Origin of the sequence: Parasphingorhabdus sp. JC815 (genome assembly GCF_040717415.1) — a bacterium.
Lineage (GTDB): Bacteria > Pseudomonadota > Alphaproteobacteria > Sphingomonadales > Sphingomonadaceae > Parasphingorhabdus.
The window spans coordinates 342,775-400,445 of sequence record NZ_JBFEFM010000001.1 but is presented as its reverse complement, the minus strand read 5'-3'; the positions used below and the strand labels follow the sequence as shown (position 1 = coordinate 400,445).

Sequence of the window (57,671 nt, the reverse complement as noted above, 5' to 3'; positions counted from 1 at the left end):
CTTTGCTCATGGAAGGCCACTTTCTAATGCGCTAATTTTGATTCTGTGGCGGCCCATGTAACCATTTCTGTAGCTATTCGCCAGTGTTATTCGGTAACCCTATCCGGTAACTTTCTATCAATGGCAATTTTCGGACCGGATTTTTCAGAGAAACTGTCTACACTGCCAAAATAGCGCCCTAGCGCAACGTGAAAATTAGCATCGGCTGCTGCTCCACCAAGCAACAACCCTTCGTCCGCTTCATCCCCGACGTCATGATAGCGGCCATTCAAAAAAAGGTTCAAATGCGCTTGATCGGCAAAGGCACTGGTTATCATATAAGCCGGAATGTCTTTTTCGAGGAACATATAACCGTCCTGACGCTTCAAAAAAGCGTTGGCTTTGTCAGAGGTATCAATCTCCCGCCCCTCGGCCTGCGCTATCTTTTCAATGTCTTCATCCAGACCCGCATGACCGCGCCCGACGACTGCTATACGTTTTCCCGTCGGTGACACAGCAACAGTATCCGCATTGAATACAGCGACCAGATGCCCCAGCGGGAAACCGGAACTTTCGACAAAAGCGCTGGCACCCAGCAGACCGCTTTCTTCCGCCGTGGTTGCCAGAAAATACAGATCACGATCCATTTGCTCTTTCGCCAGCCGTTTAGCAGTTTCAATCAGCAACGCTATGCCGCTGGCGTTATCAACTGCGCCATTACAAATACGGTCTGCAGCATGTTCCGATCGGCATTCGCCAAGATGATCCCAGTGGGCAAGGAATAATATAGCGCCGCTTTCCGGCTTACTTCCGGCAATCTTGCCCAACACATTATGGGATTGATAACTACGAATAAGAGTTTCAACCGATACATCGGCATAGATATCTATGGTTTGCGGGCGAAAACCTTCCTGCTCTGCATCTAAATATAAATGTGTGAAATCCAGTCCCGCTTTATCAAATATTTTATCCGCTACGGCGCGGCTGACAATACCCTCAACATCAGCATGTCTTTTTTCCCAATCCAGGCCGGTGCTGGCCCTGCGGAATCGCCGTGAAGAACGCTCAAAGCGTGAGTTATCGCTTATCACCGTAATCACGCCGGACGCGCCCGCTGCGATAACATTGGCCTTGCGTCTCCGATAATCAGAAATATTCTCGCGCTTGGAAGAACCCATGAGCATGAAAACCAGCTTTCCGTCAATTATCGGGGCCATATCCTCTTCAGGCAAATTGCCATAGCCGACATAGACAATCTGCGCGTTTGACAGGTTCACGGATTGCACCGCCCCGCGCAGAACGATCTGGTCATTATCAACTCGGATAGATGCCGTTTGTTTTCTTTTAGGGTAGCTGAACTTCACCATCTGTCGCAACGGTATGCGATCTATTAGCGCAACAGGCATATACCATGAATCAGAGCCGGTGGCAGGGTGCAATCCGGCTTTTTGCCATTGCGTAGCGATATAATTAACCGTCTTATTTTCTCCGGCAGTTCCCGGTTTACGTCCACCGAAATCGTCACTCGCCAATATTTCTATATGCGCTCGCAAATCCGCTTCGGTAATATCTTTTGCATGGCCGCTGTACGGAAACAGCAATAACAGGGCGGCGAACCCGACAAAAATACGCATGGGATGGAGCAGCCCTATCTTTGGAAGATTTGCTTTTTCCTTGGCTTTATAGCCGGAATAATCAATGGTAGATAAAATGATAAGGAGGCTCGCCGGGCATGGAAGTTTCACTTTTGTTACTCGTTCTGATCGTAGTAATCGTTTATCTTTTTGCCAGCATCAAGATTGTCCGGCAGGGCTATGAATATACTATAGAATATTTTGGCCGTTTCACCAGCATTGCGCGGCCCGGCTTTAATTTCTATCCCGCTTTTTTGTATCGCGTAGGTCGCAAGATCAATATGATGGAACAGGTGATGGATATTCCGGGCCAGGAAATCATTACCAAAGACAATGCGATGATTTCCACCGATGGCGTTGTGTTTTTTCAGGTTCTGGAAGCGGCCAAAGCGGCTTATGAAGTCAATGATCTGTATAACGCGATCCTGAACCTTGTGACCACCAATTTGCGTACGGTCATGGGGTCGATGGATCTGGATGAAACCCTGTCCAAGCGTGATGAAATCAATGCCCGTTTGCTGGTTGTTATTGATGATGCGACCACGCCGTGGGGGATTAAAATCACTCGCATAGAGATTAAGGATATTCGCCCACCGCAAGATATTGTCAACGCCATGGCACGACAGATGAAAGCAGAGCGCGAAAAACGCGCCAATATCCTTGATGCTGAAGGGGCGCGTGCTTCCGAAATCTTACGCTCTGAAGGAGAAAAGCAGGGACAGATTCTTCAAGCCGAAGGCCGCAAAGAAGCCGCTTTCCGCGACGCCGAAGCCCGCGAGCGGGAAGCAGAAGCGGAAGCAAAAGCAACGAAAATGGTGTCCGAAGCCATCGCCGGTGGCAATGCTCAGGCGATAAATTATTTCGTCGCCCAGGATTATGTCAAAGCGGTCGAGAAATTTGCTACATCGCCTAATGCCAAAACAATATTATTCCCGGTAGAGGCAACACAGTTAATAGGCACTTTGGGCGGCATTGGAGAGCTTGCGAAAGAAGCGCTTAGCGAAAACGAGCCGATTTCTCCGCCAAAAAATCCACCTGCTAAACCACCTGTAAAACCCAAAAGAAAAGGCCCGTTTGAATAATAAGGATCAGAGATAATGAACGATCTGATAAGTAGCGAGCCGGAATATCTCTGGTTATCACTGGCAGCACTGCTGGCTCTGGCGGAGATTTTCGTTCCGGGCGTGTTTCTGATCTGGGTTGCCGCTGCTGCCGCTGTGACCGGATTGGCAAGCGCATTTATCGATCTGACAATCGCCGGCCAATTGACCCTGTTCGGCATTTCAACCATTGCCAGCGTGTTAATCGGTCGCCGCTGGTATCTGACCAACATCATCAAAAGCGAGGATCCGTTGCTCAATGACCGCGCGGCGCGGCTGATCGGAACAACGGTGACAGTGGTTCAACCGATCAATTCAACATCAGGTCGTGTTAAAGTGGGTGACGGGGAATGGCCCGCTCGCGGTCCTGCCCTGCCCATTGGAGCAACTGCGCGAATAGTTGACGTTGCCAGCGGGGTTCTGATCCTTGAAACAGATACTGACGCGATTTCCGGACAGGAAAATTAACGTGTGAGTTTACCGGCCATTCCGATAATATCGTCCAGCGGATTACCATCTCCATCCAGATCGAGCAGCGATCCCAAGCCGCCTAAACCTCCAGAAGCATTTTTTGAAGCATTACCGAGAAGGCCGCCTATCAGGCCGCTCAGACCGCCACTCTCACTATCTGCATCAGTGCCAGACCCTGCATGGTTCTGCTTTGCCATATAGCCAGCAGCCATCATCGCCACCATGGGCAGCATTTTCTTTAGCAAATCACCGCTTATACCCGTTTGCTGTTCTGCACCCGCTGCGACAGTCCGGCTCACTTCCTTTGAACCGAATATCTGGTCCAGCACCTCATTGCCCTGACCAACCGGAGTTGGCTGTGATCCCAGAACATTATCGAGCAATTCGCCGCCACCAAGCTGGTCCAACAAACCGCCCAGCCCGTCCAAGCCCCCCGGCTGTGCTTGCGCGGTTTTCTTGAATCCCCCCAGAATTGAAGGAAGCAGTGCTGATGTCCCGGCAGACGCAACGCCTTTACTAACGCCCAATTCCCGTGCCATCGCATCAATACCGCCAGATGTCTGAAATCTATTCAAAATATCCATTACTTCTGTCCTTTAATCCGCAATGCCGGGCAATCATTCTGTTTTTCGGGGAAACCCTAACAGGATTTTTCTGCTCAAGGTGCGGATATTCAATATTTTACCAGTGTTTACACTTAGCCTAAGGTGATCATTATGTTTAGGATCACATTATAGCCGCACACAATGGTCGCACATTATGGAGGCCGGGCCAAAGCTGAAAGCTATACCGCAAGAAATCACGACCAATGGCAGCTTATATCGGTGGAAGTGACTGTCCGGATTTCCGTCTGTTGCTGGACTGGACCTGTCACCCGAAAAATCTTAGGCGGTGTTATGCACAACAAAAGCCCGCTTTCCCTTGCCGAAGCGCCTGATAACTGCCGCCGCTGTTCCCGTTTGGTAGAGTTGCGTCAATCGCTTCGCAAAGAGCAACCCGACTGGTGGAACGCCCCTGTGCCGGCCTTTGGCGACCCTGACGCATGGCTGGCCATAGTCGGGCTTGCTCCGGGCCGCGATGGCGCTAACCGGACGGGACGGCCATTTACCGGCGATGCGTCCGGCGACCTGCTTTTCGAGACAATCGCGAAGGCAGGGTTATCGAACGGCAGGTTTCAATCCCGCGTGGATGACGGCGTAACTCTGAAAGGTGCGATCATCCTCAATGCGGTAAAATGTCTGCCCCCGCAAAATAAGCCCACCGGCACCGAGATAGCCAATTGCCGTCCCTATATGGTCAAGGCTTTGGAAGCTCTGCCCAATTTGCGAGTCATATTGGCTCTGGGCAAGATCGCGCATGATAGCGTGGTCCAAATGACGGGAAGCACATTAGCGGCCCATAAGTTTGCCCATGGAGCCAAGCACAGTCTGCCAGATGGCCGTATCCTGATCGACAGCTATCATTGCAGCCGGTATAATCTGAATACCCGGCGGTTGACGCCAGAGATGTTTCACGCGGTTTTCGAGAGTGCGTTGCGGCATAGCCCGGCGAGAAGTCCAGCGCGATAATCTGCAAAGCCGTTAACGATCCTCAATCAACCGCCCGTAAAGCTCTGGTCTGCGGTCGCGGAAAAATCCCATGCCCGCCCGGTGGTTGCGCGCCTGTTCCAGATCGAAACCGGAGACCAGCACGCCGCTTTCTCCCCCGCCATATTCAGCCACCAGATCGCCCCACTCATTGGTAATAAAGCTGTGGCCGTAAAATGTCTGGCCCTCTTCGGTTCCGATGCGGTTGCTGGCGACCACCGGCATGCAATTGCTGACGGCGTGCCCCTGCATCGCGCGCCGCCACATGCGGCTGGTGTCAAGGTCTGCGTCATAGGGTTCCGAGCCGATAGCGGTCGGGTAAAACAGGATTTCCGCGCCCAATAGCGCCATCGCTCGTGCCGTTTCGGGATACCATTGGTCCCAGCATATTCCGACTCCAATTGTAGTGCCAAAGATATTCCAGACTTTGAAACCGCTATTACCGGGACGGAAATAGAATTTTTCTTCATATCCCGGACCATCGGGGATATGGGTTTTGCGATAAACGCCCATTATTTCGCCATCGGGACCAATCATCGCGATGCTATTGTAAAAATGCTGCCCATCGCATTCGAAAAAACTGGCCGGAATAGCCACTTTAAGTTGCTTTGCCAGCTTTTGCATAGCCAGAACCGGCGCGCTCTCGCTCACCGGTTTGGCCAGCGCGAATAGCTCTTCATCCTCGGCCTTGCAGAAATATGGTCCGGCAAAAAGCTCTGGCGGCAGAATAATCTGTGCGCCCTGCTCAGCCGCATTGCCGACCAGATCACTCACTGCTTCGATATTTTCTAATTCTGAGCCGTTCAATGCCAGTTGCAACGCGGCGACGGTGATTTGACGTGTCATACCGCCGCCATAGCGTGATACCGGAACATTGTCAGCCTTATAGCTTTATGGCCGTTTTTTGAACAGCAATGTCATCCGGTCCGACTCGCCAATCGCTTGATAAACAGCCTTGCCGTCCTCCTTGTTCGTCAGAACGGGCGGAAGCGTCCAAACACCTTTTGGATAATCTTTGGTATCTTTGGGATTGGCGTTTATCTCGGAAAAATTGACCAATTCGAATCCGTTAAGCTCGAACAGTGCGACAACTGTATCCTGCTTCAAATAACCCTTGCTCCCGTTTGACATGGCATAAGGTGCATCGGCATTGGCACGGTGCTGGACCACGCCGATCAAACCATCATCAGCCAAAATCCCGCGCAATGCCCGTAATTCTGAGTCTGCTATATTGCCATTGAGCAATCCGTGCATAGACCGGAATATCAAAACCCTGTCAATCTTCCCTTTAAGTTCCTCTGGCACTTCGTCGCTTTCATAAGCGGCGATTTTTTCGGCGGGAACATCTGTCCAAGCAGCCGCTTTTTCGGGGAACATTTTTGACCATCCATTTGGTTTCTCGCCGCTGTCATTATTAATCGCAACATACGTCCCGTTGGGGCTTATATAAGGCAATAATATCCGGGTATACCAGCCTCCTCCCGGGGCATATTCAGCGACGGTCTGTCCGGGTTTCACCTGAAAGAAATCCAGAGTTTCTTCTGGATGGCGATAAATATCGCGTGCTTTGTCATCACCGCGCCGATCATGGTCGAGAACGGCATCCAGACCGGCGGCATGGTGCGCTTCGTTGTGCGTCGCCTCACCTTTCTCATGATGTTTGGCCTGCGCGACCATTGCCGTCGTTGCCAATAATGCAGTCGCTAATCCGGTAAATATAAACGTTTTGGTCATTTGATCAGGCCTTTTTTGATGAACATTCTCTCCAAATGCCATCATAAATCACCGGAACAACCATGCAAAGCGGTTTATGAAAGGATCAAACCTCCGGGAGTTGCTGCGATATACAATGAAAACTGCCCCCTCCGCGCAGCAATGCGGCACTAGACAGGCCGACAGCCTTACGATCTGGGAATAAGGCAGCAATTTCCCGAACTGCGCGACTATCGTTATCTACGCCATATTGCGGAACGGCAACCACCGCATTTCCTATATAGAAATTCATATAGCTTGCCGGAGCGATAGCACCGTCAATTTCATATTTGCCAACCGAAGGGACCCGAACCACATCCAATCCGGCTGACTGCGCCCTTTGCGCTGCATCTTCAAAAATATCGGCGTTCGGGTCGTCTGCATCAGCCGCCTGTGGGATCGCCACCCTATCCGGCCCGACAAAGCGCGCCAGATTATCGACATGACCATCTGTGTGATCGGCTAGCAATCCGTCACCTAGCCAGCAAATTCTCTCAATCTGTAACGGGCACATATTTTCTGCGAACCGGGCTTTCGTCAGACCCGTATTGCGATTGTCATTCAGCACACATTGGCGCGTAGTGACGAGCGCCCCTTGCCCATCACCGTCAATCGCGCCGCCTTCGAGCACCATCGCATGATCACAGGTCGGAATATCCACCGATTTGGCAAGGCGCAGGCCAATGTCCTGATCGCCCGCCATCTCAAACTTCCCGCCCCAGCCATTAAAGCCGAAACGATGGGCCAGCTGCTTATCGCCGTCCACCGTGATAATCGGGCCGGTATCACGCAACCAGATATCGCCAAACGGTTCGTTGACTATCTGGACCTGATCGTCAACCAGCGCCTTTGCGATGTCAGCGTCATGCCGGTCGCGGCAAACGAGCATGATCCGTTCGCCCGCGCCATCATCCCAAACCGCATTGGCAAAAGCTGCGACTTCCCGCTGCGCTTCTGCCAATCTTTCGGGCCATTCAGCAGGATTTCCGGGAAAGCCGATCCACACCGCTTCATGCGGCTCCCATTCGGCAGGCCATCTCATCATGTGGTCGCTAGAACCGGTAACTAGCTACCGGCGCGGCTTTTGTCACGAATGTCGCGGAATTCGTCGCCTTCATTCCAGTTCGGCCAATCGTCGGTCATCGCCAGCATCCGTGCCACTGTGTAATAGACTTTCAAGTCAGCCATAACGCCGTCCCAATTCCATTCCGGATCAAATTCATCCTTTGGTCCGTGATAGCGGTTTTCCGTATAATCCTTGCTAATCGCTTCGCCGGCTTCTCTGCCGCCGTCGATCAGGTCCTCTCCACCTTCAAAATAAATCATCGGCACGCCCAGCTTGGCAAAACTGAAATGGTCCGACCGGTAATAATATCCTTTTTCCGGTGTAGGCTCGGCTTCGGCAACACGTCCATCAACCTCCAGCGCAGCTTCCAGATAGTTGTCGAGTTCGGACTTGCCCTTGCCAACCACGACAATGTTTTTCGCTGGCCCAGCCATTCCAAAGGCATCCATATTCACTCCGCCGACTGTTTGCTTGAGCGGATAAACAGGATTATCTGCATAATATTTAGAGCCTAGCAGTCCCGATTCTTCGGCTGTCACAGCAAGGAAAATGATGCTGCGGTCCGGTGCTCCGGCTTTCACATGGGCCTCGGCAAGAGCAACCAGCGCCGCTGTGCCTGTGGCATTATCAACCGCACCATTACAAATATCATCACCATCATCCGCCGGTTTACAGCGGCCCAGATGGTCCCAATGGGCCGTATAAAGAACATATTCATCCGGACGGGTCTTGCCTTTCAGGACCCCGATGACGTTCTTGCTATTCATTTTATCAATGTCATTTTCAAAGGACATCGACGCCGTCACACCTAGCGGCGTTGCTTTGAAATCCTTGTTCTTTGCAGCAGCCATCATCTTTTCCAGATCCTGACCGGCACTGGCAAAAATCTTTGCTGCGACATCTTTTTGGATCCAGCCATTGGCTTTTGTCTGATCCGCGCCGCCATTGGCGGACTGTGCATAAAATTGCGGCCCACTCCAACTCGACTCGACTACATTCCAGCCATAAGCTGCCGGAGCCGTGTCATGGATGATCAACGCTGCAGCTGCGCCCTGACGAGCGGCTTCTTCATATTTATAGGTCCAGCGGCCATAATAGGTCATCGCCCGGCCACCAAATTCACCTTCCAGGCTTTCTGTTCCGAAATCAGGATCATTCACCAGAATGACAACGGTTTTTCCTTTTACATCAACCCCTTCATAATCATTCCAGCCCCGTTCCGGTGCGTTAATGCCATAGCCGACAAAAACCATCTCGCTATCGGTAACGTCAATTTTGGGCTGTTCCTGATAAGTGGTGACAACCATTTGAGAGCCATATTTGAAACCCATGTCCTGCGAGCCGCCCTTGACTGTCAGGTCAGACACATTTTTTGCGGTAATCTCGACCAGCGGCACATCCTGAAACCAGCTATCCCCATTGCCCGGTGTCAGGCCCGCTTCAGCAAATTTCTTGGTCAACAGAGCAAGAGTTTTCTCTTCCCCGGCAGAACCCGGCGCGCGCCCTTCATAAGCATCGGAAGATAATTCCTGCGTAATGTCGCGCATGGTATCAAGCGACAATTCCGGCGCAGCAACCTCGGGAAGTGCCATAGACGTTTCCGGATCGTCTACCTTTTGACACGCCGCAAGGGCAAGAGCCGGAACCAGTGCGAGAGCAAACCATTTCTTTTGCATTTTACATCCTCAAGGATTTTTCGGGCTTATCAATTTCAGGAGATACTATTTACACTCACAGGGCTTTGACGCAAGCCTTGCCTGAAATAGAACAAAAAAGGGCGGCTCCAGATGGGCCGCCCTTTTTGTAAATATCGTTGAACCGATTAGCGTGAGTAGAACTCGACAACCAGATTTGGTTCCATTGTTACCGGATAAGGCACTTCGTCCAATGTCGGTACGCGCACGTAGGTCACTTTATCGGTGCCATCTGGCGCAACATATTCCGGAATATCGCGCTCTGGAAGGCTTTGCGCTTCGATAACCAGAAGCATTTCCTTGGCTTTGTCGCTCAATGAAACAACGTCATCGGGCTGCACTTTGCGCGAGGCAACATTACATTTTACGCCGTTCACACGAATATGACCGTGGCTGACAAGCTGACGCGCAGCAAATACTGTAGGCGCAAATTTGGCGCGATATACCACGATGTCCAGACGCTGTTCCAACAGACCGATCAGGTTCTGGCCGGTATCGCCTTTCATGCTGGATGCTTCTTTATAAGCGCGCTTGAACTGTTTTTCGGTCACGTCGCCATAATAGCCTTTCAGCTTTTGCTTGGCACGAAGCTGAATACCATAGTCGGAGAGCTTGCCCTTGCGGCGCTGTCCGTGCTGGCCGGGGCCATAGTCGCGGCGATTTACAGGTGATTTGGGACGGCCCCAAATATTTTCACCCATGCGGCGATCGAGTTTATATTTTGAACTGGTACGTTTTGTCATATCAATGACTCCTAATTTGCTTTTAATACGGTCCCGGAGTGCACCGAAAATCCTGTGGATTAACGCGGCCACCGCTTCACCGGGGTGCGGAGCCAATTGCAAGTCGCGGCCTATGACGATCCGGGGGGCAGTTGTCAAGCATCTATAGAGCGATAAATCGTGCCAAAGCCGCCATGATTACTCGACTTGCGCGGCATGTATGATTAAAGCCGCAGATATGACCAAAACATCCTCATTGCCGCCTATGGAAACCATGTCCGATGTCCGCACACAAGTGGACCGGATTGATAGCGAACTTATCACCCTGATTGCCCAGCGCTTTGCCTGCATGGATGCAGCAGCACGAATCAAACAAGACCGTAATTCTGTGCGGGACGAAGAACGGAAAGCCGCAGTTCTGGAAAATGTCAAACAACTGGCCAGTGCTGCGGGTGTTCCGGTTCCTACCATGGCTGCCATCTGGGAAATGCTTGTTGAAACATCAATCAGCTATGAGCTGGAACAATGGGATCAGATCAGGGATAACTGAGCGAATAGCTCTTATTTCTTGATAAACGGCTTTTCCAGAGAGCTTATCACACCGCGCCATGTCTGCACTTCTTCGTTGGTCCACGCAGGTTTGGTAATCATATTGCGTAGCGTGACCTTAGTTGCCGGTACGCGGTCGGGCGGGTAGAAATATCCGGTTCCTTCCAGCGCCCTTTCCAGATGTTCGTAAAACCGGTCCAGCTCCTCTTGCGGTGCGGGTTCGCGCTTTTGCTTCTCGATCGTGGGTTGAACCGTCGCGCTATTATCCATTTTGGACAGCTCGTAAGCCACCAATATGACCGCTTGTGCCAGATTGAGCGAACCAAATTCCGGGTTTATCGGCACCGTAATGATTTTGCGCGCCAGCTCAACATCCACTACTTCCAGCCCGGATCGCTCCGGACCAAATAATATTGCACATTTTCCGCTGGCAGATGAAATGTCTTCAGCCGCTGCGGCTGGTGTCAGCACGTCTTTCGTCATCCCGCGCTTACGCACAGTGGTCGCATAAACATGGGAACAATCCGCCACCGCCAAAGCAGTTGTCGCAAAAACCTGCGCCTCTTCGAGAATGCAGTCCGCTCCAGCCGCTGTCGGGCCAGCCGATGGATTGGGCCAGCCGTCGCGCGGGTCGACTATCCGCATCTCGGTCAGCCCAAAATTGAGCATCGCGCGAGCCGCTTTACCGATATTCTCCCCTAGTTGAGGCTTTACCAGAACGATTATCGGCTGACCGGTACTCATTTCCCCAGAACATTGCCGATGCCGACATTCTTTACGGTTCCGGCAAATTCTTCAAAATCCTTCGCTTCGGTAAAATCCTTATATACCGAGGCAAAGCGTATGTAAGCGACGCTATCGAGGCTTTTCAGGCCATCCATCACCATTTCACCAATACGTTTCGAAGGTATCTCTGTTTCGCCACTGGTCTCCAACTGACGCTGGATACCGGAAACCAACTGATCCATCTGCTCTTGTGCGATGCCCCGCTTGCGGCACGCAAGAGAAACTGACAAATCAATCTTGGACCGATCGAATGTCTCTCGCCTGTCTTCGCTTTTCACTACGATGATTTCACGTAGCTGGATACGCTCAAATGTCGTGAACCGCGCTCCGCAACCCTCGCACTGCCGCCTCCGCCGGATGGTTGTGCCATCTTCGGTGGGCCGGCTATCTTTTACCTGGCTATCATCATGGGCACAAAAAGGACAACGCATAAAGGCTTCGCTTATTCTGGGTAAATGGGAAAGCGGTTGCAAAGCGCCTGAACACGCTCACGAACATCGGCTTCCACGTCTGGATCACCGCCCTCGCCTTTGTCACGAAGACCGTCCAGCACATCAGCCACCATGTCGCCAATCATCTGAAATTCAGCAGGGCCAAAACCGCGCGTCGTTCCCGCTGGTGATCCCACACGAATACCACTGGTTTTCATCGGTGGCTGCGGATCATTGGGAATGCTGTTCTTGTTACAGGTGATACCGGCACGTTCGAGCGCTTCATCCGCATCGCGTCCGGTAATACCCAGCGGAGACAGGTCAATCAGAGCCACATGGGTATCCGTCCCGCCAGCAACCAGATTGGAGCCGCGCTCTTTAAGCCGCGCTGCCAGCACTTTGGCATTTTCGATAACTGCTTTGGAATAGATTTTGAATTCAGGACGCAATGCTTCACCAAAAGCCACAGCTTTTGCGGCAATGACGTGCATCAATGGACCGCCTTGCAGGCCAGGGAAGACTGCCGAGTTAATCTTTTTCGCAATCGCTTCGTCATTGGTCAGCACCATGCCGCCACGCGGACCGCGAAGGGTCTTGTGCGTGGTCGTGGTCACGACATCGGCATAGTCCAATGGGTTGGGATGATCGCCGGCTGCCACAAGACCAGCAAAATGGGCCATATCAACCATGAAGATCGCACCAACGGCATCGGCAATTTCACGGAATTTCGCAAAATCAATCTGGCGCGGATAGGCTGAGCCCCCAGCGATAATGAGTTGCGGTTTATGTTCTTTGGCCAGCGCTTCGACTTCGTCGAAGTTAATCAGATGGTCGTCTTCATTCACGCCATATTGCACGGCGTTGAACCATTTTCCCGATTGCGCGGGCTTCGCGCCATGGGTCAAATGCCCGCCAGCATCAAGTGACAAGCCTAATATAGTATCACCCGGCTTTGTGAGTGCCAGCATCACAGCTCCGTTGGCTTGTGCGCCCGAATGGGGCTGAACATTGGCAAAGCCGCAATTGAAAAGCTCTTTCGCGCGGTCAATAGCCAGCGTTTCGACATCATCAGATGGACCGCAACCTTGATAATAGCGGCGTCCGGGATAGCCTTCTGCATATTTGTTGGTGAATACCGATCCTTGCGCCTGCATCACTGCCTTGGAAACGATATTCTCAGAAGCAATTAGTTCAATCTGGTTTTGTTGACGCGTCATTTCCGCGTTCATGGCGCTGAATACTGCCGGATCGCTTTCGCCAACGGAGAAATCGAAAAAACCTGTAGGCCGGATAGTCTGTATATCTGCGACATTACTCATCATGCTGCTCCTTCGGCTATGGGGGTAGAAAGCTTGTCAACGCGCCGCTGGTGCCGGTCACCGCCAAACTCTGTGTTCAGAAAATTATTCAGGCAATCCTTGGCAATCTCTATGCCGATCACGCGTGCGCCCATGGCTATCACATTTGCGTCATTATGCTCGCGGGCCAGTTTTGCCGAGAGTCCTTCGGAAACAAGAGCGCAGCGGCAGGCAACGTTGCGGTTGACCGCAATGGATATGCCAATACCCGATCCGCATAAAGCCACTCCGCGCTCTGCCTCACCCGAAGCGATAGCATTTGCCAACTTGTAACCATAATCGGGATAGTCCACGCTATCCGTCGTCATGGGGCCAAGGTCATTCACATCATGCCCGGCCTCTGTAAGCCACTCTACCAAAGCGGCTTTCATTTCTATGGCAGCATGGTCAGAAGCAATGGCGACGCGCATGGATAGAATGTCCTTTAATCTTGTGAGAATCGATGATCCGGTATGTAGTGGAGCCATGTAGCTTAGGCCACAAAATATTGCGCTTTTCGGACAATTAATCCTTATATTCAACCAAGCCTGACGATTAGCTCTATAGTTGATTGCCACATGCACATGCCAAAGCCTTATCAGCCGTTGGCATAATGCGCCGTGTTAAATCTCCATCTGGCTACCAAGTTCGACGACACGATTGCTGGGAAGCTTGAAAAACTCCATCGCAGTGGCTGCATTACGCAACATCCATGAGAAGATTTTTTCTCGCCAGACCATCATTTTGGGTTTTTCCGATGGCAATAAAGTCTGCCGCGACAGGAAGAAACTGGTCGTCATCATGTCAAAGTCCATGCCACAGTCCTTGACCTTTTTCAGGGCCGCCGGAACGTCTGTTTCCTGCATGAAGCCATAGTTTAGGACCAATCGGTAAAAACCGTCGCCCAGATCGGAAACATCTACCCGCTCTGACCAGGGAATACTGGGCACATCCTGAATATTCACCGTTAAGACGACAACGCGTTCATGGATGACCTTGTTATGCTTTATGTTGTGCAGCAACGCCGAGGGAACACCCGCAGAGGATGATGCCATGAATACCGCCGTTCCGGGAACCCGCGTGGCGCTGCTTTTGGCTGACTTGGTAAAAATCTCTATGGGCATCGCCGCTTCTGCCATATTATCGCGCATGATTTTGCGCCCTTTGGCCCAGGTCGTAAGCAATATAAATGCTACGGCTCCGACCAAGAGCGGGAACCAGCCGCCGTCCGGAACCTTGGTCAAATTAGCGGCAAAATAAGCTCCATCGACGACAAAGAATAGACCGATAAGCGGTGCAGCATACCACCATTTCCATTTCCACAGCGTCAGCACCACAATCGCCAATAGGCAGGTATCAATGAACATCGCGCCGGTAACCGCAATACCATAAGCCGAAGCAAGGTTGCTGGATGTCTGGAATGTCAGCACTAGCAAGATGACCGCTATCATGATGGCCCAGTTTACAACGGGTATATATATCTGCCCCGCTTCCGATGCGCTGGTATGCTTGATTGTCAAACGCGGAATAAAGCCCAGTTGAATGGCCTGATGCGTAACAGAAAATGCGCCCGAAATGACGGCCTGACTGGCAATGAATGTCGCCATGGTCGCCAATATCACCAAGGGCAGCCGCAGGAATTCAGGAGCCAGAATGAAGAACGGGTTCTGGATCGCTTCTGCCGCACCGGCGGAATCTAGCGCCAATATCATGGCGCCCTGTCCAAAATAGTTACAAAGCAAAGCTGGCAGGACAAAGCCGAACCAGGCAATACGCATCGGCTTTTTGCCAAAATGCCCCATATCAGCGAACAAGGCTTCCGAACCTGTAACTGCCAAGACCACCGAGCCTAGTGCCAGAAACGCCTTGGTTCCGTCGTTCAGGAAGAACTGCACAGCATACCAGGGATTAAGCGCCACCAATATGCCGGGATGGGCGATAATCTGGATTATTCCCAAAGTCCCGATTACGAAGAAGTAAATAATCATGATCGGTGCAAAAAGCGCTCCGATTTTAGCCGTTCCGCGGGATTGGATCATGAACAATAGTATCAGCAGACCAACAGCGATCGGCAGCACCAATGGAGCCAGTCCGGACTGGACAACCGTTAGGCCTTCCACCGCTGACAAGACGGAAATGGCCGGTGTAATCATGCTATCGCCATAAAATAGCGATGTCGCAAAGACTCCAAGCAGCACCGCTACCCAGCCCAGTTTGGATTTTCGCAACGCACCGGACAGCAATGCGACAAGTGCCAGACTACCGCCCTGCCCCTTGTTATCCGCGCGCATCAGTATCGTGACATACTGGATAGAAACAACCAGCATTATCGACCAGAAAATCAGGCTAACAACGCCCAATATATGGATCTGATCCAGTTCCAGAGGATGCGCCCCGACGAAAGTTTCGCGAAAGGCATAGAGCGGGCTGGTACCAATATCGCCAAATACAATGCCAATCGCACCGGCAGCCAGCTTTGCGACAGCGCTACCCTCTTGGCGCGAACCATGCGGTTGGATGACGCGATTGCGTTTCTTAACTGCTGTTGATGCCGATTCAGACATTGATTGCCGTACTGGCCGTACCCCTAATGGAACAAAGCAGTTGCGCTATACCGTTAGCTATTACGGCGCAGCCACATTGACAAGCGCGCGCGACTAGCATGAGCCTTCATGCTTAGCAACAAAGCCAAGCGATATGGCATATATACTATTGATAACATTATATTTTACTTATCATCTATATTCTCGGAAGCGGGAAGCGATGGCTGTGTTTTCTCCATAGAAGCCAAACGCGACTCGAGATCCTTGCGCCACGGCGCATCGTCGGGACTGCGCTTCAACAGCTCAGTCCAAATCGCCCGTGCCTGATCTATTTTTCCCGACTGGGCATAGGCCAGACCGAGGAAAAACGGGGGTCCGGGATGTTCGGGTGAAATATTAGCCGCCCTTTGAAACGCAAATTGCGCAGCTGGCGTGATGATACCGTCCGCATGAACAACCAGAGCATTGCCCAGCCCGACCCATAGATCGGGATCATTGGGATGCTCTTTGACACCGTTACGCAAATAATTGGCCGCAGCGCCATGCTTGCCGCTGCGGTTCAATGCATCGGAAAACACCAGCCATTCGCGCGCTGTGCCGAAACGCTCACCCATCTCATTGCGGGCCTCGATGTTTTTATCATCAAAGCTCTCGGGTTTTTCCTTTGGCTCTACGGAAACGCCTGCCATCCCCGGATGTCCCTGCCACGCATAGCCTGCAACCGCGAATAGTAACGCGGCTCCGGTCAACTCAAAAGTCCCACGCGGTAGCTTTCCCAGCCACACCAAACTGCCAAATAACAACAGTAAAAAACCCAAAAGGATTAGCCAGCCCATCACTTTTTATCCTTTTTGCGGCGAAAGCGACCCTTTGCCAATAGCAGCGCCGCGATCAACAAGATGATCGGTGCGATCCACAGCGGCCATGTCGTCGGCGTCATCGGCGGGTCATAGCTCACCCAGCTACCATAGCGGTCAATCAGCCAGTCGCGAACCTGTTCCGGCGTTTCACCCGCGGCGATACGTTCGCGCACCTGACTACGCATATCGCCTGCCATAGGCGCGTTGCTGTCTGCTATCGACTGGCTTTGACATTTCAGACAGCGCAGTTCGTCCATCAAATTGCGTGCAGCTTCTTCTTTTGCCGGATCATCCAGTTGCCGGTCTGCATAAGGCGCGGGCGGCAATCCGGTTTGTGCAGCCACAGATAATCCACAGGCAAGCAGTATCAGGGCCAGAAAATACCTCATTGAGAATCCCGTAATATTTCAAGCAGTTCCGGCACATGTTCCGGTCGAATATCGCCTATATGCTGGTGAACAATAATGCCGTTCCCATCAATCACAAAGGTTTCCGGCACGCCGGATGACCCCAATTCCAATTGCACCGAGCTGGTCGTATCCGAACCGATCCGGCTATAGGGATTGCCCCAGCGATTAAGGAAATTTGCAATATCCTCAGGTGTATCCCGGCTGGCGATAGCATGGATTTCTACCCCCGCTTTTTGCAGTTCAAGCAGTTGGGGTGCCTCGGCAATGCAGGGCAAACACCAGCTTGCAAAGATATTAAGCAGCTTGGGCTTGCCATCCACAAGATCGCTGCTGCTTAACGCCGGACGCTGTTCAATCGCCGCGGGCAATGAAAATTCCGGCATGGGTTTGCCGACCATTTTCGATTCAATGATATTGTCTTTAGGCGTCATCAGACCAACCGCGACCGCGGCGAAAAACAGGCCAAAGAGCACCAGCGGCAACCAGAGCAACCAGCGGTTCATACGGCAAGCTCCGCATATATTTTTTGTTTTTGCTGCAAATAGTGACGACGTAATCGCCCGATAAGTGCCAATAACCCGCCAAGCGAAACCAATATGCCGCCATACCAGATGAGCGTGACAAACGGTTTCCACCACACGCGAATCTGCCAGCGGCCTTGGGCATCGCCCTCCCCAAGCACTACGTATAGCTGGCCATTCCAACGGGTCAGCAAAGCCGCCTCGCTTGTCTGGGTCTGGGCCGCAGCAAACATGCGGTTTTGCGGCGAAATCTCTACCGTTTTGCCACCATCATATTGTGCGGTAATCCGGGATTCCAGTGCGGTCCAATTGGGTCCGGCTACCGGCTCTATCGCTTCAAATTTCAATTTCCACTTGTTGAGGGCTATTTCGTCACCGGGCTGCGCGGCCACCAGTTTTTCCTCGGTAAAGCTGCTTTCCGACGCCATGCCGACCAAAGCCACGGCAATACCAAAATGCGCGATCACCATGCCATAGGTGTGCAAAGGCGTCCGGCGCAAATTACGTTTCCACAGCGGCGCGAAGCTCGCCACCGCTACGCCCGCAGCAAGCGCCATGCCCAGTAATGACAATGCCGACATGCCGGTTGTCAGCAGAACCAGCAGGAACAGCGCACCCGCCGTTATCACTATTGGAAAGGATATACGGCTTAGCAAAGCCTTTGCATTATCACGCCGCCAGCGCAGCAGCGGCCCGGCCGCCATGATGATAATCAGAATAAGCGTCAAAGGGCCAGTTGCCAGATTAAAATAGGGCGGGCCAACCGACAGCTTTTCATCCGTAAACGCTTCAACGACCAACGGATAAAGTGTGCCGACAAAGACAATACCCAAAATTGCCGAAAGCAACAGATTATTGGCAACCAAAGCGCCTTCCCGGCTAACAGGTTCAAAACGTGCGCCTTCCCGCACAGTGCCGACCCTGAGCGCATAAAGCGCCATTGCACCGCCAATATAAATGGCAAGCAGCGCCAGAATGAAGCTCCCGCGCTCCGGATCAACGGCAAATGCATGGACACTGGTCAATATGCCCGACCGCACCAGAAATGTTCCGATCATTGACATGGAAAATGCCACAACCGCCAACATGACGGTCCATGCGCGAAGTCCGTCGCGGGTTGCCAATACAGTCACGGAATGGAGCAATGCGGTGGCCGCCAGCCATGGCATAAGCGAGGCATTTTCAACCGGATCCCAGAACCACCAGCCGCCCCAGCCCAGTTCATAATATGCCCAATAGCTGCCCGCTGTAATACCCAGCGTCAGGAATATCCACGCGCCCAGCACCCATGGGCGCATCGCCCGCGCAAAAGCAGGGCCAACATCTTTGGTAATCAGCGCGCCAACCGCAAAGGAAAAAGCAACCGACAGGCCAACATAACCAAAATATAGCGTCGGCGGGTGGAAAGCGAGGCCGGGATCCTGCAACAAAGGATTTAGCCCCTGCCCGTCTGCTGGAACCGGGAACATCCGCTCAAACGGGTTGGAAGATACAAGCAGAAAAGCATAGAAGCCAAGGCTGATAAATGCCTGAGCAGCCAATGTTGTGACCAGCGTATTTCTTTTCAGACTGCGTTCAAAAATCGCGATTATGGCCCCTGCAACTCCCATGACCGTGACCCACAGCAACATCGACCCTTCATGATTGCCCCATGTTCCGGCAAATTTATAAAGCAGCGGTTTGACCGAAGCACTGTTTTTCACCACCAGCGCAACCGACATGTCCGACCGCAAAAATAACCAGATGAGTAGCAGAAACGATAAGCTGACCAACACGCCCTGCGCGACTGCAACCGGGCGGATTGCGGTAAAATAATCCTCGCGCCCGAAACGCACTCCAATGACGCCCAGCGCAAATTGCAGCAATGCCAGTCCGGCGGCCAGCCACAAGGCGATCAGACCTGCTTCGGCAATCATTCGATTAGCGTACCCGTTGCATTGCTGGTCATGTCAATTCCTTCCAGCTCACGCGGGATATAATTTTCATCATGTTTCGCGAGCAGGCTATCGGCCACAAAAACGCCTTCGCTGGACATTTTACCATCTGCTACAACGCCTGACCCTTCAACAAATAAATCAGGCGTAATGCCGGAATAGACAACCGCCTGACTGGCCGTTCCATCGTGCACATTGAAGTTCACCGTCACACCGTCCGCTTCATGCCGGATAGACCCTTCTTCAACCATCCCGCCTAAACGAATGGCTTTGCCGACTGCGGGGTGTTTTTCAGCAATATCGGACGGCGTATAAAAATAACTGGCCTGATCCCGTAGCGCAAAAGCGGCCAACAGCCCCGCACCAACCAGCGCGACCAGTGCAAGCACGGCCAGTGTCAGTCTTTGATGTTTCGCCTTCACCTTTAAATCTCGCTTATCTTTCAATTCACTTGCGGGCGCGTTTCAGTTTTTCCGCCTTTGCTTCCGATTTACGCATGGCAATATAGCTCGCGACCATGACCCCTGCTGTTCCAAGCAGCACAATCGCATAAGATGCAATGACAAAAGGCCAATGGTTCATTCTGCTGCCATCCGCTTCAATCGGGCTTCCACTTTAGTCTCTGCCAATATACCACGCATCCGCATCAATACTATTGCGCCAAATAACAAGCTGAAGCCAATCACATTTATAGCCAGCGGCCATAGAAAAGCAGCATCAATCGAAGACCCGCTAACAGTGATACTCGCCTTTTGATGAAGGCTGTTCCACCATACAACCGAACGGTTGATGATCGGGATATTAATTGCCCCGACTATACCGAAAATCGCGGTTACACGCGACACTCCACCCTTTTCACCACTGGCATTAGCAAGCGCAATATAGGCAAGATAAAGAAAGAATAACACCAGTACAGATGTAATCCGCCCATCCCACACCCACCATGTTCCCCATGTTGGCCGTGCCCAGATCGATCCGGTGATTAGCCCCATCGCCGTAAACAAGGCGCCCGGCACAGCCATCGCCCGCGCAGCGACCGCCGCCAAAGGATGCCGCCAGGCAATTTGAACAATGCTGGCAACCGCGATTCCCGTCCATCCCCCCATGGCCAGCCAGACAGCAGGAACATGGATATATAAAATACGGACGCTATCCCCCATTAACCGGTCAGCTGGCGCATAAAGCAGGCCATAAGCCGAACCGAGCGTAATCAATATTACCCCGGCGACCATGAACCAAAGCGTCAACGGCCTGGCAAGCGCTAGAAAACGGGTGGGATTGGCGAAAACATGCATGAAAAAAAACGGTTATTGCCTCTGGCTACTGTGCTACCAGTGAAATCAGATTTTTTGATGGCAGAACTGTTACTGGCCGACAAGTGTTTTTCTATATAGTCGTATTCTGCGCGGTTGTGATTTGGTGGTTAAGCGCTTTGATGCTGAACAACGATCAACATATCAACGCCCCAATAACGTCTGCGCCATATTGTCCGCGACCTCAGCCGATGGCAGTTGGCGCGCATCGCTTTCCTGCCAGATTTCGATCAAACGTTCGGGGATTTTGGCAACTCTGCGGTTTACCTCGTCAACATCACCGTCACCAAGATATTCCAAACCAACGCTGATAATGCCGCCCGAATTAATAACATAATCAGGGGCAAATAAAATACCGCGGTCGAATATCCGTTGCCCGTCCTCCGGCGTCGCCAACTGGTTATTGGCCGCACCCGCCACAATGGGAACATTCAGATGCGCGATAGAGACTTTATCAAGTACCGCGCCCAAAGCATTGGGACTAAATACATCCGCTTCCAGACGCATGATTTCGTCAAGGCCGACCACCGCAGCCCCGGTTTCTTTTGCCAAATTGTTCGCGTGCTCACGGTTAATATCCGCAATACTGAGGCGCGCGCCATCTTTGGCCAGCAATCGGGCCACACCGCCGCCGACACTGCCTACACCCTGAACCGCTACATGCACATCTTCCACGCTATCTCGGCCCAGTTTATGCTTTACGGCGGCTTTTATGCCAAGATACACCCCCATGGACGTAAACGGGCCGGGATCACCGCCGGCATCACCCTGATCACTGATAGGCAATCCAGAGACATATTTTGTCTGTTTGGATACTTCGACCATATCGGCTGTGCTGATACCGACGTCTTCTGCCGTAACATAGCGCCCGCCCAACGAATCGACCATGCGGCCAAATGCAGCCATCATGCCCGCAGCTTTGGTCCGGTTGCGGTCAGCCAATATCACTGCTTTACCACCACCAAGGGGCAATCCCGCCATCGCGTTCTTGAAACTCATCCCCCGGGACAGGCGCAGCGCATCGGTTACTGCGGTTTCGCGATTCTCATAATGCCAGAATCTTGTGCCGCCAGCAGCCGGGCCCAGATGGGTAGAATGAAGAGCAATAATCGCACGAAGACCGGTTTGCGAATCATGAAAAAAATGCACGGCTTCATGGCCGTCAAAATCCCGCAAGTCCCATATGGCTGACATTTGCAACGGCTCCTCAATTTGTGCGTAACATAATTTGGAGACAACGTAATAATATTACAACGCTCATTTGTCACCCGAAAATTGAGGTGAACAGGGAAGCAAAGAATAATATTATGGTGTGCTTTAGAAAAAAATGGGGCGATCGAGGGGTCTCGAACCCCCGACCTCCGGTACCACAAACCGGCGCTCTAACCAACTGAGCTACGATCGCCACAATCGCATGACATACAAACTATCTGCTGCGCGCCGCTGCATAGGGATGCTTGGGGGCAGCCGTCAAGCATTTAGAGCATCCCGAGGTCATCTATCAAGCATCAAAGTGCATTGCCCCGCTGACGGTGGACAAGACGGGCCGGTTTACGGGCTGCATCAACCAGTGCGCGCTCCTCTACAAAAGCGCTTTGCATTTCAACTGCCAGGTCGAGCATGAACCAGCGCGTCTCCAGTTTTACTTGCTCCTGAACCTCTGGTGACGCGGCAAAACTGGCCGGAAATGATTCTGACCAAAAATCTTTCAGACTACCATATCCCGCTTCGGAACGGCGGCGCAGAAACTGCCGCGAACGGCCAATATCACCGTTGTTGGAAAGCATGGCGAGCAAAACAGCCTGCTCAGGGCGCAGACTATTAATGTTGATGGGCGATAAATCGGTGGTCGGCAGCGCACATAGCCATGGCGCAAGCCGCGTGTAGATAGCGCTCGTCACGCCCTTCACGGCTCGCAGCTCGCTAATATCGACTATCACCGCGTTGGCGGTGCGATACGGTGTATCCAACCCCATATAATAGTCATCCTCCGCCCCTCGTGGTGACGGTACCGCGTCACTATCTATCCAGTCGGTTAGTGTCCCCATTATGTCCATCGCCTGTGCTTGTGGTACATCAAGCAATGTCATTAAGCGCACAAACTGTGCTTGCCCTTCCGCTCGCGGCGATAAAACAGCACCAGTCTGTTTCACCAGACTGTTGACGTTGAAACAGTTTCCTCCATCCTTTAGCGCGGCAGTTATCAAACCACCAGGAACCGGAAAACGGCGCTCCTGTCCGTTCCAGCCACCAAAATTGGTGGTGCGTCCGGGCGAAAGACTGACGATCTGCTCTGCCGACTTCATCCCGATTGACTCTGCTGCGATCAGATAGGCCTTGGCCTGACTAAGCTCACGGGCATTGGCAGCAAGCTTTGTGGCCCCTGACAACCGATCAATCCCGTGGGCAGCAAGCACCGCGATGACAGCCACCAACAGTAAAACAGTTAAAAGGGCAGCGCCGCGCTCTCCTTTCCGCATTGATCCATGCCGCTTCACAAATAGCCCGTCCCGACGAGAAAAACATGCCGATAGGCTCGGCCATTTTGATCAAAGCGAAGCTCTACTGCACGGGGAAGATCGCTGATGCGCTCGGTTCGCCAATGGCTAATCCACTGACCACGTTTGTCGCGAAAACCTATTGTTAATCCGCTTATTCCTTCCAGCAATAGCGCCGGTTCGCTGATCAAGCCGCCATCTGTCATCTCATATTGGAAACGTTGAAGTTGCCCTTCGGACAAACGATAGGACACACGCTGCATATTGGAACGCGGCTTATTATTAATATTGCTGTGACCGCCACGAGTGAAGGATAGAAATCCCCGCTCACGATTCCCCGTTTCGCTGGCAAAGGCCGCCATCCGCTCGCCTCTCTCATTACGATAAGGCCGGGGAACAGCCTGACTTAAATCAGCTTCCATCAATGAAACCAGGCGCTGCATCTGCGCCATGTCGCTGAGCTTCTTGTCGGTCACCTCATTGCTGTTGACCGCGCCACGTAACAAAGCAATGCCAGCAAGCGACAACAGCGAAAATATAAACAATGCGACCATCATCTCGACCAGCGTAAAACCATGCTGCGCCATGCTGTTATCACAGCGATCAAGATTTGCGCCTTTCATGGTGATTTCTATATCCGCATTCTACCAGACAGCAAACAGCGGTTGCGGCCTTTGTATTTTCATTTAATCTCGACACCGGATATCAGGAGCAAATTCAGGCCCATTGATGACATACCTAAACACCACTTCCGCCAATTATCTGAGTTCAAAAGGCAATGTACAGCGTTATCCCGATAAGAATGTAGAGTTGTGCCAAGTGAAAGGCTTTCTGACAAAAGCTGAATGTCATCAGTTAATCAAGCGCATAGACGAAAAACGTCGGCCATCCACAATTGCTGATGCCAATGGCGATGATTATTTCCGCACCAGCGAAACCTGCGACCTGGATCACGGAGATAGTTTCGTTTCAAACATTGATGCAAAAATTTGCGATTTTGCCGATATTGATTCCTCATATGGCGAACCTCTACAAGGACAACGCTATGCCGAGGGGCAAGAATTCAAGCCTCATACCGATTTCTTTGATCCCAATGGACAAGACTTCAAAAAATTCTGCTCTGAATCCGGTCAACGCACATGGACATTCGTGATATATCTTAATCAACCTATTGCTGGCGGAACCACTCGCTTTGTTAAACTGAAGAAAAGTTTCATTCCTAATAGCGGTAATCTTCTATGCTGGAATAATATGCAGCCTGATGGCAGCGTAAACGAGCTGACTCTCCATCACGGAATGAAAGTGCGTAAAGGAACCAAATATGTCATCACCAAATGGTTCAGGGAGCGCCCGTGGATATGGAGCTAATAAAGAGCGGCCCAAGTTGAGGTCCGGTAAAAAAGCAATCGGGGCATTGATATTGCAGAATATTTCATGAAACTGACCAGTTACCGTCCCGGGCCCGGCATGATGGTCTCTGCTGCTTTCATTGGTCCTGGCACAGTCACCGCCTGCACTCTTGCCGGTGCCAATTTTGGTTTTGCACTGATCTGGGCGCTGGTCTTTGCTACATTCACAACCATAATCCTGCAATCGGTTGCAGTGCGGGTCGCGCTGGTATCCCGAATGGGACTTGCAGAAGCGATGATGCAAAGCGTTTCTTCTACATCACTAAAGTGGCTTGCTGCTCTGCTGCTCATATTGGCATTGGCACTGGGCAATGCAGCCTATGAAGCGGGTAATATTACTGGCGCAATATTGGGACTTGAAGCGCTAAACGACGGTATATCAGATAGTCGCAGCTTCGCCATCTGTGCAATCGGTTTGCTTGCTGGCGCCGTAATATTGTTTTCAAAACCGCGATGGGTCGAGAGGATTTTAATCGGCATGGTCCTGTTCATGTGCCTATCTTTCCTAGTGACTTTCCTCATCACCCGGCCAAATATTCCTGCGATTCTGGAAGGATTCATCCCTAGCATTCCTCAAGGCGGATTATTGACCGCCGTTGCGCTGATCGGGACAACTATCGTTCCCTATAATCTGTTTCTCCACGCCGCGAGCGTCAGGCAGCGCTGGGCGGAAGATAGCGACTTGGCCGAAGCACAGACAGACAGTGCTTGTTCCATCGGACTCGGCGGGTTAATCTCCATCACTATATTAGCTACAGCAGCGGCCAGCCTGTTCGGAACCGGCAAAGAGATTTCGAGCGCCGTTGACATGGCGCAGCAACTAAGCCCGCTATTTGGCAGTTTTGCCGCGGCAACGCTGGGCGCTGGTCTTTTTGCTTCCGGATTGACATCTGCTATCACCGCACCGCTCGCGACAGGATATATTGTGCAAGAAATATTTGGAAAAACTGATTCTGGATCATCGCGTACGCCCTTTCGAATAGGTGCGTTGCTGGTCATATTATCGGGCACATTTGGTGCGCTTTTAAACTATAAGCCGGTAGAAATCATTTTCGTGGCACAGATTGCCAACGGATTATTATTGCCGATCATTGCATTTTTCTTGATTAAACTGGCCAATGACAGCGCTTTATTGGGCGGCCATGTAAACGGGTGGAAAGGCAATATAGCCGGCGCAGTAATACTGGCCGTCACCGGACTCCTGGGCATAAGGCTAATCGCAAAAGCACTGGGATGGTGGCCATGACAGACATGATTGATCTCAATGCCGATCTGGGCGAGGACGAAAGCGCCGAAGGTATAGCACGCGATATCGCGATTATGGATATTGTTTCCAGTTGCAACATTGCGTGCGGAGCTCATGCAGGTTCGCCTGAAACCATGCGCGCAATGTTGATTGCGGCCAATGAAAAGGGCATTTCGGCTGGTGCCCATCCATCCTATCCCGACCGCGCTAATTTTGGACGGAAAACTATGAGCATGGACAAGAGCAGCTTGACCAGAAGCTTATTAGAGCAATTAGAGTCCATTGACTCCATCGCAAAGGATGTCGGAACAGTGCTAACCCATCTGAAACCGCATGGCGCTCTGTATAATGACGCGCAAGACAATGAATCACTAGCAGATATTCTGGTCTCGTTAGCGCAAAGTAAAAAACTCGCACTGGTATGTATGGCCGATTCCATCATTCAACAAAAAGCGCGTGAAAAAGGCGTCCGTTTTGTTTCAGAAGCTTTTATCGACCGACGATATACAAAATATTCCCGTCTCGTACCCCGCACGGTGGATGGGGCGGTTATCCATGATAATGAAATGCGCGTAAAGCAGGGACTGGCTTTGGCACAGGGAAAACCAATAACTACCATCGAAAATCAGTTCAGAATCATTGAGGCAGAGACACTGTGCCTTCATTCTGATAGTGATGATGCATTAACTACCGCTAAAGAAATACGATATGCTCTGGAGCAGGCGGGCATCGCAATAGCAGCGCCAGTGGCAGCATTATGATTCCTATTCACGCTTGTGACGACTGGCTTTCATGCCGTCTGGATGATCTCGATGCAGTGCATGCCGCAAGCGCCGCTGTGCGCGGGGAATCGGTCTGGCAAGAGGTCGTTTCCGGACTTGATAATATTGCTGTGAAATTTGACCCGGCACTTATTTCTCCACAAGAAGCGACAAATCTTTTACGCAAGCATTTGCGGTCGCGCAAAATTGCCAGTGATATGCAGACAACCCCGATCACTATACCGGTTTGTTATGATGCTGATCTAGCCCCGGACCGAGACTGGATCGCCGAGAAAATGGGACTGTCACCGACAGCACTTATAGAATGGCATAGCGGTTTGCAGTTCAGAGTGACAATGCTCGGCTTCATGCCTGGATTTGCTTATTTAATATGCCGTGAGAATATATTGAATATCGGAAGATTGCCCAACCCGAGACAAAAAGTGAGTGCGGGGTCAATAGGGTTTATCGGTGATCAAAGCTGCATTTATTCCTTTGACAGTCCCGGCGGCTGGCCGATAATCGGTCGCACACCATTTCGGTTGTTTGAGCCAGAAAGGTCAAAACCGGCATTGCTGTCCGTCAACCAATCCGTTGCCTTCCGGACAATTACTCGAGACGAGTTTGATAATCTGACCGAAGACATTAATATTAAAGAAAAAGATGCATGACACTCACGGTCGTTAAACCCGGCCTGCAAACCACATTGCAAGGTGCCCCGTTTTCGGGTCATCGGCACTTAGGCATGCCAGCGGCCGGAGCAGCCGATTGCTTATCTCTTTTACTTGCCAACCACTTAGTCGGTAATGCACCGGACACTATAGCGATTGAAATTACACTGGATGATGCCAAGTTCACTTTCACAGACGCCGCCGTCATTGCCCTGACCGGAAGTGCCAAATTTTTGCGGCTTAATGGGCAAGACCGTTCATTACATAAAGTCTTATCCGTACAATCTGGTGACGAAATTCATGTCGGGCCTGCGAAGCATGGCTGTCGGTCGTATCTGGCTATCGCCGGAGAAATAGTCGCACAGTCACTGCTGGGCGGACAGTCCACATATCTTAGCGCCCGACTTGGCGGGTATCATGGCCGCGCATTAAAAGCGGGCGACATTTTGGGTTGGCAGCCCAGTAAGTTGTTGAGCAAAAACACGTCGTGCCAAAGAACTCCAAACAACCTGCAACTAGCCATGACTGACAATTATATTCTCCGCGTCACCATAGGGCCGGAATTTTCCATGTTGAGCCCCCTAGCTCAAACCAGAGTTTTTGAAGAAAAATTCATGGTCGGCTCAAGAGCTAATCGTATGGGGATTGGCTTGCAGGGTGCGGGTTTAAGTACACAGAGCGGGTCGCAAATTAACAGCTCTCCGGTATTTACCGGGACTGTTCAATGCCCCCCGGATGGGCAAGCCTTTTTATTGGGACCTGATGCACAAACGACAGGCGGATACCCACGGATAGCGCAAGTCATCCGAGCTGATCGTCATCTCATCGGGCAAATTCGTCCAGGATCGCAAATACAATTCGTTAGAACCACAAATGAGCGGGCGGTAGAAATTTACCGACAAAAGCTCTCAGTGCTTAAGCCGTGGCTTGGACCAATCAACCTGTGGTGAGCAGAGGCACAAGGCTCTGCCGACACAGTTTAGTTTTTCTTTAGAGACAAACCGCCAAAACGTTTGTTGAAACGTGCGACCTGGCCGCCTGTGTCCATCAGACGTTGACTACCGCCTGTCCATGCAGGATGCGATGTCGGATCAATATCGAGTTGCAGCGTGTCACCTTCTTTACCCCAAGTAGAGCGGGTTTCAAATACGGTGCCATCGGTCATCTGAACTTTAATCATGTGATAGTCGGGATGGATATCTTTTTTCATTTTTCTGCTCCAAAACGGGCTGGTTTCCGACCAGATCCCTAAGCGTGTAATATTCAACGAAGCGGCGGATTAGCTGCCGCCGCTCCAAAGTGCAAGATTCTTTTATTATCGATACGCTGCTTATGAACTAGGCGGGTCGGCAATCATAGCTGTAAAACTGGCTTCAGCTGCAATTTTATCTCCAATCATCGCCTTCCCGGAGAATTTGCATACGCGCGGCCGTTTCTGAACAAATTCAACATTGAGCGACAATAGACAACCCGGTTCAACAGGGTTACGAAATTTTGCACCGTCAATTGCCATAAAATATACCAGCTTGCCCGAACCAACAAGACCAAAGCTTTCCATTGCCAAGACGCCTGCGGCCTGGGCCAAAGCTTCCACGATCATTACACCCGGCATGATCGGACGTCCGGGGAAGTGACCCTGAAAAAATCCTTCGTTGATTGTGACAGCTTTCACCGCACGAATGGATTCATCCTTGATCAACTCTTCGACACGGTCGACCAGTAACATAGGATAGCGGTGCGGCAACACCGCCATCACTTTTGTTACATCATAATCTAAAAGATCAGACATTATTATTCTTAACGTCCAGAAGGCTGCTGGGTTTCAGCGGGCTGCGCAGCGTTTTCTTTCTGTCCTGGCTGCCATCCTGCTGGCGGAGTGATCGTTGCTGACGGGATCAGTTTGTTCAACTCTGCAATAATAGCATCCGTCATATCGACATATGGCTCACGCGCGACCACAGCTTGTGGTTGCAAAATCAAATCGACCTTTTTGGCTTTCATCGCTGTTCTGATAGCGTCATTCAATTTCTTGCCTACCTGCTCTTCAACATAGGCGGTTGCCAATGTCACACGCTGCTGCAAACGGGCCAGTTCCTGTTGGCCAGCTTGACGTTTTGCCTGAAGAGCCTGTGCTTGAGGCTGAACAGTGGCTTGAGTGGCACCGGGCTTCTGAACAGCGGCGTTATACGCATCGATTAGAGGCTTCATTTCAGTTTGCAAAGCGGCTGCACGAGCATTTGTTGCATCAATATCCGCTTTATAAGTTGTCTTCATCTGCTCAAGGGCAGTCTGATATGCCTGTGACCGAACAACCGCAGCTTCATAATTGGCAACAGCGATACCCGTTTTGGACTGCGCTGCGGCAGGAGAAGCAACAATGGCTGGAACCGAGAGGGTGGCGAGTGCCAGCGCGGCTGACTTCATTAGTGTTTTGGTTGAAATTATCATTAGAATTGTGTCCCTACATTGAAAGTGAATAGCTTGGTATCGTCACCAGGCTCTTTTAACAGAGCGCGCGCTAGGTCGATCCTGAATGGACCGAATGGAGAGTTCCAGTTGACCCCGATGCCAACGGAAACGCGAGGCTTGGCACTATCACCAAAGAACCGTTCGGTAAATTGTGTTGCGATCGGGAATGGATTATTGTTGCTGTCGGTAGCCTGCGGCGTGATGACGACATTACCGTCTGAATCGGTTCTCAAATAACCCAGAGAGTTTTCAATTGGCACAGGCACCATTTGTGTTGGATCTTCTGTGCTAGGCACCATTACCAAATCGCCATTGGCATCACGCTGGTTCAGCGTGCCAAAAACTTGTGGATTTTGCAGAATGGGAGGTGTCACATTGAACACCGCACCGGCATCAATAAAAATTGACGGACGCAGTCCAAGTTCACGCATGCCCGAACCAAGAGGAATCTCAAGCTCAGCGCGGGTCAGATAATACGCACGTCCACCTATAGCATCGTCGATTTGCTGGTTCTTGGTTTCAACAATCTGGTTAAACGGTTTGCCATTATCATCCAGCGCCGGGATTGTGGTGTTGCGAACAACCCTTGGGCCGACACCACGAATATCGAAACCGCGTATCTGCGGCTCACCCAAGAAGAAGCGATCCGTCAGACGAACATCGTCAATACCATTCGCTGCACTACCGCGATTTTCAAGCGGATGGATGTAACCACCTTCACCGCTGATCGAGAATATGAAATTCCCTAATACGCGCCAATATTTTGCAGCGTTCAAACGTCCACGCAAATATTTGACACTACCGCCAAGACCAGCAAAATCCAGGCTTCCAACCACTGTTTGTCCACGCGTTGGGCGGATACGATTATCCCGATCATCATAAATAAGCGAAGCGCCGATTGAAGACGTCGTACGCTTACCGATCGCATCACAAAGAAAACGTCCGGCGATTAGAGGGTTACAAGCTCCGTTAGTGAAGAAACGGTCCTTATCCAGAGTTACATCGTCATAGCTAAGCCCATAACGGAGCGAAGCTGACAGATATTCCGTGATCGGCACACCTGCACGGACCTGAAAGCCGGTGGTTAGCTGCTCGAATGTCGTCTTGCGATCATTACCGATAAAGTTAAAGCTGTTCAAATCACGGCGAAAAACATCGACCCCGACCGCAATATTCCGGTCGAACAGATATGGCTCGGTAAAACCAAGCTCGATAGATTGCGAAAAGCTGGAATAGCTCACGCTAGCGCGCAATTCCTGTCCCTTACCGCGAAAGTTACGCTGCCGTATTGATGCCTGCAAAATGAAGTTCTCGACACTCGAGAAACCGGCAGATAGCTGTAATTCACCGGTCGCACGCTCCTCAACATTGGCTTCCAGTATGATCCGGTCCGGCGCACTGCCCTGCTTCTGTTCAATTTCCAGTTCATCCTGAAAAAAGCCCAAAGATTTAATCCGGTTGGCGGAGCGTTTGACCTTGAAGCTGTTAAACGCATCGCCTTCATTCAAACGGAATTCACGGCGGACTACTTTGTCCTGAGTCAAAGTGTTCCCGTTAATATCAATACGTTCGACATAGACCCGTTCACTTTGGGCCACCTGAAATGTGATCCCCATAGTCAGGGTCTCTTTATCGCGATTGAATTCGGGGCGAACATCCGCAAACGCATAGCCGAACAACCCGGCTGTCTCCGACAGGGTTTCTACCGTATCCTCAACCTGCTTCGCGTTATAATAATCGCCTTCTTTCATCGGCAACAGTGGAGTCAGTGTTTCAGCAGTAAAATCACGAATCTCGCTTTGTACTGAAACATCACCGAATTTATAACGATCTCCTTCTTCGACCACATAGGTGATGATGAAATCTTTTTTATCCGGTGTCAGTTCAGCCACAGCGGAAATAACCCGAAAATCAGCATAGCCTTCGGTTAAATAAAATTGACGCAGTTTTTGCTGGTCAAAAGCAAGACGGTCCGGATCATAAGTGTCGCTGGAACTGAAAAAGCGCCAGAAACGCGACTGCTTTGTCACCATTTCACTGCGTAAATCACCATCGGAGAATACTTCATTTCCGATAATATTGATTTGCTGAACCTTGGACTTTGGTCCTTCATTCACCTCAAAAACAATATCAACTCGATTTTGGTCAAGCTGAACCATTTTGGGCTCAACACTGGCAGCAAACCGGCCTTTGCGTTTATAAAGCTCAATAATACGTGCAACATCAGCGCGTACCTTGGACCGGGTAAATATCTGACGCGGTGCCAAGCGAATTTCCGGAAAAATTTTATCGTCTTTTATCCGCTTGTTACCTTCAAGCAGGATGCGGTTTATCACCGGATTTTCAACTACTTCGATAATTACAGCGCCGGCATTGTTGCGGATGCTCACATCCTTGAACAATTCCGTTTCGAATAAATCCTTAAGCGCCTGATCCGCTGCTTCCTGAGTATAGGTCTGGCCAACCCGTAGCTTCATATACGAAAGCACCGTGCCCGATTCCAGACGCTGGGAACCGTTTACCACGATAGATCTTATAGTATCCGCAGCAGCAGACGGATCAGTCGGAACAGGTTCCGCAGGTCCGACCGGTGCTTCTTGTGCGTGCACCGGCACCGTGATGCCCGCTAAAATAGTACCACTCAATAATATAGGCAGGAGACGTTTATTATGCTTCACAGACAAACTCGCTTTCACGTCTTAAACTCAATAAATCAAACCAGTGTAAAAATAGCATTATGCTTTGCAAAACCCCTGCCCCATGCGAGCCGATCAATCAACGGGCAATTAACCCGATAATATTCTAAACAGTCCGAATGAAGCCAAATCATTAAAGGTCACCACCAACATAAACATTACAACAAGTGCAAAGCCAGATCGGAAAGCCCATTCCTGAACCATAGGATTAGCGGGCTTTCGCCTCACTGCCTCTATCGCATAGAACATCAAATGCCCCCCATCGAGCATGGGGATTGGCAGGAGGTTGATGAACCCTAAGTTAATTGAGATTAACGCTACAAAAAATATGAACTGGTTCAATCCGGCTACAAATTGCTCACCGGAAACCTGTGCAATTTTTAACGGCCCGCCCAATTCCTTCACAGAACGCCGACCGCTTATCACCTGACCCAAGGTCGTAACGATCATATCGACAATCTCGCCAGTCTGGCGTGTGGCGACTATGGGCGCTTCCCATAATGATACGTCCCGCCGTTCTATGCTGCCAGGGGATATGCCTAGCAAACCGATGCGATATTCATTGTCAAACCTGTCTTTTTCAATGCGAACGCCGATTTTTGCTTCTTTGGTAATAACCGAACCGTCGCGCTCAAACCTGACCACGACTTCCTTGTCCGGAATAATCGAGATATTGCGGGAGAGGTCGGAAAAACGGGTGATTGAATCGCCATCTATTTCAATAATTTTGTCACCATTTTTCAAACCAATAGCTTCTGCGGTAGAATTTTCTGCAACTGTGCCAACTACTGGCGGTGTAACGCTTTCACCATAAGCAAGCGCAAATCCGGCCAATATCAATATAGCAAAAAGAAAATTAATCGCTGGCCCTGCAAATACGATTGCTGCGCGCTGCCACAAAGATTTGGACTGAAAAGTCCGGTTGCGCTCTTCAGGAGCTAATTTCAGCCATTCTTCACCGGGTGTGCTAGCCGGATCCATATCACCGGCAAATTGAACATAGCCGCCAAGTGGCAATGCTCCGACTTTCCAACGTGTACCGCGCTTGTCGTTCCAGCCGATAATTTCTTTACCAAAGCCGATCGAAAAAGTGTCGGCCTTTACACCACACCAACGCCCAACCAGATAATGACCCATTTCATGTATAAAAACGAGCACGCCAATCGTAAGCAAAAACGCAAATAAAGTCAGTAATATACCCGGGTTTCCAGTCAAACTCTAGCATCCTCAATCATGGCGATAGCCCGTTCACGCGCCTCTTTATCAATCTCGAAAATATCTGCAAGATTAATGGGTTCCGGCGGGCTATAGCTATCAATAACCCGTGATACAATCTCAGTGATTGCGAGAAACTGAACATCACCCTTCAGAAACGCAGCAACCGCGATTTCATTGGCTGCGTTTAAAATCGCTGGTACCGCACCGCCCCGCTCAATCGCGTTGCGGGCAAGCTGTAGCGCAGGAAAACGTTCATAATCTGGCGCTTCAAAATCCAGCTTGGCAATTTTAGCTAAGTTTAATGGCGCACAATCTGTCACCATACGTTCAGGCCACGCCATCGCACTGGCAATCGGAATACGCATATCCGGTGATCCCAGCTGCGCAATTGTCGAACAATCTTTATATTCCACCATGGAATGGATGACCGATTGGGGATGAACCAATATGTCAATATTCTCCAAGCCCACCGGAAACAGATGATGGGCCTCAATCAACTCAAGCCCCTTATTCATCATCGTAGCACTATCGACAGATATTTTTGCGCCCATATCCCAATTCGGATGGGCCACAGCCTGTTCAGGCGTGACGGATGCCATTTGCTCTCTGGACCACGTCCGGAAAGGGCCACCGCTTGCCGTTAAGGTTATTTTTCGGACCTGATCAATACGACCGCCCTGAAGACATTGGAAAATTGCATTATGCTCAGAATCCACTGGCAAGAGCGTCGCTCCTGCCTGCTTTGCCTGAGCCATCATAAGTCCACCAGCAGAAACCAACGCTTCTTTATTGGCCAGCGCTACAGTTTTTCCGCTCTGTAATGCCGCTAATGTCGGGGGCAGTCCAACGCAACCGACAATCGCAGCCATCGTCCAATCAGCGCCAAGGGCAGCGGCCGCAATCAGGCTATCCGGTCCGGCAGCGACTTCGATACTGGTGTCCGCTAACAGGTTTTTAAGTGTGCCATATTGGTTGGTATCGGCGATAACAGCCACCTCGGCGTCAAATTCTCTGGCCAGATTGGCAAGCTGTTTTGCATTGCTATTCGCCGTCAATGCAAGGACGCGATAATTGCTGCGATCCAGCCGGATTAAATCCAGCGTAGAGGTACCAACGGAACCGGTGGCCCCAAATATGGAAACAGTTCTTGGTAATGCTGTGCTCATAAGGTGCCAAACAATATGAGCATCGCAACGACCGGCGCTACGGGAATTAAACCATCCAGCCGGTCCATTATTCCGCCATGACCGGGAAATATCTTTCCGCTATCCTTAACTCCTGCCTTACGCTTCATTCGGCTCTCGAACAAATCTCCCATCTGGGCGAGCACGGCTAGAGGCATGCTGAGAATCACGAGCATGAAAGGCAGTTGAAAATATACATGCAGTGCGAAGCTGAACAATGCTGTCAAGATCACCCCCCCGACCAAACCTGCCCAGGTTTTATTCGGGCTAATTGTCGGAGCCAGCTTTGGTCCACCAATTGCACGGCCTGAAAAATATGCGCCGATATCTGTCGCCCACACCAGTGCAAGTGTCCAGAAAACGATCAGCAGTCCATTATCAACGCCCCTGAGATAAAGGATAGAGAGCGCTGGTAACCCCGCATAAAATATTCCGATAGAAAGTTGTATGGAGCGATCAAATACAGCAATGAACATCGCTGCGCCGATAATTAACCCCAACGCCAGAAAAGATGGCCCTGCAGCCCAAAATGACATGATCGCCAAGGGCACCGACAAGGCGTAGAGAGCAAGCTGTTTATTATTCAAACGGTCGGTCAGCCCCGCCCATTCGGATAAGATACCCAATGACATGAGAACCACCAGAAACCAGAGCGCATGCTTGCCAATCGGATGGTCGCCAATAATTAGAGTAGCTACGGTTACTGCGACCAATATAATCCCTACAATAATCCGGACCGGCAAATCGCTGACCGGCTTATCTGTATGGCTAACGGGATCACTCATAATTTAACGACCACCAAAACGACGCTCTCGGTTCCCGAAGGATTCCAGAGCGCGCAGCAGTTCCGATTTGTCGAAATCAGGCCATAAAGTTTCGGTAAAATACAGTTCGGAATAAGCCGCCTGCCAAAGAAGAAAGTTGGATAATCGCAGTTCGCCCGATGTACGTATTAGCAAATCAAGCGGCGGCAATCCTGCCGTATCCAGTGCGCCAGACATGTGGCTTACATTAATATGTTCTGGTTCAACTTCACCGCGCTTCACTGCTGCTGCAATCGTTTGAACCGCCCGCAACATTTCGTCTTGTGCGCCATAGTTCAGCGCGATAGCCAGCGTCATCCGGTCATTACCGGCAGTTCGCGCTAGAGCGTTATCAATCAAGTCTACAATGTCGTTATCCAGCGCCTTGTAATTGCCGATTATTTTCAACCGGACACCATTTTCGTCAAATTCGTCAATGTCCGATTGAATATATTGACGGAGCAATCCCATCAAATCAGAAACCTCGTCAGCGGGCCGCCTCCAGTTTTCTGAAGAAAATGCATAAAGAGTCAGAGCCTCAATGCCCACCTCCCCCGCAATCCGGACAATGTTACGGACGGTTTCAACGCCCTTCTTATGGCCTAGCGACCGCGGCAGATGCTTGCGTTTTGCCCAGCGCCCGTTTCCATCCATAATGATAGCAACATGACGCGCACCATGGGTAAGATTCGCCACTTGTGCGGCGTCGGTATCCGGATCCATTGATCCTTTATTGGACGGCGCAAGCCTCACTGCGTCAGTATTTCCTGTTCCTTGGCGGCAGATAGCTCGTCCGCTTCCGCGATCATTTCATCGGTCAGCTTCTGGACCTCTGTTTCCAGACGTTTCTTGTCATCTTCGCTGATTTCTTTTTTATTCTCGTCAGCTTTGAGGGCATCCATACCATCGCGGCGCACATTCCGGATAGCGATACGTGCTTTTTCAGCGAACTGCCCGGTCAACTTGGCTAGCTCCTTGCGGCGTTCTTCGGTTAGGTCGGGAATCGGCAACCGAATATTAGGTCCGTCAATCATGGGATTGAGCCCAAGTCCAGCGGACCGCACTGCTTTTTCAACCGGCTGAATATTGCTTTTGTCCCAAACCTGAATCGACAGCATACGGGGTTCAGGAACCGATACTGTTGCAACCTGGTTAAGCGGCATTCTAGCACCATATACCTCGACTGTAATATTATCGAGCAGAGCGGTATTCGCTCGACCTGTCCGCAGACCGCTTAAATCATGCTTTAGAGCTTCCATTGTAGCCCGCATCCGTTTCGTCAGTTCGTCCTTATCATATTTCGCCATGCTATATTTCTCCCAGATTTCTATTTTGCTGCGCCAACAATAGTCGCTGTTCCGTCACCACCAAGAACGCCTGCCAAATTGCCTTGCTCACGGATTGAGAACACTACAATCGGAATATTATTTTCACGGCACAAAGCAACGGCACTTGCATCCATAACTTGTAAATTATCGGTCAAAACCTGGTCAAAGCTTAGCGCATCATAACGCACTGCATCTGGAAATTTTTTCGGATCAGCATTATAAACCCCGTCAACACTCGTACCTTTGAAAAGGGCCTCACATCCCATTTCCGCCGCGCGCAATGCTGCTGCTGTATCGGTGGTAAAAAAAGGATTTCCGGTGCCTGCTGCAAAAATAACGATTCGGCCTTTTTCAAGATGTCGCACAGCTTTTCGACGGATATAGGGCTCACAGACACTGGCCATCGGAATGGCGGACAATACCCGCGTATCACATCCTATTTGTTCCAGAGCATTCTGAACGGCCAGTGCGTTCATAACTGTTGCCAACATTCCCATATAGTCAGCGCTTGTGCGGTCGAACCCTTTGGCCGCCGCAGCTAGCCCGCGAAAAATATTACCGCCGCCCACAACCAGACATAATTCATAACCAGCCTCTTTGGCAGATTTCACTTCTGCGGCGATCCGATTCACGGTCTCCGGATCAATACCGAATTCCCCCGAACCCATCAGAGCTTCGCCGGAAAGCTTGAGCAAAATGCGCTTAAACGCTGGTCTTTTCATGCAAATATCCCATAAACTGTCATGCGCCAATGCAATATTATTGTCTATTATGGCACCAAAATCGACACCTGATACAACAATGGCGCAGACCATAGATAGTCCGCGCCATTGCGCCAAGTGTTAATGCGCCAAACCGTTATTTGGCACCCAATATTAAAATCTAGCTACCAAGTGTTGCAGCCACTTCTGCTGCAAAATCTTCTTCTTTTTTCTCAATACCTTCACCCAGTTGATAACGAACATATTCGGTCAACTTGATCTCGGCACCGGCTTCTTTGCCTGCTTGCTCCACAACCTGTGCGATAGGTGTTTTATTATCCATCACGAAAATCTGGCTAAGAAGCGCGTTTTCCTTGGCAAATTTTGCCATTGCGCCATCGACCATTTTCTCGACGATATTTTCTGGCTTGCCGGACTCCGCCGCTTTCTCTTTAGCGATCGACCGCTCACGCTCCAGCATATCCTGATCCAGCCCATCAGCATTTAATGCCAATGGGAAGGCAGCTGCAATATGCATGGCAATCTGCTTGCCAAGAGGCTCAAGTACATCCGCACTGGCACTACTCTCAAGAGCGACCAAAACACCGATCTTACCCATAGACGGGGTTACGGCATTATGAACATATGGCACAACTGCACCGCTGCTAACCCCAATGGTTTTCATCCGGCGAATAGTCTGATTCTCACCAATGGTTGCAATATTATTAGTCAACGCGTCCTGAACTGTGTCACCGCCAGGGTAATTCGCTGCATTCAGAGCTTCGACGTCATCACTTTCAAGACCAAGTGCTACTTCAGCTACATTACTTACAAAAGACTGGAACTGCTCGTTCTTTGCAACAAAGTCCGTTTCACTATTCACTTCAACAGCGACGCCTTTGGTGCCGGAAACTGCCACGCCAACCAGTCCTTCCGCAGCGGTTCGGCTTGATTTTTTCTGAGCGGCGGCAAGACCTTTGGTGCGTAGCAAATCAACTGCTGCCTCTACGTCGCCGTTTGTTTCGCCTAATGCTTTTTTGCAATCCATCATGCCAGCGCCGGTGCGCTCACGCAGTTCTTTTACTGCTGCTGCGGTAATAGCCATGTTCTTTATTCCTCAAATATTCGTGTGCGAGAATTACATTCTCGAAAAATGAGGGGGCAGCATTGCCGCCCCGTCATTCATTATGCGTTCAATATATTACTGAACGAAGGCGCTTCAAGCTCAAGCTTTTCCGTGCGCTTATTTCTCAGCTTCTTTGGCCGCTTCCTCAGCAGGAGCAGCTTCCAGTTCTTTAACGGCAGCTGCTTCACCAGCGACCATCGCGCTGGCATTGGCTTCACTGGAAACAATTGTTTCAACTGCAGGAACAGCTTCAGCGCCCAAATCCTTGCCGGACGCGACAGCTGCGTCTTGGCCACCCTTGGTTGCAGCAGCAGCTACTGATTCGCAATATAGGCGAATTGCTCGGGCCGCATCGTCATTACCGGGTACCGGAAATGCGATATTGCTGGGATCAACGTTGGAATCGAGTATAGCAACAACCGGAATACCAAGAACATTGGCTTCTTTGATTGCAAGCTCTTCCTTGTTCGCGTCAATAACGAACATCACATCAGGAATACCGCCCATGTCGCGGATACCGCCAAGAGAAAGCTCCAATTTGTCACGCTCGCGCGTCATCTGAAGGGCTTCTTTCTTGGTAAAACCTGCCATGTCGCCAGAAAGCTGTTCTTCGAGCGTCTTCATCCGGCGAATGGAATTGGAAATGGTTTTCCAGTTAGTCAACATACCGCCAAGCCAGCGATGGTTAACAAAATGCTGGCCGCTTGCGCGCGCTGCTTCTGCGATAGGCTCTTGCGCCTGACGCTTTGTGCCAACGAACAGAACCTTCCCGCCTGACGACACTGCATTAGCAATGAAATCAAGCGCGCGAGCGAACAAAGGAACGCTCTGCGACAGATCGAGAATATGGACGCCGTTGCGCGCACCAAAGATATATGGCTTCATCTTTGGGTTCCAACGGTGGGTTTGGTGGCCGAAATGCGATCCGGCTTCAATCAATTGCTGTAGGGTGACGACAGGGGCCGCCATAATATTTCTCCTTTTCCGGTTATGCCTCTGGAAAGCTGAGAACCTCAAGCGACCTGAAAGATCGGTATCGGCACCGGTATGAGTGCTTTCCATGTGGAATGAGCGTGCCGTTAAAGCGCAGCGAAGTAAAACGCAAGGACAAAGTGTATCAATGAAAGGTTTAGGGCAACTTCGTAAACTAGTTAAGCATATCGTTGTTCTACTGGGTTAGCGACAAGGGATACGTCACGAGACCGCTGTAGAGTGTCAGAAAACCAGAGCTCATCCGTGCGCGACCACATATAGTTCAGATCTAACGGGTTAAACTTAGGACGTAATAACATTGCACCATATTCATATGGCGCTTGGCATATAGCGCTTGACAAGTAGAACAGAGATAGAACATAGAGGGATTACATTAAGAACACACTGGATATTGACATGCTGACAATCGCGATCACAGGCTTTTTTGCTCTCGCTCTGACAGGATCACTTCTCATAATTATTATGATGATCCATAGCTATCAGAATAAAATAAAGGCGGTGATTTCGGCGGAGCTTGGCGAAAAAACCATGAAGGGTTCAATATCTTTGCCACAATATCGCACACGCATAAATAAACCCTATGCGACTAGACGCTGCTCTCGGTATCAACCGGCTCCATTGCGCGCTGCCGCTTAACTTTTGCATAGCTACGAATGCTGAACGGGATGAGGATTATATAAAATATACTGATCGCACTAAGAGTTATCCAAGGATTGGTAATCAGCGCAACGCCAAGCAAAGCAAAACCGGCCAGCGCTTCCAGACGGATATTTTTGCGTAGCCGAAGCGATGACCAGCTATATGTCGCGGTGTTTGAAATCATTAAAAAAGCAATTAATACAATCCACGGCGCAACTACAGCATAATGACGGAATGGCTCTTGCCCCGTAATCACCCAAAGATAGAGCGGAAGCATCGCAAGTCCTGCCGCAACAGGAGCCGGAATACCGGTTAAAAATCCCGCTGATTTATGAGGCTGGTCATCATCGTCAATCCGGGCGTTGAATCGGGCAAGTCGCAATGCGCAGCCCACCACCATAGTCAAAGATAGCACCCAGCCAAATTGCGGCATATGCTGCAGCGACCAGAAGAACATGATCAACGCCGGAGTTACACCAAATGCAATCACATCCGAGAGAGAATCCAGTTCGGCACCAAACCGGCTTTGAGCATTGAGCAATCTGGCAATACGGCCATCAAGTCCGTCCAATATACCCGCAAGCACAACCGCACCGGCAGCGAGAACCCAATTCTCCATGAATGCAAAGCGCGCACCACTTAAACCGACACATAGCGCCAATGCAGTTACGGCATTGGGCGCAAAGGCACGTAAAGAAATGCCCTTTTCGTTACGTATCATGCGTTTTTTATTTACCATCTGTCATGGTGTCCTGTGATGCAGGCCTGTCAATCATTGACCAACGCCTTCAATCTCTTTTGTTTGACCAACTTCGGCAATGATAGTCTCGCCAGCAATTGACCTCTGACCTAAAACTACGCTCGGCGTTGTTCCTTTGGGTAAATAAACATCCACCCTGCTGCCAAAACGGATCAGCCCGATTCGTTGTCCAACTGCTACGAAATCACCCTCTTTTACAAAAGACATAATTCGCCTGGCAACCAGTCCTGCAATTTGAGTGAACCCAATTTTCAAGCCGTCATTACGCTCTATCATAAAATGCTGCCGTTCATTTTCGTCACTGGCTTTATCAAGATCAGCGTTCAGAAATTTGCCAGAGATATATGCCTGCCTTTTTACCGTTCCTTCAATCGGCGTGCGGTTAATATGCACATCAAAAACGCTCATAAAGATAGAAACACGGATCAGTTCTTCATCACCCAGACCACCCTCACCCTGCAATTCTACAGGGGGGACTACCGGCATGATTAAATTGACCAGTCCATCGGCAGGCGCGACAATATATTTATCATCAAGTGGCGTCACCCTTTTCGGGTCCCGAAAAAATGCCAGAACCCATAAGGTGATACCGGCCATCGGCCATGCCAGAGTTTCCCACGCGAATAATGCAAAGACCGCAGTAATCGCAGCCGCGATAATCGCGAACTTGCGACCCTCAGGGTGAACAGGTGGAAAAGCCCATTTAGCTTCGCCAAGCCCCTTGTTAGAATATTTCTCTATCGCCATAGCTGTTCCTTAGGAGTAGTGTTCCACCCTGACAATACTGTGAGGTAGATTTGCTGCGTTAACTATCAGAGTTTTGAACAGATGGTTGAACATATTGCGATCTTTGCTAAGAGACCCTCATCTTAGAATCCTCCCACTGAATGCTTCGATAAACATTGCTTGCAGGAAAGAACACTCTACTATGTCTAAAATTAAGGTCAAAAACCCGGTTGTCGAACTTGATGGCGATGAAATGACGCGCATCATCTGGCAATGGATCCGCGAAAGATTGATTGAACCCTATCTGGATATTGACCTCCATTATTACGATCTCGCTATTCAAGTACGCGACGATACGAATGACAAAATCACAGTAGATGCTGCCAATGCTATAAAAAAGCACGGTGTCGGTGTTAAATGCGCAACCATCACACCGGATGAAGCCCGGGTTGAAGAATTTGGCCTCAAACGGATGTGGAAGTCACCAAATGGTACTATCCGTAACATATTGGGCGGCGTCGTATTCCGTGAACCTATCGTGATCGACAATGTCCCCCGTCTGGTGCCTGGCTGGACCGACCCGATTGTTGTTGGGCGGCATGCTTTTGGTGACCAGTATCGCGCAACTGATTTCAAAGTGCCTGGCCCAGGTAAACTTCGCTTGGTCTTTGATGGCGATGATGGAACCAAGATTGATGAAGAGGTTTTCCAATTTCCGTCACCCGGCGTCGCCATGGCAATGTATAATCTGGACGACTCAATTCGCGATTTTGCCCGTGCTTCGATGAATTACGGTTTGAATCGTAATTGGCCGGTTTATCTTTCAACAAAGAACACCATCATGAAGGCGTATGACGGGCGTTTCAAGGATCTGTTCGAAGAAGTTTTTGAAACCGAATTTAAAACGAAATTTGATAAGGCCGGAATTACCTACGAACATCGCTTGATCGATGACATGGTTGCAGCAGCCATGAAATGGAGCGGAAAATTTGTATGGGCATGTAAAAACTATGATGGTGACGTACAGTCTGACACGGTTGCCCAAGGCTTTGGCTCGCTTGGTCTCATGACCTCTGTTTTGATGACGCCGACCGGAAAAACTGTAGAAGCTGAAGCGGCTCATGGTACGGTTACGCGTCACTATCGCCAGCATCAGAAAGGCAAAGCGACCTCGACCAACCCGATTGCGTCAATTTTTGCCTGGACGCGCGGCTTGATTTACCGTGGTGAATTCGATGAAACACCAGAAGTCACGCGTTTTGCCGAAACACTTGAGAAAGTCTGCATCCAGACGGTTGAAAATGGCGATATGACAAAAGACCTCGCTATTCTTATTGGCCCGGACCAAAGTTGGATGACCACCGAACAATTCTTTGAAGCGGTTCGCTCCAATCTTGAAACGGAAATGGAAAACTGGAAATAATCATTCCTGATTAACGGGAATTTCGGGCGAGTGAATATCCACTCGCCCGATTCCCTATTTAATAGCTCGCTCGGAACTTCTCCATAACTAAGCTATACAGGCTTAGCGGCATTACAATTGGCCTTACGCAGCGAAGCAACCAAACGATAATTTTACTGTGCGTTACTATATCGCTTCACTATATTCCGGTGATTAGAAACTGCTGCAATCGGCTACTCGTGCGAACAGCAATCCCGCTATCATCTCTGTAGAACTATCAGCTACCATCAGAATATCATGGTTTAGATCGACCATAATATCCTTCTTTCATGTAAGTTGCTGACAAATCGCATTGTTCTCGCCTATAGAGTCGCTGCATGCATAATCCGCTCGGAAATCCAGCTTTTATAGACGCTATCGTAATCTTGGGTGCGGCAGGGATAGTTATTCCTGCTTTCGCCCGTTTCCGAATTACACCGATTATAGGTTTTATCCTTGTAGGCGTATTGCTTGGCCCCTCGGCACTTGGCTCGTTATCTGGTCAATATGACTGGTTGAGATTTGTCACAATCAACGATCGAGAAGCTATCGCACCATTTGCCGAGTTCGGTATAATCATGCTGCTCTTCTCAATCGGTCTAGAACTTTCTTTCAAGCGGCTATGGTCGATGCGGCAGCTCGTCTTTGGAGTTGGAGCGGCTGAGCTTATCATTTCTGCGCTAATTATCGGCTTTGTACTATATATGCTCGGGCAAAGTTCTGCCGGAGCGTTGGGCCTTGGCCTTGCGCTTGCTCTCTCATCAACGGCACTGGTACTTCCCATGTCGGGAACAAAAAGCCCTGTGGGGCGGGCAGCACTGGCCATGCTATTGTTCGAGGATGTCGCCATCGTCCCGATCATCTTTTTGCTCGGTGCACTTGCTCCCACCTATGCTAGCGGATCATCGTGGGAAGAGCTGGTCAATACACTGGTTCTCGGCGCCGCCGTTATCATCGGCCTGCTGGTGCTTGGGCGACTACTATTGCCCCGTATATTTGCTCAGGCGGCCCGGACAAAAAGCCCTGAACTGTTTCTGGCCGTTAGCTTGCTTGTCATCATCCTTGCGAGCCTTGCGACCGCCGCCACCGGCCTTTCACCGATTGTCGGCGCTTTATTGGCGGGCTTGCTGATCGCAGAAACAGAGTATCATGGCGAAGTAGAAGTCATCACCCAGCCTTTCAAAGGACTTGCACTAGGCGTATTTCTTATCACGGTCGGCATGCAAATTGATCTTCGCGTGATTTTGGAAAACTGGGCTAGCCTGATGATTGCAGTTGTTGGCGTTGTTGTAATTAAAGCTGTCGTCACCGGCGGGCTTCTGCGTTTTGCAGGCGCAGGAGCCGGCACCGCTACGGAAGCAGGCGTATTGATGGCCAGCCCGTCAGAAACCACCTTGATTGTTTTGGCCGCCGCCACACAGGCTCAGCTCATCCAACCGCAAACGGCTGCTTTTTGGCAGATAGTCACTGCGATTGGCTTGACCATCACCCCCTTATTAGCAAGATTTGGACATGATATGGCCCGGCGGATCGAGCTGCGCGGAGAGAACATCGCTGCAACCGATGATAAAGTCATTGATGCAGGAAAAACAATAATCATAGGCTTTGGCAGGGTGGGCCGTCTGGTTGCAGATATGCTGGAAGCGCATGATCAGGATTACCTAGCCATAGAAACCAATATTGATGTTGTTGCAGAGGCTAAACGGGACGGCTATCCGATGATCTTTGGCAATGTTGCGCGAAATGGCATGCTTGACCGGTTACGGCTGGGCCATGCCAAAACACTGGTGCTCACTATGGATGAGCCGGTATTGTCAGTCCAAATCGTCAAGCGGGTGCGGGCATGGGTTCCGGATCTTCCTATCATCGTTAGAGCACGCGATACCGAGCATGCAGCGGAGCTTTATAAAGCCGGTGCTACCAATGCTGTACCCGAAGCGCTGGAAGGCTCGCTACAGCTTTCAGAAGCTATATTGGTCGAAAATGGCGTAGCCATGGGCCCTGTCATTGCTTCAATCCATGAAAAACGCGATGAAATCCGTCGCAAGATACAAAAAGATGGCGATCTGGAAAATGAACCCAAACTGAAATCATCAGAAATGGATTCCAGCAGAATTGCTACAGAAAAGCTTAACCCGCAAGTATAGCTTTTATAGCTTTAAGAGCATCTTCAGCCTTATCCCCATCAGGACCACCGCCCTGCGCCATATCAGGCCGGCCGCCACCGCCTTTACCACCAACAGCTGCAACCGCAGCCTGCACTAGATCAACCGCGCTATGCCTGTCTGTCATATCATCGGTAACGCCAACGGCAACTGTTGCCCGGCCATCATTAACAGCGATCAAGGCGGTGACACCGCTACTTATTTTCTTTTTGGTCTCGTCAATTAAGCCGCGAAGTTCCTTAGAATTCAAGCCATTGATGACTTGTCCGCTGAATGTAACATCACCGATCATTTCCATTTCAGCAGAGGGCGAAGAGCCGCCATCTCCTGCCAAAGCCAATGCTTTTTTTGCTTCTGTCAGCTCACGATTGAGCTTTTTCCGGTCCTCCACCAAAGCGGCTACACGCTCCGACAGTTCATCGGGAGAGGCTTTCAGCGTCGCGGCGATAGATTTTAATTTGCTATCACGCGCGCTCAACCACAACCGGGCCGCTTCCCCGGTGAGGGCTTCTATCCGGCGAACACCACTGGATACAGCGGATTCAGAGACAATCACCATCAATCCGATGTCACCCAGAGCGTTGACATGCGTCCCCCCGCACAGCTCGACTGAATAATCGCTATCATCATCCAATCCCATCGACAAAACACGGACTTCATCGCCATATTTCTCTCCGAATAATGCAAGCGCCCCTGCCGCGACGGCATCATCGGGGCTCATCAGACGAGTCACCACGGCACTGTTACCGCGAATCTGTGCGTTCACATCCGCTTCGATCGCTTTAATCTCTTCATCCGTCAGGGCTGATGTATGAGAGAAATCAAAACGCAAGCGGTCCGGCGCGACTAGGCTGCCCTTTTGTGTAACATGATCGCCAAGATGTTGACGCAATGCCTTATGGAGCAAATGGGTCGCGCTATGATTGGCGCGAAGCTGGGTCCGCCGGGCGCAATCCACTATCAAATGGACGGTGTCACCTACAGAAACAGCGCCATCTTTGATGGTTAAATGATGTGCGTGAAGACGGCCGAGCGGCTTGCTTGTATCTGAAATATCTGCGGCAAACCCGCCCTCACCTGTTGCCAGACCGCTGTCGCCCATTTGACCACCACTTTCGCCATAGAAAGGCGTTTGGTTGGTCAACATAATGAGCTTGTCCCCCGCCTTAGCAGAGCGCACCTCTTCACCATCTTTGACCAAAGCTATGACCATGGCATCACCGGCCTCTGCGCTATATCCGGTAAATTCGGTGCTACCTTCGCGTTCGGCAATATCGAACCAGATGGCTTCGGAAGCCTGATCACCAGAGCCCTTCCACGCAGCGCGAGCGGCTGCTTTCTGCTCTTCCATGGCTTTATCGAAACCTTCGCGGTCAATCCCCAGAGACTTTGTGCGTAAGGCATCTTCGGTCAGATCATAAGGGAAGCCATAAGTGTCATACAGCTTGAAGGCTGTTGCACCGGGCAAAGTGTCCCCCTCTTCCATACCAGTAATTTCGGCATCGAGCAGCTTGAGCCCCTTGTCGAGCGTCCTGCGGAAATTGGTTTCCTCCCGCAGCAAAGTTTCCTCAATCAACGGTTTCGCACGAATCAATTCGGGAAAGGCATTGCCCATCTCACCGGTCAGTGCACCAACCATCCGGTGCATCAACGGGTCTTTCGTACCCAGAAGATGGGCATGGCGCATGGCGCGGCGCATAATCCGCCGAAGCACATAACCGCGGCCTTCATTGGCCGGCAACACGCCATCAGCAACCAGAAATGATGAAGCACGCAAATGATCAGCTATTACACGGTGGCTGGCTTGATTATCGCCCGTCGTGGCGGTTCCTGTTAGAGTCCCGGATTCAGCAATCAGGGCTTTAAACAGATCAATGTCATAATTATCATGAGTGCCCTGCATAACCGCAGCGACACGTTCCAGACCCATGCCGGTATCAATTGACGGCTTTGGCAGATCAATGCGGTTGCCAGTCCCATCCTGTTCATATTGCATGAACACCAGATTCCAGATTTCAACAAAGCGGTCGCCATCTTCATCCGGGCTGCCGGGTGGCCCGCCAAAAATATTTTCGCCATGGTCGTAGAAAATCTCGCTACATGGTCCGCAAGGTCCGGTATCGCCCATGGACCAGAAATTATCATTGCTGGCTATGCGAATAATCCGCTCTTCGGGAAGTCCAGAGATTTTTCGCCACAAATCAAAAGCTTCATCATCCGTATGATAGACAGTCACAGTCAAGCGATCAGGAGAGATTTCCCATGTTTTTGTGATCAATTCCCATGCGTTATGAATGGCCTGTTCCTTGAAATAATCACCAAAGGAAAAATTGCCGAGCATTTCAAAAAATGTGTGGTGGCGGGCCGTGTAGCCGACATTATCCAGATCATTATGCTTGCCGCCAGCGCGGACGCATTTCTGATTAGATGTTGCAGTGAGAAATTTACTCTTTTCTGCTCCAGTAAAAATATTTTTAAAAGGCACCATACCGGCATTAATGAACATTAATGTCGGGTCATTATGCGGAATCAATGGAGAAGACGGGACAATTTCATGTCCCTTCTCGTTAAAAAATTCCAGAAAAGAGCGTCTTATATCATTGGTTGTAATCATGGATTCGACTTAGGCGACGCCTGTCCGCTTGACAATCCCGTGAATGAATTGATGAAAAAAACCATCACAGAGAGAGAGTTCATCATAAGAGCTATTTGGCTAAAACGGAAAAAGCCGTTGGTCCTTCCAAAGTTCACACAATTCACAACCCAAAATAGCAGAAACGGGCCGGATTCTTCCAAGTTTGTCAAAGAGCAACCGAGCCGCCAATAAAAAGACCGTAAAAAGGGGGCCGTCCTGACTATCGGGGGACAGAAGGACGGCCCGGGTGCCAAGGTTCGCCTCGGGGCAGCGAACCGGCAAAACTTATAATTTGGGAAAAGAAGCAGAAGAAGGGCAAGCCCGTTTCTAAATCCTTTTATTCACCCTCCCCGCTGTCCTTGTCGCTGGCAGCAGAGCCGGTCATCATATCTTCGGCAATTTCTTCCTCGTTGCCGCGGATCTGTTTTTCCAGCTTCGCCATCAGTTCAGGGTTTTCGAGCAGGAAGCGTTTGGAATTTTCACGGCCCTGACCAATTCGAACCGAATCATAGGAGAACCAGGCACCGGCTTTTTCGACCACGCCGGCTTTGACGCCCAGATCAATGATTTCTCCTACCTTGGAGATGCCCTGTCCGTACATAATATCAAATTCGACTTGCTTGAACGGAGGCGCAACCTTGTTTTTCACTACTTTTACGCGAGTCGAGTTGCCGACAATATCGTCCCGCTCCTTGATCTGTCCGGTGCGGCGGATGTCGAGGCGGACCGAGGCATAGAATTTTAACGCATTGCCGCCCGACGTCGTTTCGGGATTGCCATACATGACACCAATTTTCATCCGCACCTGATTGATGAAAATCACCATACATTTGGAACGGCTGATCGATCCGGTCAGCTTGCGTAGTGCCTGGCTCATCAAACGGGCCTGCAAACCGACATGGGAATCACCCATTTCACCTTCGATTTCTGCACGTGGGACCAGCGCCGCAACCGAGTCGACAACCAGAACATCAATGGCGTTAGAGCGCACCAGCGTATCTGTAATCTCCAGAGCCTGCTCACCCGTATCAGGCTGCGATATAATCAGCTCGTCAATATCCACACCCAGCGCATTGGCATAAACCGGATCAAGCGCGTGTTCCGCATCGACAAAGGCCGCAGTGCCGCCCGCTTTTTGCGCTTCGGCAATAACGTGCAGCGCCAATGTCGTTTTACCCGAACTTTCCGGGCCATAGATTTCGATTACACGTCCCTTTGGCAATCCCCCGATGCCAAGTGCAATATCGAGCCCCAACGAGCCGGTGGAGATTGATTCAACCTCCATAGCCTTGCGGGAGCCAAGCTTCATGGCCGAGCCTTTGCCAAAAGCACGGTCAATCTGTGCCAATGCGGCGTCGAGCGCTTTTTGTCTGTCTGATGAGTTCAACTGAGTATCCGATTCTACGACTTTTAAATTACCGGCCATTTGCCTGTCCCCTTCGCTAATTGCTTGTACGATATCAATCAATGCCCGATATGATGTACCGCATTTGTTCTTTGAGAACAAGGGGAGAACATTATTTTCTTGCAATTACAAATAGTCATTATATTTCAGTATGTTACGAGCAAATCCATAGTCTATTTATTATGTTCGGCCAAAACTTCCCCGACAGCTTGCGCGATTTGTGCAACAGAAAATGGCTTGGGCAGAAATGCGACATTGTCGAGATCAATGGATTTTCGCAGTTGCTCTTCGGCATAGCCGGACATGAACAGAATCGGGATTTCAGGATATAGTTCGCGTGCCTGCTTGGCCATTGCCGGTCCGTCCATATTCGGCATGACCACATCCGACACAATCATATCAAAAGCGTTTTCGCCCTCTTCCATGCTGGTCAAATGCTGCAACCCTTCTTCGCCATCGCTCGCAGTTACTACGGTATAACCCTGCCGCGTTAATGCACGTTCTGCCACGGCGCGGACCATATCCTCATCCTCCACCAGCAAAATATGACCACTGCCCCATAGTTCTTTTTTGGCCAGAGCCTTGGGCGGTTCGGCTGTTTGCGATGTTTCGTGATCCAGTCCCTTATGAACCGGAAAATAAATTGCGAACGTGGCCCCTTCATCAGGATTGGATTCCGCAAAAATATAACCGCCCGATTGTTTGACAATCCCGTAAACGGTGGAGAGGCCAAGCCCGGTGCCCTTCCCAACATCTTTGGTCGTGAAGAAAGGTTCAAATATCTTGCCAATCACCTGCGGCGGGATGCCCATCCCTGTATCACTCACGAACAGGGCGGTATAGTCCCCGACGGGGAGAATATCGTTTTTCAACGCCCGGACGTCAGAAGGTGTAATCATCTGGGTCGTGATCGAAATCTTACCGCCATTGGCTCCGCTGGCATTAATAGCATCACGGGCGTTTACACCAAGATTTATGATCACCTGCTCCAACTGCCCCGGATCGGCACGGACCAGTCCCAGATTGCGGCCATGTTTGACCTCTAGCTCAATAGAGTCATCCAATAGCCGCTTGAGCAGGTTCGACACGTCTGAGACCACATCGGGAAGCTGTAGAACCTGTGGTCGTAAGGTTTGTTGCCGTGAAAAGGCCAAGAGTTGACGGACCAGACCAGCAGCCCGGTTGCTGTTATTCTTGACCTGCTGAATATCATCATAATCGCTGTCACCGGGCGCATGACGCAGCAGCATCAGGTCACAATGGCCGATAATCGCGGTCAGTATATTGTTGAAATCATGGGCAACGCCGCCAGCAAGCTGCCCCACCGCCTGCATCTTGGTAGCTTGCGCTACCTGCGTTTTCAGCTTGGCTTCCTCGCTATTATCCTTGAGCGAGAGCAAAACCGCAGCATCACCCAGACCACGAATACTCGCCATGCCCAGTGCAACCGGATCTTCCCCGCCCGAGCGCAGCCGCACAGCAAGGTCTCCCGACATGGAAGGACCGCGCCCATAGCGGCGAACGGCATCCGCCACCGCCGCCTTGTCGTCACGGATCATGAGATCACCGGGATAGAGTGGCTCCTCTCCTTCCTGAATATCCGACACTTTCGCAAAGGCATTGTTATAGAAGAGAAATCGGCCATCCCGATCTGTGAGCGCCAGACCGAGTGGAAGCAACGACAACATCGATTCAACCTGTTCCAACGCTTTGCCGCGTTCCACCATGCCATCATCGTCGATAAGCAGGATCAGCGCCGGTCCTTTTTGCTGATTACGATCCAGTGGAACGTGGAAAAGGCGCACTGGCGTGCCGTGCCGGCCATCCCGTTCGAAAAAAATCGTGCCCTTGTCATCGGAGCGTAGAAAATTGATAAAATTGCGCCCTGCTATATTTGCGTCTTCACGACCAGTGGCCCTGAGCGCAAAGCCCTGATTCAATGCTCTGATCCGTCCTTCGCCGCCGATAACCGCAGCGAGCAAACCCGCTTCCGATAAAGCCTTGCCAGTGGCACCGCTCACCATGTTGATTGTCTCGTCCAATATATCGTTGCGGCGCCGGGGCTTGAAATGCCAGAGCAGATATTCATCGCCATGTCCCGCGCGCTCGACCTTCGCATTATATTCAGCAACCCCGCGTTTCAGCCCCTCGGCAGAGCCGCGCCCGTCGCGCCATGCCTTTCGTCCGGCCGAAGCCAACAGTGTGTTCCCGTCATCCTGCAATGGAAGTTTTGGGGGAACTGCCGGGCCATTAAACCATTTGGTGAACAGCTCATTGGCGCATACCAGCCGCCCGGCACGATCGGTAATGGCCAGCCCCACCTCGGCCTGATCCGCGACCAGCCGTGTTACGGCCCAATCCATAAACGTGGCATGTTCATCATCAGTGGCGGCGTTTTTCGGACTCAGAAAATAGGCAATAGCCCCCAACGTACCGGCCATAGCCGCAAAGCCCAGCAACAGCGCAATATTTGGAACCTGCCAATAGAGCAGCCCCAGCGATAATATTATCGCGATTCCCAATATCGCGGCTCGTAAGCGTGAGTCATTCGCTTTTTTTCGCGTACTGGGCTTTAACAACGCTGTATTATACCGAATCTCACTCGCCATCTTTATTGCTATCTGGATCTATATTTTTCATTCGCCGTTGCCATTTTCGTGCTGTCCACCAGCGCCAGCCAAACGAACTTACAACATAGCCCAATGCCGCGAAACTAATAGCCAATAATGAAAATCCAAAAGCCGTTACACCCGCTTCACGCACAAACCAGCTTATCCACATACCAAATTCACTGCCCACATGGCTATTCAATGGCTGCCCATCGGTCAGCGCGTCGACCCGCAGAGCAAACTTCCCGATCTGGTTTGCAGCGGCTATCCAGAATGGATAGGTGATCGGATTAGTGATAAAAGTTGTCAGAGCCGCAATCGGAACATTTGCGCGAATCGGCAGCGCCAGAAATACCGCTGCAAAAATCTGCCCTACGGGGATTAGAAATGCCGCCAACATGCCCAGCGCAACACCGCGTGGCACGGATCTGCGGGTAAAGCGCCATAGATCGGATCGCAAAAAACGGTGCGCTATTGGCTTGAGATAACGATTATTCGCCATGCCGCTACGGGTAGGCATTTTATCTTCGAGCCAGCGGAATATACGCAAAATAAACCGCGCACCCCAGTCCTTGCCCGATGATTTTGGGTCAGCCATGCTCGCGCAACAACCGTCCTTGCTGGCGTTTCCAGTCCCGGTCTTTTTCGGTTGCCCGTTTGTCCGGTGCCTTTTTACCTTTAGCAAGAGCAAGCTCAATCTTCGCGCGGCCCTTGCTATTAAAGTAAACCGATAGCGGCACAATTGTCATGCCCTTACGCATCACTGCGCCATAGAATTTATTGATCTGACGCCGGTTAAGCAACAACTTGCGGGGGCGTTTGGGTTCGTGATTATAACGGTTGCCGTGGCTCCATTCGGGGATATTGGCGTTAATCAGCCAGACTTCATCGTCCTTCACTTCGGCATAGCTTTCGGCAATCGCACCCGAACCAAAGCGCAGTGATTTAACCTCGGTGCCGGTCAGCACGATGCCTGCCTCAAACTTCTCATCAAGATGATAGTCGTAGCGCGCGCGCCGGTTTTCAGCGACGATTTTATGTTTGTCGAATTCTACGGGGCGCGGCTTTGCCATTTAATCACCTGTGCCTGACGAAAGTTGTTTTTGCCCCGCCATTAAACCAGGCCCGCATTCTCAAGCGCTGCATCCACGGCTTTGCGCGCCGCGTCCGATGGTGGCGTCATGGGCAGGCGCAATTCGGTCGGAAAATCATCGATAACGCGTGACATAGCATATTTTATCGGTCCCGGCGACGCATCGGCAAACAGCGCCTTATGCAAAGGATAGAGCCTGTCGTTCAATTCCCGTGCCCTTTCATAATCTCCAGCCGTACAAGCCGCCTGAAATTCACTGCAAAGCTTTGGTGCCACATTGGCTGTTACGGAAATACAGCCTGCACCGCCCGATGCGTTAAAGGCAAGGGAAAGCTCATCCGCTCCGGAAAGAAGGCAGAAATCATCGGCGCAAGCAAGCCGGTGGTCAGTAACCCGGTCAATCGCCCCGCTGGCATCTTTAATCGCCACAACACTGGGCAGCTTTGATAATCGCGCAACTGTTTCAGGCAATATATCAGTGACCGTCCGTGCTGGCACATTATAAAGCACCAAGGGCAGATCAGTGCCATTGGTCAGGGCTTCAAAATGGGCGTAAATGCCTTCCTGATTGGGACGATTATAGTAAGGAGCCACGACCAATCCGGCTGTTGCTCCGCATTTGCTGGAAAAACTGAGGTGCAGCAAAGCGTTGGTCGTATCATTGGAACCGCATCCGGCGATAACAGGCACGCGTCCTGCGGCTTGCTCTACACAGATTTCGATTACACGATGATGTTCGGCATTTGACAAAGTCGAGGATTCGCCCGTGGTTCCGCAGGGAACAAGCCCGCTACTCCCTTGTTCAATCTGCCAGTCTACCAGTGCCCGAAACTCGCTTTCCGCGAACGATCCGTCGCGAAAGGGTGTTACCAGGGCCGGAATTGAGCCGGAAAACATGCAAATACTCCTTTAAGTTTAGCTTGAAAATCGCCTATGCTTATACAAGCTTAACGGTGATATAGTTCTTCGTTCAGCGCCTGATAAGGAGCCTACCCCCAATATGTCCAGTATGGTATCAAGAATAATTCTCGCAAGTCTGCTATTGGCCCCCGTAACATGCATGGCTGCCGAGCAGCAGGGGCAGGCCGTTTTATCCGATCCGACCGGCGGTAATGCGGTGCTGGGACTTCAGCGCTGGCGCGTCCTTACGCAGTCGGACAAACATTCGTTTGACGATTATGCCGGCTTCCTTTTCACCTATCCCGGCTGGCCAGATGACACCCGGATGCGGCGCACAGCCGAAAAGGCGATTGATATTTCCAGTTTCTCGGCTGACCGGGTTATTACTTTTTTCAACCGTTTTGAACCGCTGACAAACGGAGGGGCAGCATATTATGCCCTTGCGCTGCAATCCAAGGGCCAAACACGAAAAGCCAATGCCATGGCGCGGCAGGCGTGGCGCGGCGGCGCTTTGACGGACGAACAAGAGGCCATGTTACTCCGCGGGTTCAGCTCCGCATTGACCATTGCCGATCATGATGCGCGCATGGATGCCCTGCTGTGGTCACGAGCGACGACAGCAGCGGCGCGTCATTTGGGATTTACCTCTTCCGGGCGCAGACCCGTGTTTGAAGCGCGGCTGGCGCAACTGACCGATGCACCCGATGCCGATGCACAGGCGAATGCTGTTGCCTCACTGATGCGGGGTGACGCCGGTTTTATTGCCGATAGGGCACGTTATTTGCGCGGCAAAGGACGAAGCTATGAAGCGCGCACTCTCATGGCACGTCGTCCGGTGTTAAGCGTTCGGCCCGATAGTCCGTACCAGGTTGCGACTTGGTATGAAGCCAATCTGATTAACGCCAAGGCCGCTGCCAATGACCGGCAATGGTCGCTGGCTTATGACATCGCATCCAAAGTGGATGATGCCTATAGTGCGCCCACTAATATAGCGGAAGAAACCAGCCCTATCCGCGACAAATATTCTGATCTGGTCTGGCTCGCTGGAAACGCGGCCCTGTGGGGCCAGCGCCAACCCGCCAAGGCGGTCGCGATGTTTGACCGCTATGCACGATCCTATAACAGCCCCAATATTACCTCGAAAGGCTATTATTGGGCGGGCCGCGCCGCCGCAGAAGCGGGACAAACGGCAAAGGCCACCGCTTATTTTGAGAATGCAGCCGCTTTTCCGGCTTATTTCTATGGTCAACTGGCGCTGGAAAGACTGGGACGGCCATTGCCGAAATTCGACCGTAAGCCGGCAATCAGAATTACCGATCAGGATCGGCGGGCCTATGACCAGAAACCACTGGTTATCGCTACAAAAGCCTCTACACGGACCGGCCCGTGGAAGGAACAAATCCGCTTCCATCGCGCATTGGCCTATAATGCCAACACCCCGAAAGATTATATGTTGCTGAGCGATCTGGCGACTCGCATCGGAGCCCGTGATCTTGGCGTGATTAAGGGAATCAGCGCATTAGGCGCAGGTGTCGGGCCAATTGACGAAACCAGCTTTCCGACCATGCCGGTTCCCGCAGGTCAGGAAAGCAACTGGACCATCATTCATGCCATTACGCGGCAGGAGAGCCAATTTGCCCAAGCCGCGATCAGCCACGCCGGCGCACGTGGATTGATGCAGCTCATGCCCGGCACAGCGCGGGAGCAATCGGGGAAAATCGGTCTTTCTTATAATATGTCTGCGCTAACAGGTGATCCCCAATATAATATCCGTCTGGGCAGCAGCTACATCCAGCGCATGCTCAACTATTATGGCGGCAGCTATCCCTTGGCAGTGGCGGCCTATAACGCTGGCCCCGGCAATGTTAACAAGTGGCTGAGAACACAGGGCGATCCACGACAAGGCGGTATTGACTGGATAAAATGGATTGAGGAAATTCCGATCTACGAAACCCGCAATTATGTGAAACGTGTGCTGGAAAATGCGGTTGTTTACGATACGCTTAATCCGCGAGGACCACGGATCAAAAGCGATACACCGTTAACGCGCTACATCGGGAAAAATTATAAAGGATGACTTTGATGCTTCGCACTCTTCGCATCATCTGCCGGGAGTGCGGAATATCGTCAATGTGCCATTAATGACTGGCTAATCCACCTCATAACCAAAAGCATCTTTGGCCAGTCTGACCAGTTCCGGGTCCACTTCGGGTAAATCTTCCGGCAAAGCAGCTTCCAATGTTTCGGCGATATGAGTCATAGCCGCGATCCGTGCAGCTTTTTTATTATTGCCATCAATCACCTTCCACGGTGCCCAGCGTGTATCGGTCTGTTTGAACATATCATCCATTGCGGCCAGATAGGCTGACCGTTTTGACCGATTGCGAAAATCATCCTTGTTTATTTTCCACTGTTTATGCGGCGTATTCAGCCGCTCGGCAAAACGGCTATCCTGTTCTTCCTGAGTGACGTGAAAAAATAACTTAACCAGATTCGTACCGCTATCAATTTGCTGCGCTTCAAATTCGTTAATCTCGTCATAGCCGCGTTTCCATTCGGCGTTGCTGCATAATTCCTCCACCCTTTCGACCAGAACACGGCCATACCAGCTTCGGTCGAACACAGCGATTTCACGATTACCCGGCAAGCGTTTCCAGAACCGCCAGAGAAAATGCCGGTCGCGTTCTTCCCGGTTTGGTGCGCCAATTGGAAACACCTCATAATAGCGGGGATCCCATTCGGCTGTCATCCTTCTAATGCAACCGCCCTTCCCGGCAGCATCCCAACCTTCAAAGGCCAAGATTGTCCGCTTCCCATATATGATATGTTTGAATTGAACACGGGCCAGCCGCTTTTGCACATGTTTCAGCGCATCGGAATAATCACCATCAAATTTACTGCCCGCTTCATATTCGGACAGATCAATATGTTTGTTCATACATAGCCTCAATGTATTTCGCCGCGAACCGGACAATGATATTTAATCGCAAAGCCGGAATTAGCGAGAGCCACTACATAGTATAGGAATAGCAAAAGAACGAATCGGTTAACCCTGTTTTGGCTAAGCGTAGTTACCCCTGTAATAGCGTTACGAGCATCCCGGGGCTTAAATCCGCGATTAAAGTCCGCTGGCTATATATCCAGCGATACGTTCGGGATCCTGCATTGGCATAAAATGGGACAGTTCGGGAATATAAAGCTCTTTTGCATTTGCAAAGCTGTTCACCAGATCGGGCCATGTCGGGCTGTTGGCAAAATCCCTTACCGCTGTCACATCATCCTCTGCCATTTGCGCGCGCAAGATCGCCACCGGCAATGATATGCGTTCCACAAAGGGATAGGGATCGACCAAACGGAAACCTTCGTATACCGAAGCCTCAAGATAGGGTGGACAAGCGAGAACAAAGCCCTCTCCACCGTCTGCATCATGGGCGGGAAGCAGGCCATATCGGCAATAATCCATCAGCACGTCTGTCTGCCATAGATTAAAAGGGTGACGGTCCTTGA

Annotated in this window: 57 protein-coding genes and 1 tRNA gene (2 of these 58 only partly in view); 12 read left to right on the top strand and 46 right to left on the bottom strand. The window is 50.9% G+C overall.

All coding sequences use genetic code 11. The features are described from left to right. Both guaB and AB1K62_RS01940 read right to left on the bottom strand, forming a co-directional pair. Positions 1-10, bottom strand: partial view of an IMP dehydrogenase gene (gene guaB, locus AB1K62_RS01945; protein ID WP_367000804.1) — the start only. 1,454 nt of this gene lie to the left of the window's left edge; 10 of the gene's 1,464 nt are visible here — the first part of the coding sequence; its start codon is at positions 8-10; the stop codon falls past the left edge of the window. A 76-nt stretch (positions 11-86) separates the two neighbouring features. Then, complete coding sequence (locus AB1K62_RS01940) at positions 87-1,724, bottom strand: M28 family peptidase (protein WP_367000802.1); 1,638 nt, start codon at positions 1,722-1,724, stop codon at positions 87-89. Between AB1K62_RS01940 and AB1K62_RS01935 the strand changes: the two genes are divergently transcribed. After that, on the top strand, positions 1,712-2,695 hold the full coding sequence (locus tag AB1K62_RS01935) for an SPFH domain-containing protein (RefSeq protein ID WP_367000800.1): 984 nt from the start codon (positions 1,712-1,714) through the stop codon (positions 2,693-2,695). The genes AB1K62_RS01940 and AB1K62_RS01935 overlap by 13 nt on opposite strands. Before the next feature lie 15 nt (positions 2,696-2,710). Then, positions 2,711-3,181: an NfeD family protein gene (locus AB1K62_RS01930; protein ID WP_367000799.1), complete on the top strand. Its 471-nt coding sequence runs from the start codon at positions 2,711-2,713 to the stop codon at positions 3,179-3,181. Here AB1K62_RS01930 and AB1K62_RS01925 read toward each other — a convergent pair. Next, on the bottom strand, positions 3,178-3,768 hold the full coding sequence (locus AB1K62_RS01925) for a DUF937 domain-containing protein (protein WP_367000798.1): 591 nt from the start codon (positions 3,766-3,768) through the stop codon (positions 3,178-3,180). The two genes, AB1K62_RS01930 and AB1K62_RS01925, sit on opposite strands and share 4 nt — an antisense overlap. 312 nt (positions 3,769-4,080) lie before the next feature. Here AB1K62_RS01925 and AB1K62_RS01920 point away from each other — a divergent pair, with 312 nt between their 5' ends. Continuing rightward, positions 4,081-4,752: a uracil-DNA glycosylase gene (locus tag AB1K62_RS01920; protein WP_367002018.1), complete on the top strand. Its 672-nt coding sequence runs from the start codon at positions 4,081-4,083 to the stop codon at positions 4,750-4,752. Between the two features lie 12 nt (positions 4,753-4,764). On the opposite strand, the gene aguB is transcribed toward AB1K62_RS01920, so the two are convergent. The 5 genes from aguB to rpsD all read right to left on the bottom strand — a co-directional run bounded on the left by aguB (position 4,765) and on the right by rpsD (position 10,025). After that, positions 4,765-5,616 carry an N-carbamoylputrescine amidase gene (aguB, locus tag AB1K62_RS01915; RefSeq protein ID WP_367000796.1) on the bottom strand — a complete coding sequence of 284 codons (852 nt, stop codon included), beginning with the start codon at positions 5,614-5,616 and terminating at the stop codon, positions 4,765-4,767. 45 nt (positions 5,617-5,661) lie between these two features. Continuing rightward, a complete protein-coding gene (locus AB1K62_RS01910) occupies positions 5,662-6,504 on the bottom strand; it encodes a methyltransferase (RefSeq protein WP_367000794.1) in 843 nt (280 codons plus the stop codon). A gap of 85 nt (positions 6,505-6,589) precedes the next feature. Beyond that, positions 6,590-7,567, bottom strand: a complete 978-nt coding sequence (locus AB1K62_RS01905; RefSeq protein WP_367000793.1) for an agmatine deiminase family protein — start codon at positions 7,565-7,567, stop codon at positions 6,590-6,592. 20 nt (positions 7,568-7,587) lie between these two features. Then, the gene (locus AB1K62_RS01900; protein ID WP_367000791.1) at positions 7,588-9,264 is read right to left on the bottom strand and encodes a M28 family metallopeptidase; all 1,677 of its coding nucleotides are present in this window, start codon (positions 9,262-9,264) and stop codon (positions 7,588-7,590) included. A gap of 146 nt (positions 9,265-9,410) precedes the next feature. After that, entirely contained in the window at positions 9,411-10,025 is a 615-nt protein-coding gene (gene rpsD, locus AB1K62_RS01895; protein WP_367000789.1) for a 30S ribosomal protein S4, read from the bottom strand. A gap of 217 nt (positions 10,026-10,242) precedes the next feature. Here rpsD and AB1K62_RS01890 point away from each other — a divergent pair, with 217 nt between their 5' ends. Continuing rightward, complete coding sequence (locus AB1K62_RS01890; RefSeq protein ID WP_367000787.1) at positions 10,243-10,554, top strand: chorismate mutase; 312 nt, start codon at positions 10,243-10,245, stop codon at positions 10,552-10,554. An 11-nt stretch (positions 10,555-10,565) separates the two neighbouring features. Here the strand turns inward: AB1K62_RS01890 and AB1K62_RS01885 are convergent, their stop codons facing one another. The 16 genes from AB1K62_RS01885 to gspJ form a co-directional block, all read right to left on the bottom strand. Beyond that, positions 10,566-11,297, bottom strand: a complete 732-nt coding sequence (locus AB1K62_RS01885) for an RNA methyltransferase (protein ID WP_367000785.1) — start codon at positions 11,295-11,297, stop codon at positions 10,566-10,568. Continuing rightward, complete coding sequence (gene nrdR, locus AB1K62_RS01880) at positions 11,294-11,770, bottom strand: transcriptional regulator NrdR (protein WP_367000784.1); 477 nt, start codon at positions 11,768-11,770, stop codon at positions 11,294-11,296. The genes AB1K62_RS01885 and nrdR overlap by 4 nt, the downstream gene beginning before the upstream one ends. An 11-nt stretch (positions 11,771-11,781) precedes the next feature. After that, the gene (glyA, locus tag AB1K62_RS01875; RefSeq protein ID WP_367000782.1) at positions 11,782-13,092 is read right to left on the bottom strand and encodes a serine hydroxymethyltransferase; all 1,311 of its coding nucleotides are present in this window, start codon (positions 13,090-13,092) and stop codon (positions 11,782-11,784) included. Further along, positions 13,089-13,538, bottom strand: coding sequence for a ribose 5-phosphate isomerase B (gene rpiB, locus AB1K62_RS01870; RefSeq protein WP_367002017.1), 450 nt, complete (start codon positions 13,536-13,538; stop codon positions 13,089-13,091). Before rpiB ends, glyA begins: the two co-directional genes overlap by 4 nt. Before the next feature lie 192 nt (positions 13,539-13,730). Further along, the gene (locus AB1K62_RS01865) at positions 13,731-15,671 is read right to left on the bottom strand and encodes a potassium transporter Kup (RefSeq protein ID WP_367000781.1); all 1,941 of its coding nucleotides are present in this window, start codon (positions 15,669-15,671) and stop codon (positions 13,731-13,733) included. A 164-nt stretch (positions 15,672-15,835) separates the two neighbouring features. Next, entirely contained in the window at positions 15,836-16,486 is a 651-nt protein-coding gene (locus AB1K62_RS01860) for a tetratricopeptide repeat protein (RefSeq protein ID WP_367000780.1), read from the bottom strand. Then, positions 16,486-16,899 carry a cytochrome c-type biogenesis protein gene (locus AB1K62_RS01855; protein WP_367000778.1) on the bottom strand — a complete coding sequence of 138 codons (414 nt, stop codon included), beginning with the start codon at positions 16,897-16,899 and terminating at the stop codon, positions 16,486-16,488. Before AB1K62_RS01855 ends, AB1K62_RS01860 begins: the two co-directional genes overlap by 1 nt. Beyond that, positions 16,896-17,423 carry a DsbE family thiol:disulfide interchange protein gene (locus AB1K62_RS01850; RefSeq protein WP_367000777.1) on the bottom strand — a complete coding sequence of 176 codons (528 nt, stop codon included), beginning with the start codon at positions 17,421-17,423 and terminating at the stop codon, positions 16,896-16,898. The genes AB1K62_RS01855 and AB1K62_RS01850 overlap by 4 nt, the downstream gene beginning before the upstream one ends. Continuing rightward, on the bottom strand, positions 17,420-19,357 hold the full coding sequence (locus tag AB1K62_RS01845) for a heme lyase CcmF/NrfE family subunit (RefSeq protein WP_367000776.1): 1,938 nt from the start codon (positions 19,355-19,357) through the stop codon (positions 17,420-17,422). The genes AB1K62_RS01850 and AB1K62_RS01845 overlap by 4 nt, the downstream gene beginning before the upstream one ends. After that, positions 19,354-19,797 carry a cytochrome c maturation protein CcmE gene (gene ccmE, locus AB1K62_RS01840; RefSeq protein ID WP_367000775.1) on the bottom strand — a complete coding sequence of 148 codons (444 nt, stop codon included), beginning with the start codon at positions 19,795-19,797 and terminating at the stop codon, positions 19,354-19,356. The genes AB1K62_RS01845 and ccmE overlap by 4 nt, the downstream gene beginning before the upstream one ends. A gap of 25 nt (positions 19,798-19,822) precedes the next feature. Then, the gene (locus AB1K62_RS01835) at positions 19,823-19,957 is read right to left on the bottom strand and encodes a heme exporter protein CcmD (protein WP_367000773.1); all 135 of its coding nucleotides are present in this window, start codon (positions 19,955-19,957) and stop codon (positions 19,823-19,825) included. Next, a complete protein-coding gene (gene ccmC, locus AB1K62_RS01830; RefSeq protein ID WP_367000772.1) occupies positions 19,954-20,670 on the bottom strand; it encodes a heme ABC transporter permease CcmC in 717 nt (238 codons plus the stop codon). The genes AB1K62_RS01835 and ccmC overlap by 4 nt, the downstream gene beginning before the upstream one ends. A 162-nt stretch (positions 20,671-20,832) precedes the next feature. Beyond that, complete coding sequence (locus tag AB1K62_RS01825; protein ID WP_367000770.1) at positions 20,833-21,882, bottom strand: Glu/Leu/Phe/Val dehydrogenase dimerization domain-containing protein; 1,050 nt, start codon at positions 21,880-21,882, stop codon at positions 20,833-20,835. Between the two features lie 134 nt (positions 21,883-22,016). Then, positions 22,017-22,093 (bottom strand) — tRNA-His (locus tag AB1K62_RS01820). Positions 22,094-22,196: 103 nt separating this feature from the next. Then, positions 22,197-23,168, bottom strand: a complete 972-nt coding sequence (gene gspK, locus AB1K62_RS01815) for a type II secretion system minor pseudopilin GspK (RefSeq protein WP_367000768.1) — start codon at positions 23,166-23,168, stop codon at positions 22,197-22,199. A 14-nt stretch (positions 23,169-23,182) separates the two neighbouring features. Further along, positions 23,183-23,809, bottom strand: a complete 627-nt coding sequence (gspJ, locus tag AB1K62_RS01810; protein WP_367000767.1) for a type II secretion system minor pseudopilin GspJ — start codon at positions 23,807-23,809, stop codon at positions 23,183-23,185. Between the two features lie 106 nt (positions 23,810-23,915). Between gspJ and AB1K62_RS01805 the strand changes: the two genes are divergently transcribed. From AB1K62_RS01805 to AB1K62_RS01785, 5 genes are all read left to right on the top strand, one after another. Next, positions 23,916-24,554, top strand: coding sequence for a 2OG-Fe(II) oxygenase (locus AB1K62_RS01805; RefSeq protein ID WP_367000766.1), 639 nt, complete (start codon positions 23,916-23,918; stop codon positions 24,552-24,554). Between the two features lie 66 nt (positions 24,555-24,620). After that, complete coding sequence (locus AB1K62_RS01800; RefSeq protein ID WP_367000765.1) at positions 24,621-25,841, top strand: Nramp family divalent metal transporter; 1,221 nt, start codon at positions 24,621-24,623, stop codon at positions 25,839-25,841. Further along, complete coding sequence (gene pxpA / locus AB1K62_RS01795; RefSeq protein ID WP_367000764.1) at positions 25,838-26,602, top strand: 5-oxoprolinase subunit PxpA; 765 nt, start codon at positions 25,838-25,840, stop codon at positions 26,600-26,602. The genes AB1K62_RS01800 and pxpA overlap by 4 nt, the downstream gene beginning before the upstream one ends. Next, on the top strand, positions 26,599-27,273 hold the full coding sequence (locus tag AB1K62_RS01790) for an allophanate hydrolase subunit 1 (protein ID WP_367000763.1): 675 nt from the start codon (positions 26,599-26,601) through the stop codon (positions 27,271-27,273). Before pxpA ends, AB1K62_RS01790 begins: the two co-directional genes overlap by 4 nt. Then, positions 27,270-28,223, top strand: a complete 954-nt coding sequence (locus tag AB1K62_RS01785; RefSeq protein WP_367000762.1) for a biotin-dependent carboxyltransferase family protein — start codon at positions 27,270-27,272, stop codon at positions 28,221-28,223. Before AB1K62_RS01790 ends, AB1K62_RS01785 begins: the two co-directional genes overlap by 4 nt. A 29-nt stretch (positions 28,224-28,252) precedes the next feature. On the opposite strand, the gene rpmE is transcribed toward AB1K62_RS01785, so the two are convergent. From rpmE to AB1K62_RS01715, 14 genes are all read right to left on the bottom strand, one after another. Further along, positions 28,253-28,483, bottom strand: coding sequence for a 50S ribosomal protein L31 (rpmE, locus tag AB1K62_RS01780; RefSeq protein ID WP_367000760.1), 231 nt, complete (start codon positions 28,481-28,483; stop codon positions 28,253-28,255). A 120-nt stretch (positions 28,484-28,603) separates the two neighbouring features. After that, positions 28,604-29,062 (bottom strand): 3-hydroxyacyl-ACP dehydratase FabZ, encoded by a 459-nt coding sequence (gene fabZ / locus AB1K62_RS01775; protein ID WP_367000758.1) that lies wholly within the window; start codon positions 29,060-29,062, stop codon positions 28,604-28,606. 8 nt (positions 29,063-29,070) lie between these two features. After that, a complete protein-coding gene (locus AB1K62_RS01770; RefSeq protein WP_367000757.1) occupies positions 29,071-29,721 on the bottom strand; it encodes an OmpH family outer membrane protein in 651 nt (216 codons plus the stop codon). Next, on the bottom strand, positions 29,721-32,420 hold the full coding sequence (gene bamA / locus AB1K62_RS01765; RefSeq protein ID WP_367000755.1) for an outer membrane protein assembly factor BamA: 2,700 nt from the start codon (positions 32,418-32,420) through the stop codon (positions 29,721-29,723). The genes AB1K62_RS01770 and bamA overlap by 1 nt, the downstream gene beginning before the upstream one ends. A gap of 108 nt (positions 32,421-32,528) precedes the next feature. Then, positions 32,529-33,653, bottom strand: a complete 1,125-nt coding sequence (gene rseP / locus AB1K62_RS01760) for an RIP metalloprotease RseP (RefSeq protein WP_367000754.1) — start codon at positions 33,651-33,653, stop codon at positions 32,529-32,531. Next, positions 33,650-34,822 carry a 1-deoxy-D-xylulose-5-phosphate reductoisomerase gene (locus AB1K62_RS01755; RefSeq protein WP_367000752.1) on the bottom strand — a complete coding sequence of 391 codons (1,173 nt, stop codon included), beginning with the start codon at positions 34,820-34,822 and terminating at the stop codon, positions 33,650-33,652. Before AB1K62_RS01755 ends, rseP begins: the two co-directional genes overlap by 4 nt. Beyond that, positions 34,819-35,625, bottom strand: a complete 807-nt coding sequence (locus AB1K62_RS01750; protein WP_367000751.1) for a phosphatidate cytidylyltransferase — start codon at positions 35,623-35,625, stop codon at positions 34,819-34,821. The genes AB1K62_RS01755 and AB1K62_RS01750 overlap by 4 nt, the downstream gene beginning before the upstream one ends. Before the next feature lie 3 nt (positions 35,626-35,628). Next, positions 35,629-36,366, bottom strand: coding sequence for an isoprenyl transferase (locus tag AB1K62_RS01745; RefSeq protein WP_367000749.1), 738 nt, complete (start codon positions 36,364-36,366; stop codon positions 35,629-35,631). A 26-nt stretch (positions 36,367-36,392) separates the two neighbouring features. Further along, positions 36,393-36,950, bottom strand: a complete 558-nt coding sequence (gene frr, locus AB1K62_RS01740) for a ribosome recycling factor (protein ID WP_367000747.1) — start codon at positions 36,948-36,950, stop codon at positions 36,393-36,395. Positions 36,951-36,970: 20 nt separating this feature from the next. Next, entirely contained in the window at positions 36,971-37,693 is a 723-nt protein-coding gene (pyrH, locus tag AB1K62_RS01735) for a UMP kinase (protein ID WP_367000746.1), read from the bottom strand. A 160-nt stretch (positions 37,694-37,853) separates the two neighbouring features. Further along, positions 37,854-38,777 (bottom strand): translation elongation factor Ts, encoded by a 924-nt coding sequence (gene tsf, locus AB1K62_RS01730; RefSeq protein ID WP_367000745.1) that lies wholly within the window; start codon positions 38,775-38,777, stop codon positions 37,854-37,856. Between the two features lie 138 nt (positions 38,778-38,915). Continuing rightward, positions 38,916-39,767 carry a 30S ribosomal protein S2 gene (gene rpsB, locus AB1K62_RS01725; RefSeq protein WP_367000743.1) on the bottom strand — a complete coding sequence of 284 codons (852 nt, stop codon included), beginning with the start codon at positions 39,765-39,767 and terminating at the stop codon, positions 38,916-38,918. Positions 39,768-40,377: 610 nt separating this feature from the next. Continuing rightward, complete coding sequence (locus AB1K62_RS01720) at positions 40,378-41,169, bottom strand: phosphatidylcholine/phosphatidylserine synthase (RefSeq protein WP_367000741.1); 792 nt, start codon at positions 41,167-41,169, stop codon at positions 40,378-40,380. 33 nt (positions 41,170-41,202) lie between these two features. After that, positions 41,203-41,937, bottom strand: a complete 735-nt coding sequence (locus AB1K62_RS01715; protein ID WP_367000740.1) for a phosphatidylserine decarboxylase — start codon at positions 41,935-41,937, stop codon at positions 41,203-41,205. Positions 41,938-42,118: 181 nt separating this feature from the next. On the opposite strand from AB1K62_RS01715, the gene AB1K62_RS01710 reads away from it, so the two are divergent. Further along, entirely contained in the window at positions 42,119-43,339 is a 1,221-nt protein-coding gene (locus tag AB1K62_RS01710) for an NADP-dependent isocitrate dehydrogenase (RefSeq protein WP_367000738.1), read from the top strand. Positions 43,340-43,695: 356 nt separating this feature from the next. Continuing rightward, positions 43,696-45,504, top strand: coding sequence for a cation:proton antiporter (locus AB1K62_RS01705; RefSeq protein ID WP_367000737.1), 1,809 nt, complete (start codon positions 43,696-43,698; stop codon positions 45,502-45,504). Here AB1K62_RS01705 and alaS read toward each other — a convergent pair. The 6 genes from alaS to dapA all read right to left on the bottom strand — a co-directional run bounded on the left by alaS (position 45,488) and on the right by dapA (position 54,161). Then, positions 45,488-48,136, bottom strand: a complete 2,649-nt coding sequence (alaS, locus tag AB1K62_RS01700) for an alanine--tRNA ligase (protein ID WP_367000735.1) — start codon at positions 48,134-48,136, stop codon at positions 45,488-45,490. The two genes, AB1K62_RS01705 and alaS, sit on opposite strands and share 17 nt — an antisense overlap. Before the next feature lie 358 nt (positions 48,137-48,494). Beyond that, on the bottom strand, positions 48,495-49,583 hold the full coding sequence (gene recA, locus AB1K62_RS01695) for a recombinase RecA (protein WP_367000733.1): 1,089 nt from the start codon (positions 49,581-49,583) through the stop codon (positions 48,495-48,497). A gap of 152 nt (positions 49,584-49,735) precedes the next feature. Continuing rightward, positions 49,736-52,171 carry a response regulator gene (locus AB1K62_RS01690; protein ID WP_367000732.1) on the bottom strand — a complete coding sequence of 812 codons (2,436 nt, stop codon included), beginning with the start codon at positions 52,169-52,171 and terminating at the stop codon, positions 49,736-49,738. Further along, positions 52,161-52,769: a DUF2062 domain-containing protein gene (locus tag AB1K62_RS01685; protein WP_367000730.1), complete on the bottom strand. Its 609-nt coding sequence runs from the start codon at positions 52,767-52,769 to the stop codon at positions 52,161-52,163. The genes AB1K62_RS01690 and AB1K62_RS01685 overlap by 11 nt, the downstream gene beginning before the upstream one ends. Further along, positions 52,762-53,244, bottom strand: coding sequence for an SsrA-binding protein SmpB (gene smpB, locus AB1K62_RS01680; protein ID WP_367000728.1), 483 nt, complete (start codon positions 53,242-53,244; stop codon positions 52,762-52,764). The genes AB1K62_RS01685 and smpB overlap by 8 nt, the downstream gene beginning before the upstream one ends. A 41-nt stretch (positions 53,245-53,285) precedes the next feature. Beyond that, positions 53,286-54,161: a 4-hydroxy-tetrahydrodipicolinate synthase gene (dapA, locus tag AB1K62_RS01675; protein WP_367000726.1), complete on the bottom strand. Its 876-nt coding sequence runs from the start codon at positions 54,159-54,161 to the stop codon at positions 53,286-53,288. A gap of 103 nt (positions 54,162-54,264) precedes the next feature. On the opposite strand from dapA, the gene AB1K62_RS01670 reads away from it, so the two are divergent. Further along, entirely contained in the window at positions 54,265-56,241 is a 1,977-nt protein-coding gene (locus AB1K62_RS01670) for a lytic transglycosylase domain-containing protein (protein ID WP_367000724.1), read from the top strand. Between the two features lie 72 nt (positions 56,242-56,313). Here the strand turns inward: AB1K62_RS01670 and AB1K62_RS01665 are convergent, their stop codons facing one another. Further along, positions 56,314-57,102, bottom strand: coding sequence for a polyphosphate kinase (locus tag AB1K62_RS01665; RefSeq protein WP_367000723.1), 789 nt, complete (start codon positions 57,100-57,102; stop codon positions 56,314-56,316). 180 nt (positions 57,103-57,282) lie between these two features. Continuing rightward, positions 57,283-57,671, bottom strand: the 3' end of a protein-coding gene (locus AB1K62_RS01660; RefSeq protein ID WP_367000721.1) for an alpha/beta hydrolase. Its footprint extends 505 nt past the window's final position; the window shows 389 of its 894 coding nt (coding positions 506-894); its start codon lies beyond the right edge, outside the window; the stop codon is at positions 57,283-57,285.

Bases quoted from the DNA above. Each gene is read 5' to 3' on its own strand.
- glyA (WP_367000782.1), bottom strand. From the start codon at position 13,092: ATGATGAGTAATGTCGCAGATATACAGACTATCCGGCCTACAGGTTTT.
- rpsD (WP_367000789.1), bottom strand. From the start codon at position 10,025: ATGACAAAACGTACCAGTTCAAAATATAAACTCGATCGCCGCATGGGT.
- AB1K62_RS01910 (WP_367000794.1), bottom strand. From the start codon at position 6,504: ATGACCAAAACGTTTATATTTACCGGATTAGCGACTGCATTATTGGCA.
- AB1K62_RS01670 (WP_367000724.1), top strand. From the start codon at position 54,265: ATGTCCAGTATGGTATCAAGAATAATTCTCGCAAGTCTGCTATTGGCC.
- AB1K62_RS01890 (WP_367000787.1), top strand. From the start codon at position 10,243: ATGACCAAAACATCCTCATTGCCGCCTATGGAAACCATGTCCGATGTC.
- gspK (WP_367000768.1), bottom strand. From the start codon at position 23,168: ATGCGGAAAGGAGAGCGCGGCGCTGCCCTTTTAACTGTTTTACTGTTG.
- AB1K62_RS01710 (WP_367000738.1), top strand. From the start codon at position 42,119: ATGTCTAAAATTAAGGTCAAAAACCCGGTTGTCGAACTTGATGGCGAT.
- smpB (WP_367000728.1), bottom strand. From the start codon at position 53,244: ATGGCAAAGCCGCGCCCCGTAGAATTCGACAAACATAAAATCGTCGCT.
- pyrH (WP_367000746.1), bottom strand. From the start codon at position 37,693: ATGAAAAGACCAGCGTTTAAGCGCATTTTGCTCAAGCTTTCCGGCGAA.
- AB1K62_RS01690 (WP_367000732.1), bottom strand. From the start codon at position 52,171: ATGGCGAGTGAGATTCGGTATAATACAGCGTTGTTAAAGCCCAGTACG.
- alaS (WP_367000735.1), bottom strand. From the start codon at position 48,136: ATGATTACAACCAATGATATAAGACGCTCTTTTCTGGAATTTTTTAAC.
- AB1K62_RS01770 (WP_367000757.1), bottom strand. From the start codon at position 29,721: ATGATAATTTCAACCAAAACACTAATGAAGTCAGCCGCGCTGGCACTC.
- AB1K62_RS01850 (WP_367000777.1), bottom strand. From the start codon at position 17,423: ATGAACCGCTGGTTGCTCTGGTTGCCGCTGGTGCTCTTTGGCCTGTTT.
- AB1K62_RS01825 (WP_367000770.1), bottom strand. From the start codon at position 21,882: ATGTCAGCCATATGGGACTTGCGGGATTTTGACGGCCATGAAGCCGTG.
- dapA (WP_367000726.1), bottom strand. From the start codon at position 54,161: ATGTTTTCCGGCTCAATTCCGGCCCTGGTAACACCCTTTCGCGACGGA.
- fabZ (WP_367000758.1), bottom strand. From the start codon at position 29,062: ATGTCTGATCTTTTAGATTATGATGTAACAAAAGTGATGGCGGTGTTG.
- AB1K62_RS01685 (WP_367000730.1), bottom strand. From the start codon at position 52,769: ATGGCTGACCCAAAATCATCGGGCAAGGACTGGGGTGCGCGGTTTATT.
- AB1K62_RS01930 (WP_367000799.1), top strand. From the start codon at position 2,711: ATGAACGATCTGATAAGTAGCGAGCCGGAATATCTCTGGTTATCACTG.
- AB1K62_RS01905 (WP_367000793.1), bottom strand. From the start codon at position 7,567: ATGATGAGATGGCCTGCCGAATGGGAGCCGCATGAAGCGGTGTGGATC.
- AB1K62_RS01835 (WP_367000773.1), bottom strand. From the start codon at position 19,957: ATGAACCATTGGCCTTTTGTCATTGCATCTTATGCGATTGTGCTGCTT.
- AB1K62_RS01935 (WP_367000800.1), top strand. From the start codon at position 1,712: ATGGAAGTTTCACTTTTGTTACTCGTTCTGATCGTAGTAATCGTTTAT.
- recA (WP_367000733.1), bottom strand. From the start codon at position 49,583: ATGGCCGGTAATTTAAAAGTCGTAGAATCGGATACTCAGTTGAACTCA.
- tsf (WP_367000745.1), bottom strand. From the start codon at position 38,777: ATGGCTATTACCGCAGCAGCAGTAAAAGAACTGCGTGAGCGCACCGGC.
- AB1K62_RS01925 (WP_367000798.1), bottom strand. From the start codon at position 3,768: ATGGATATTTTGAATAGATTTCAGACATCTGGCGGTATTGATGCGATG.
- AB1K62_RS01755 (WP_367000752.1), bottom strand. From the start codon at position 34,822: ATGAGCACAGCATTACCAAGAACTGTTTCCATATTTGGGGCCACCGGT.
- rpmE (WP_367000760.1), bottom strand. From the start codon at position 28,483: ATGAAAAAAGATATCCATCCCGACTATCACATGATTAAAGTTCAGATG.
- ccmC (WP_367000772.1), bottom strand. From the start codon at position 20,670: ATGCATGTTTTCGCCAATCCCACCCGTTTTCTAGCGCTTGCCAGGCCG.
- AB1K62_RS01855 (WP_367000778.1), bottom strand. From the start codon at position 16,899: ATGAGGTATTTTCTGGCCCTGATACTGCTTGCCTGTGGATTATCTGTG.
- rpiB (WP_367002017.1), bottom strand. From the start codon at position 13,538: ATGCGCGTCGCCATTGCTTCTGACCATGCTGCCATAGAAATGAAAGCC.
- AB1K62_RS01805 (WP_367000766.1), top strand. From the start codon at position 23,916: ATGACATACCTAAACACCACTTCCGCCAATTATCTGAGTTCAAAAGGC.
- AB1K62_RS01785 (WP_367000762.1), top strand. From the start codon at position 27,270: ATGACACTCACGGTCGTTAAACCCGGCCTGCAAACCACATTGCAAGGT.
- AB1K62_RS01885 (WP_367000785.1), bottom strand. From the start codon at position 11,297: ATGAGTACCGGTCAGCCGATAATCGTTCTGGTAAAGCCTCAACTAGGG.
- AB1K62_RS01715 (WP_367000740.1), bottom strand. From the start codon at position 41,937: ATGGCGATAGAGAAATATTCTAACAAGGGGCTTGGCGAAGCTAAATGG.
- pxpA (WP_367000764.1), top strand. From the start codon at position 25,838: ATGACAGACATGATTGATCTCAATGCCGATCTGGGCGAGGACGAAAGC.
- aguB (WP_367000796.1), bottom strand. From the start codon at position 5,616: ATGACACGTCAAATCACCGTCGCCGCGTTGCAACTGGCATTGAACGGC.
- nrdR (WP_367000784.1), bottom strand. From the start codon at position 11,770: ATGCGTTGTCCTTTTTGTGCCCATGATGATAGCCAGGTAAAAGATAGC.
- AB1K62_RS01860 (WP_367000780.1), bottom strand. From the start codon at position 16,486: ATGGGCTGGCTAATCCTTTTGGGTTTTTTACTGTTGTTATTTGGCAGT.
- AB1K62_RS01790 (WP_367000763.1), top strand. From the start codon at position 26,599: ATGATTCCTATTCACGCTTGTGACGACTGGCTTTCATGCCGTCTGGAT.
- AB1K62_RS01705 (WP_367000737.1), top strand. From the start codon at position 43,696: ATGCATAATCCGCTCGGAAATCCAGCTTTTATAGACGCTATCGTAATC.
- AB1K62_RS01720 (WP_367000741.1), bottom strand. From the start codon at position 41,169: ATGGTAAATAAAAAACGCATGATACGTAACGAAAAGGGCATTTCTTTA.
- AB1K62_RS01920 (WP_367002018.1), top strand. From the start codon at position 4,081: ATGCACAACAAAAGCCCGCTTTCCCTTGCCGAAGCGCCTGATAACTGC.
- AB1K62_RS01665 (WP_367000723.1), bottom strand. From the start codon at position 57,102: ATGAACAAACATATTGATCTGTCCGAATATGAAGCGGGCAGTAAATTT.
- gspJ (WP_367000767.1), bottom strand. From the start codon at position 23,809: ATGAAAGGCGCAAATCTTGATCGCTGTGATAACAGCATGGCGCAGCAT.
- AB1K62_RS01900 (WP_367000791.1), bottom strand. From the start codon at position 9,264: ATGCAAAAGAAATGGTTTGCTCTCGCACTGGTTCCGGCTCTTGCCCTT.
- rpsB (WP_367000743.1), bottom strand. From the start codon at position 39,767: ATGGCGGCCCCTGTCGTCACCCTACAGCAATTGATTGAAGCCGGATCG.
- AB1K62_RS01750 (WP_367000751.1), bottom strand. From the start codon at position 35,625: ATGAGTGATCCCGTTAGCCATACAGATAAGCCGGTCAGCGATTTGCCG.
- AB1K62_RS01865 (WP_367000781.1), bottom strand. From the start codon at position 15,671: ATGTCTGAATCGGCATCAACAGCAGTTAAGAAACGCAATCGCGTCATC.
- AB1K62_RS01800 (WP_367000765.1), top strand. From the start codon at position 24,621: ATGAAACTGACCAGTTACCGTCCCGGGCCCGGCATGATGGTCTCTGCT.
- frr (WP_367000747.1), bottom strand. From the start codon at position 36,950: ATGGCGAAATATGATAAGGACGAACTGACGAAACGGATGCGGGCTACA.
- AB1K62_RS01845 (WP_367000776.1), bottom strand. From the start codon at position 19,357: ATGATTGCCGAAGCAGGTCTGATCGCCTTGTGGCTGGCCGCCGGACTG.
- AB1K62_RS01745 (WP_367000749.1), bottom strand. From the start codon at position 36,366: ATGGATCCGGATACCGACGCCGCACAAGTGGCGAATCTTACCCATGGT.